Source organism: Pseudochrobactrum asaccharolyticum (genome assembly GCF_003314995.1).
GTDB lineage: Bacteria > Pseudomonadota > Alphaproteobacteria > Rhizobiales > Rhizobiaceae > Pseudochrobactrum > Pseudochrobactrum asaccharolyticum.
The window spans coordinates 600,251-641,676 of the sequence record NZ_QNRH01000003.1; the positions used below are offsets into that span (position 1 = coordinate 600,251).

Sequence of the window (41,426 nt, forward strand, 5' to 3'; positions counted from 1 at the left end):
TTCCAATAATTCCGCAACGCGTTGCATAATCTCGGCGCGCGGTTTTTTCATATTTTCAAGCCCGAAAGCGATATTCTTCTCAATCGTCAGATTAGGAAACAGAGCATAGGACTGAAAGACTATGCCGTAATCCCGTTGTGCAGGCGGCAGGCAGGAAATATCTTTTTCTGCCTGATGCACTGTGCCTCTTGTTTGCAAGTCCAGCCCCGCAATGGCACGCAGCAATGTGGTCTTGCCGCAACCTGAAGGCCCCAGAAAACAAATGAACTCGCCTTCTCTTATATCCAGATTAATATCCTTCAGAGCATAAAACTCGCCGAAGGCTTTCCACAAACCATCTACTTTGAGATATTGTTGCTTATTGATTGCCCTGTCGGCAGCAGTCAATTCCTGCTGACCAATGCGGACAGCATCCGTCGCCATTTCATGTTTCACGAATTCATTCCTCTGGACTGACATGTTCACACTCCCTGAACGAACGCGGAAAATCCGCGTTCGCAGTCGCATTATGCGTGCCTGTTAGAGTAGCTTCGGAAAAACACGGGATCCGCCTGTATCCGAAACCATGCAGAAAACAGAACTGTGATTGTTCCGAAGAACTGAGTTCTGCTCAGCCTTTGGATTCAGATTTTGAATCGTAGCGCTTTGACCATTCTTCCAAAATGGTTTTGCGGTTATTTGCCGCCCATTCCAGATCATTCTTGATCATTTTCTTTTCAAGATCAGCTGGAATATGCTCTACCGGCTTGGCAATGCCAGGCAGGGCAACCACTGCAAAGCTCTGGTTCAAAGCTGTCATCGCATTGGGTGTCAGCGTCCAGTCCATCAGTGTTTGAGCCGCCTCCAGATTTTGTGTTCCTGCCATAATCGCGACAGCTTCAGACTCCCAACCGGAGCCCTCTTCAGGGAAAATAATATCCACCGGCGCACCGGCGCTCTTTACCTGAGATGCCGGAAATTCGAAGGAAACACCAATCGGCACCTCGCCTGCACCGGCCATTTTGCACGGTTTGGAGCCGGAATGCGTGTAATTGGCGATGTTTTCATGCAGGGCATCCATGTAATCCCAACCGCCTTTTTCGCCAAACATCTGCAACCATGAAGAAACATCAAGGAAGCCGGTGCCGGATGATGCCGGATTAGGCATAACGACATGGCCTTTATATTCAGGCTTGGTCAGGTCTTTCCAGCTTTTCGGCGGTTTCAGGCCAAGTTTTTCGGCCTCAACGGTATTGAAACAGACGGCTGCAACATAGGCATCAAGGCCGATCCAGCTGGTCGGGCGATCCTTATCCACAAAACGCGGATCCAGCTTGTCGACATCCTTCGGAGTATAAGCTTCCAGCATACCTTCATTTTTGAGGATCAAAAGCGATGTCGCTGCAATACCCCAGACGATATCGGCCTTCGGATTGTTTTTCTCGGCCAGCAGCTTCGCAGTCATAACCCCTGTGGAGTCACGCACCCAGTTCACTTTAATATCCGGATGATCTTTATTGAAGGCCTCTGCAAAACGTTGCAGATCAACAGCTTCAAAAGCAGTATAAACAGTCAGTTCTGTTTGTGCATAAGCACTTGATGCCAAAGCAATACCGGCAGCAAGGGACAGAATAAAAGCGCGATGCTTTTTCATTTCATATTTCCCCATTGTTATATCAGCCTTTTATTATGTATTTGATGGCTGATTGCTTATTTTTATACCTGCTTTTGCAGGCTGTTCCCTCTTATGGCTCTTCATAGTGCGAACCATCATTGAATAAGTAAAATCTATTTATTTTATACATCACCCTTCAAAACTTATAGGTTGAAGGGGTTTTCTGCCGGACATGAAATTATATGCCCGCCAAAATTGCCTTTTCGACAATAGTCAGCGCTTGTTCAAGTTCTTGCTGCGTAATGATGAGCGGCGGTGACAAGGTCAGCACATTACCCTGACTGATCTTGAAACTGACGCCGCCCTCCAGACAGCGGTAATAAACTGCTTCAGCCAGCGCATTATCCGGTTCTCGGCTTTGCCGGTCACGAACCAGCTCCACGCCGAACAGCAAGCCGCGTCCTCGCACATCGCCCACATGCGGTGAGCGCAATTGCAACTCCCTAAGGCGGTTGATGACATATTGACCAAGTTCGGCGGCACGCTGAACCAGCCCTTCTTCCTCAATAATCTGAATTGTGGTGAGTGCGGCGCGGGTCGTCACCGGATTTTTCTCATGCGTGTAATGCCCGATCGCAAAATCACCGCATACATCCAGATCACGGCGCACAATTGCCGCCGCAATCGGCAGCATACCGCCACCCAGCGACTTACCAAGCACAATCATATCCGGTGTCACACCATCATGATCGGACGCAAAAAACTTACCCGTCTTGCCAAGTCCGGTTGGGATTTCATCAAAGATCAACAAGCTTCCGTGGCGGTCACAAGCCTCGCGTACTTTTTGCCAGAAACCGGGTGGCGGCGGATAGGGTGTGGCACGCATCGGCTCAGCCACCACAGCAGCAATATCACCCTCACGCTCCAGCACAAAAGAAACAATATCCGCGCAAGCAATGCCGCAGCTTTCAGGCCCTTTATGTTTGTAATGGCAGCGGTAACAGGCAAAAGGGGGAACATGTTCGGCACCGGACAATAATGGCACTGCAATACCTGAACGGAATGTTGCTTCCCCGCCCACAGATGATGCACCAAACCCTGCGCCGTGAAAGGCATCCCAGAAAGACAGGGTTTTAAATCGCCCTGTGGCTGCACGCGCCACTTTCAGCGCCACCTCAATGGCATCAGACCCGCCGGTTGTGAACAGTGTTTTTCCCAGATTGCCTGGTGCTATTTCAGCTAGCTTCTCGGCCAGTTCAATTGCCGGTTCACAGGTAAAACGGCGTGGTGCAAAACTCAAATCATCCATTTGTTGCTTAACGGCAGCAATCAGTTTGGGATGGGCATAACCGATATGATGGGCGCTGTTGCCGTGAAAATCCATAAAACGACGCCCGTTGGCATCTTCAATCCAGATACCCTGCGCCTTAACAATCGCTGTGAGGCAAGGGCTGGAAAGGCTCTGATGCAGAAAAACATCTGCATCACGGCGCAGCACTTCCTCCATATAAGGACTGTTTTGCTGCGCCTGCCATCGCTGCCTTGCCTCAGAGCGATTAGATTCACCTTCTGTGTGTACTGCCAGCTTCATACTCGCCGCCTCCCCAAACGGTTTTCAGATAATGTGGCGGCTGCGATACGCATGCCTGTTTATGATTTATTGCATTTTGCGTATCGCGAACCTTATCTCAGACTGTTTTCCGCTGCTCACTCCCATGGCAGCGAGAAGGTTTTGACATTGGTGAAGCTTTTCATCGCCTCAATCACACCTTCTTTATATCCGTTGCCGGAATCTTTAATCCCGCCGAAAGGCGACATTTCAATACGGTAACCCGGTACTTCCCAGATGTTAACCGTGCCGACATTGAGCCCTCGGATGTATTTCTGCATACGCCGGTAATCATTGGTGCAGACACCCGAGGATAAACCAAAATCTGTCGAGTTAGACAGCGCAATCAGCGCATCATCATCATCCGGCGCGCGAATAATCGGAATAACCGGCCCGAAAGTTTCCTGCATCACCAGTTCCGAGCTGTGTGGTACTTCGTCCACCACAATCGGTGGCAGTAAAGCGCCCTGACGACCCGGATCATAGAGAATTTTTGCTCCCTGCTCGGCTGCCATATAGACCAGTTTTTCAAACCGTGCGGCAGCTTGTTCATGGACGACGGTACCGAGTTCTGTTTTCGGATCCATCGGATCACCAAAGCGTATTTTCTTTGCCCGCTCCAGCACCATCGGTACAAAACGGTCGGCCACGCTTTCCTGACACAGGATACGTTTCACGGCCGTGCAGCGCTGGCCGGAGTTTTTCGTCGCCCCCGCCACAGCAAGATCGGCCGCTTTAGCCAGATCATCATCACTCAGATCATTGAGAATAATCAGCGGATCATTGCCGCCAAGTTCCAGCACTGTGCGTTTATAGCCCGCAGTATTGGCAATCATCTTGCCGACAGGAACACCGCCGGTAAAGGTAATCAGATCAATATCCGGATTGGTAATCATCTCCGAGCCGATATCTTTCGGCAGCCCTGTCACCACCGACAGCATTTCCGGCGGCAATCCGGCTTCATACATAATATCGCACAGCAATAATGCGGTCATCGGCGTCAGTTCGGTCGGCTTTACCACCACGCAATTATTGGTGGCAATTGCCGGCGCCACTTTATGCGAAACCATGTTCAGCGGGTGATTAAACGGTGTGATTGCTGAAATCGAACGCAATGGCTCACGAAACGTGAAAATCTTGCGGGCCTTACCGTGCGGTGTCAGATCACAGGAGAATATCTCACCGTCATCATGCAGGCACATCTGCCCTGCCAGCGTAAACACGTCATAGGCGCGACCGACCTCATAATAGGAATCCATCTTGGAGATGCCCAGTTCCGAAGTAATCAGATCAGCCATTTCTTCTTTGCGTGCCACCAGCAATTCAGCTGTGCGCAGCAGAATTTTCTGCCGCTCATAGCGTGTCAGCTTCGGCTTATAGGCTGCGGCAATCCTGAAAGCCTCACGGGCATGTTCGGCGCGCCCTGCCGGAACCGTGCCGATGACCGCATTTGTGTAAGGGTAATGCACATCAAAAACGGCATCCGCATCGACCTTTTTACCGGCGATCCGCATAGGCTCATGTCTGGTTTTAATGATTGTTTCCGGCTTCACCACAAAGGCTCCCCTTCAATTCACCCTACCGGAAACCGTCCTAAGCTTTAAAAGCAGAGACCGGTTTACCGGCACGGGGGAATGTTTTCCCTCAACTTACGACTGAGCTACCGCAGCTGTAACTGCATAGAAAAACGCATCAAAATTGCGTAAAACCGGTGCTTCCGGCAAATCCGGCATCTGACGGTTCACGATGAAAGGCACGGCCTGTTCTGTCAGTCCGCCATGCGAACGCAAAGGCTCATTCAATGCTGCAAGATCATGGCGATGCTCGCTGGTACCGATGGCTTTATTCTCCGATGAGACCAGAACAATATCGCCGATACGGTCTTGAGGCAGCTCAAAACGCTCAGCAGCATCAGCATTGTTCAGCACCACATCAATGCCTTCAATGGCCGCCAGCCGTTTCATAATATCACCGATATCCGCACCATCCGGCAGATAGGCTGTTGCAAAAGAACCAAGCGCGCCGTGATGCACCACATAAGGATCTGTAATCGGCAGAATAACCCGCGCGGCATCTTTGCCCAGCCATTCGTCGAGAACATCCTGCACATAGACAACATCCGGAGAACCGTCGGCTTTATGTTTCGGCTTCATGCCGTGATCCGCAGTCACCACAATGGCCGCGCCTAAAGCATCCAGCTCGGCCAGATATTTGTCGAACATTTCATAAAACGCATTGGCCTGTGGCACACCCGGTGCATATTTATGCTGCACATAGTCTGTTGTGGTCAGATACATCACATCAGGCCGGAAAGTTTTGAGCAGCTTCACACCGGCAGCGAACACAAATTCTGAAAGCTCTGCGGAATAAACCTCCGGCACCGGCATACCCAACCATTGCGATGCATTATCAATGCCGTTCTCTGCTTTTGTTGTCGTATCAGAACGCTCTGCCGAAAAACAAATCGCGCGATTATCGCCGAATTGCAGGCCTGCCCCCAACAAAGCCCGCAGCTTGTCTTTGGCGGTCACAACCGCGACTTTCGCACCGGCATCATAGAAGCCTTTGAAAATGGTCGGCGCACGCAGAAAGCGCACATCATTCATCATCACTTCCGTACCGGTTTCACGATCATAGAGATAATTACCGCAAATGCCGTGCACTGCAGGCGGGCGCCCCGTAGCGATGGAAAGATTATTCGGATTGGTAAAGCTCGGAATAACACTATGGGCTGTGCGCACCGTTCCGGTCTCTTTAATACGCTTAAGTGTCGGCATCAGCCCTGCAGCAATCGCCTCATCCAGATAAGCCGGTTCGCACCCGTCAAGACAGATCGCGATAGCGGGGACGTTCGGCCAGTTATAATCACGGCCGTTCACGGTTACGGTTACCTTGGTCATCTTGTTCACTTCATTATCCTCCGCAGGCGGCATTGCGCTCACCTGCTGTTTTCAATTTAAAACTCAGGCTGCTAGCTTGGCACGTTCATCCAGTGCGGCGGCTGGCGGGGCGGCAGTATCCACGCCCATTTCTGTCAGGCTGTCTGCGGCAGCGGCAACGACCTGCCGCATGATATTGGCATCCATGCGCCCGATACAGCCGACACGGAAACTGTCGACAACCGTCAACTTGCCCGGATAAATGATAAAGCCTTTTGCTTTCATCAGATCGTAGAAGCGGGCAAATTCGAATTTCGGATGCGCAGGATTGAAGAAGGTTACAATGATCGGCGACAGCCAGCGGTCACGCAGCAATGTTTCAAAACCCAACTGGCGCATCCCCTCCACCATCACATCACGGTTATTGGTGTAGCGTGCCAAGCGTCCTTCAGCGCCGCCTTCGGCTTCGTGCATCCGCAAGGCAACCAGAAAGGCAGCAACCACATGGGTCGGTGGTGTATAGCGCCACTGACCGGTCTTGTTCATCGTTGCCCATTGCTCGTGAATATCAAGGCTTAAAGAATGACAATTGCCTTTAGATGCTTCCAGCACGCTTTTGCGGGCAATCACAAAGCCAAAACCGGGCACACCTTCGATGCATTTATTGGCCGAGGAGACCATGGCCTCATAGCGGATTTTGTTCACGCTCAGATCAACGGCGCCGAAAGCACTCATACTGTCGACCAGCAGCTTGCGCCCCTTGGCATAAACAACTTCTGAGATTTCCGCGACCGGATTGAGGATGCCGGAGCTGGTTTCGCAATGCACCACAATCACATGGGTGATTGCCGGATCGGCATCCAGCGCCTGCGCAACCTCATCCGCACGCGGCGGCAGATAATCTCCCTTGTCAATTTTACTATGAGCACGCCCCAGATAATTCAGTGTCTGCACAATGCGCTGCCCGTAAGCACCGTTCATCAGCACCAGAATTTTGCTGTCTTTCGGCAGAAATGTCCCGAGCATGGCTTCAACGGCAAAGGAGCCGCTGCCCTGTATCGGCACACAATCAAATTCATGCTTGTCATCACCGGCAACACGCAGCAAGCGCTCACGCATTTCGGCTGTCATTGCCCGAAAATCACCATCCCATGAACCCCAGTCCCGCAGCATCGCCTGCTTCACCGCATAATCGGTGGTCAGCGGCCCCGGTGTCAGCAAATAGGGTTCTCCCAATACCGGCGCCAGAAACTGATTGGCTTTCCAGTGCGGAAGCATATCTGCTTGTGCCTGCTGTCGTTTCTCACCGGTTGCTTGCATGTCCTGTCCCTCCGGATACCTTGCAAAATGCGGATTTGCTTTATCCTCAGGGAAAGACAAATATTTGTAAAATCGTTATTTCAAATCAATCTATAAGTTTTACAGATGCATATTGTGTTAAAAAATTGCTGTGCTAAGCTTGACTCTCAAATCAGAAAAACACTCGGGACTAGAGCGTGTCGCGTTTAATCGTACCCACAGCACTCGCTCTAGATCCTTTTAATTGTCGCATGTTCGCAAACGCTAAATGAACCCATTTAGCTGCGACATGCTGTAGGAGAAATCCATGCGCTATGTTCAGTTACGGGCGTTTCACTATGTGGCAATTTCCGGCGGATTTTCCCGCGCCGCTGAAGCTTTATGCCTGACACAGCCCGCTATTTCCGATCAGGTGCGCAAGCTGGAAGAAGAATATGATGTACTGCTGTTTAACCGGCATAAAAAACAAGTCAGCCTGACCGATGCCGGTGTGAAACTGCTTGAAATCACGCACCGGCTCTTCGAAGTGGAACAGCAGGCACTGGATTTCCTGTCTGAATCACGGGTGCTGCGTGCGGGAAAGTTGCGCATTATGGCCGATGCGGCACACCATATTCTTGGTATTCTCGGAGCCTTTCGGGAGAAATATCCCTCGGTGCAAATCAGCGTGCAAACCGGCAATAGTGAGGAAGTTATCTCCAGCCTCTATCGCTATGAAGCAGACATCGGCGTACTAGGCGAAGTCCCTAAAGCACGGGACTTTCTCATCCATAAGCTTAACTCATCACCGATCATCGCCTTTGTCGCCAGAGATCATCCGCTCAGTCGTTTTTCCAACATTGATCTCACAGAATTGCTGCAATGGCCGCTGGTCTTTCGTGAAAAAGGCTCAAAAACGCGCCAGAAATTAGAAGATCTCGCGCTTGAAAAAAATGTCGTGCTAAAACCTGCTATTGAAGCAGAAGGCCGCGAAGCTGTTCGTGAAATCGTTGCCGGCGGTGCAGGGATCGGCTTTGTCTCAATGGCCGAATTCAGCAATGACAGCCGCTTGCATCCGCTCTCGATCAACACGCGTGAAGAACTGATGGATGAAACACTGATCTGCCTGCAAGAGCGCAGTAACGGGACGCTTATCAATGCATTCTTTAAAATTGCGACAGAAGAGGCCTGAGTAAAGTCTCATTGCTGAAATACAGCATTTCCAATGAAATATAGAAACAGCTGTAAGCTTAAACCAGCACATTCTCGCTGGATAATTTTTACTCAATTAGCTAGGTAAGATTGCAGCGTATTGTTTTTCTATCGCAAGGTATATGCACATGCACGGTGAATACAAAGTACACGGCGGCAAACTGGTTGTTGTTGATCTGGAAGTTAAGGACAACAAACTGCATGATGTTCAGGTTGCAGGAGATTTTTTTCTTGAACCTGATGAAGCCCTTGATGATATTCGTAATGCTCTCAATGGCTTATCTGCAACCGCATCTGCGGAAGAAATCGCCGGCGCGGTCCGGACAGGACTTCGCCCTGATGCCTTTATGATCGGCTTCAGCCCGGAAGCGGTTGCTATTGCGGTTCGCCGCGCACTCGGCGTTGCCAAGACCTGGCGTGATTTTGAATGGCAAATCATTGATATCCCGCCTTTATCACCAGCAATGCATCTGGCGTTGGACGAGGTTTTAGCACGAGAAGTCGCTGCCGGACGCCGCGCTCCGACGCTCCGCTTCTGGGAATGGGAACGTCCGTCAATTATTATTGGTGCATTTCAATCTCTGCGCAATGAAGTCGACATGGAAGCAACCAAGGCAATGGGCGTAGAAACTGTACGTCGTGTTACTGGCGGCGGTGCTATGTTTGTGGAGCCGGGAAATACAATTACCTATTCTCTGTATGCCCCGGGCGATCTCGTACGCGATATGAGCTTTGCCGATTCCTATGCATTCCTCGACGAGTGGGTATTAAAATCGCTGAATTCTCTTGGTGTTGATGCATTTTACAAGCCGCTGAATGACATTACGAGTTCCAAGGGTAAAATCGGCGGAGCGGCACAAAAACGATATTCCGGCGGCACCGTCCTTCATCATGTCACTATGGCTTATGACATGGATGCCGATAAAATGATGAAGGTTTTACGCATCGGCCGGGAAAAACTCTCCGACAAAGGAACAGCTAGTGCAGCTAAGCGCGTTGATCCTGTGCGCAGCCAAACGGGCCTACCACGCCGCGAGGTGATTGACCGCATGACAGAGATGTTTGTTTCACTCAATGGCGGTGTTAAAGGCGCTATCACGCCCGAAGAGTTTGCTGCTGCAGAACAACTCGTCACCGAGAAATTCGCCACAGAAAAATGGCTGCATCATATTCCGTAAATAAAATTCTGTATCACGCATCTGCTTCAGATCTCGCGTAAGAAAAGCAGTTTTTTAATAGAACCATAATTGCAGCTGATGGACGCTCGTTCATCAACTGCAATTCTTATAGACTTTAACATCAAAATTCACCCGAAGATTGCCGATAAACGCAATTATGATCGGCACTTTCTGGGTTTCTATTGCCATCCAACTGACAAGCGTCCGACCCTAAAACGCCCCCCCCCCCATAAGCATATAGAAACAATCACGCTATCCGTGCTTTGTATATCAATTTTCTATGTAAAATTGTTTCGCTGCTATGCGCGGTACTTTGCAGTACAGATAAGATACTTCAGTAATTTTAAAAAAATACGATAAAATTCAATCTTAATATTTTTAGATATGTATATTTTTTAAAGTCAGTTATATTCATTATTACTTATAAATTATATTTTAATGTCGCGTATAAAACATAAGGCATCTTATAAATAGCACATTGGAATTTAACATGAACCATATCAATAAGAGCATATTAAACCACGAAACGGGTCTAACAAATGCGAACTTAATGAGAGGGGAAAATGATTATAAATCTCACAATGCAAATCTTAAAAATCAAAATTTAAATAATAAAAATTACTCCATCCGCTCTTTTCGCGACACACTGCTCGCAAGCAGCTTTCTGTTTTTTATACTTGGTACGGTGAGTTCTGCACAACAAATTTATGATGGCAATGCGAGCCTTTTAGTAACAGGCGGTAGTATCGCTGGTAATTTTGAAAATTTGATAGGCACCGGCTCTTCGCTGGGATTTATTGCGCGGGATGATAATGGTGAGCCGATTTTAAACGGTGCTAATGCCATTGTGGATTTCAGCAACGGCACCATACCGGATTTTGTTGTGGTAGGCTATTCTGCTTTATTTGGCACAACAGATAAAACAACAACAGCGAATGCAAATACATTAACACTGACAAATGGCTCAGTTAACGGGGATATTTATGTCGGCTTGAGCCATTATACAGATGTTGTTGCGTCTATCGACTGTCAGAGCATGGGCAGATGCGATGTAAAGAGTGAATTAAGCGGCTTGGATTTAGAAGCCAGCGGCAATGCAATCCTATATAATTTAAACAACTCAACAACCAAACAAGGTCGTTTAAATGCCGGTGTCGCCACAACTCGCCAGGTTTTCGGTACAATCAATGGCGGCAGCAATAGCAATCATTTTGCACAGGCTAAACTGCAATTGAATGACAGCAAGCTAAAAAGTGAAAAAAACACCATTCAGATGAATGGCGATAAAAATACAATTAATGGTGGCCTGAATACCGGTGAAGCAAGTATTAATCAGTTTATTGACGGCCTTCAATCCGGAGCAGCTTCAGACGCAGATGCCCGCATTTTCCCTAACGTGTTAAACAACACTTTGGATGCTAACGCGAATACAATTATTATCAGCGGCAGAGAAAACTCTTTCGGCGGCAGCATCGATGCCGGATCTGCATTTATTTTGCAAAATTTTGGTAAGCTTCAAGGCAATGACGGTGAAACCGGCATTCTCTGGTCTAACGCTAAAACAAACAATAATACTCTAAATTCTGATAAAAATACAATAAACATTACAGGCGATAGCAGTAATATCAGCGGCAATGTTAACTCCGGAAAATCATACATCGATATCAAATACCTTTCCACCAATACGGGCGGATTACCCTCTGGAGAGATGGAAGGAAGAGCTAATGAGGCTGCAAAAATAGACCATTCAAGCTATAGTAACAATTTAAATAGTAATGGAAATATTGTAAATATTACCGGAAAAAACAACCGGATTGACGGTGATATCAATTCCGGACTGGCAAGTATAAAACACGATTATGGCGATGCAATAAATGGCACCACAGCTTTTCCCTTGAATCTGACTGCCAACATTAGAAATCAAAATCAATTAAACAGCAACGAAAATATTATTATGATTGCCGCGAATGGTACCGAGGTCACAGGCAGTTTAAATGCAGGTGCGGCAATTCTTGAGCATAAATTTGGCAATCTTTCAGGCGTCGGAACTGTTCACGGAAGATCTGATATTTCATCCAATCAATTAACCAGCAATAAAAATACTATTGTTATTCAAGGCAATGACAATAGTATTTTGGGCGGCCTGAATGCGGGATCTGCACTCGTTAAACAGCATTATAGCGGCATCCAAGATAATGCATCCGGATCGATATACATTAATAGCAACAAGTTTTTTAGTAATGAAAATACGATTTCTGTTCGTGGAACAAACAATAAAATTAAAGGCGACTTAATTTCCGGCCATGCCGGCATTAAATTAGGCGTTGATGATGCTGCGAACATTAATAAATTAGATCTTCAAGCTAGTTTTATTACAGCTGAAGTAAATAATAATAAAATCACCATTGATGGTCGCAACGAAATTGAAGGTAGCATTTATGGTGGTTATGCCAGTTTCGTTGTCGGAAAATCGAATACGGCGGATGCAGTAGATATTAAAGCAGATACCGGAAATCATCTATATTCTAAAGATAATATAGTGACCATTAATGGAAGCAACACAATCAATAATGCCAACAGCTCCATTTACGGTGGTTATCTCGAATATAGTACAATTGGCGGAACAGAATATAAGCCACAAAAATATGACGTATTTACGGGTAATACCTTAAATTTTGGAAATACAAAACCAGTTACTATTGGTACGATTGGTAATTTCCAAACCTATAATTTCACGCTCAATCCAGATTTGGCCAATTCCTCAACTGCCATGATTACTGCCGATCAGATTATATTCGGCACAAATGCAAATAATACAAACAGCTCGGGGACTGTAAAATCCGATGTTTATGTCACGGGCATTCACTCAGGCAACGTAGTATCAACAGGCACTGAGTTTGTTTTGATGCAGGGTAATATTACCGGCGAAGGCCAAGGGCATGAATCAAAAGATGTCAAACAGGTTCAACAAGGCATATCTCTTTTTTATGATGTCGAAACCAAAGTCGATAAAGAAAATGGGCTTGTTACAGCCGTCATTCTTGCAGGACACGATCCGGAAAAACCAGAACCTAAGGTAAACCCTCAACTCAAATCATTACCTGAGGGTAATCTTTCGGGATTGATGCTTTTAACCAGACAGGCTGATAATATTGCGGATAACACGTTCAATGTTATTACTGAACAGAACCAGCATAAAGGTTTAGTGCCTTTTGTTCAGGCTTCTGGTCATACAAGCCGCTATAAAACCGGTTCCCATATTGATGCCAACGGTGCACTTGTCACGGCAGGCTTGAGCTATCAGGCAGAACACTTAACAGCTGCCGCTTTTGTTGAATATGGTACAGCGGATTATGACACCTATAATTCTTTTACGGATGCAGCAAATGTTCATGGAAAAGGTGACAACCGTTACTATGGTGCAGGTCTCTATGGATATTATGATTTCTTAAACGGCTTTTACATGGATGCATCATTCCGTGGCGGGCGTCTGCGTACGAAATACGAAACCTCGGATATTCGTAACGCCGCAACAGGAGAAGCAGCACGCTATACCTTAAACGGAAACTATATGAGTGCACATATCGGCACCGGTTATTCACTGAAACTGAACGATGCCAATCAACTCAATACTTCACTGAAATATTTATGGACACAAACTGATAGCCACGATGTGACCATAGCCGGTGATAATTTCTATTTCGACAAGCTTAAGTCCAACCGCATCCGGCTGAATGCAGAAAATCAGTATAACTACAATCAAAACTGGTCGTTCTTAGCAGGATTAGGCGTAGAATATGAGTTCGATGGCAAAGCCACGGGTAAAACTTATGGCCGTTTTGATATTGATGCCCCAAGTGTCCGTGGCTTCACTACTATCGGGACATTGGGTGTTCGTTTCCAGCCTACAGCCAATGACCGCCTGAACGTTGATTTCAAAGGCAACGCCTTCCTCGGCAAGCGTGAAGGCGGAAATCTGTCTGTTAAACTGAAATATGCTTTTTAAACCAACCATTCAGCCACTATCACAATTGATGATGGTGGCTGAATTTTACAATCCGAAACGCAACAATATGTCCTGGAATAATATTTTTTATTGCACATCTTGCGGAGTCATTTTCTCACGCATATAATGTGAAACAATAAATGGCATTCGAGCCCCGTCAATTCTCATTTTACTATGGGAATGAGCGGGGTTTTTTCATTTTTCTGGGGGAGAAAATGAAGCGCACCATCGAAATCGGCTTATTGCAATCAAAAAGCGGTAATTATGCTGCGATTTCATGCGCCAGCCGTGCCGGTGTTTTGCAGGGCGTTGACGAAGTCAATGCGGATGCCGGCCTTGATGTTCATTTTCAGATCGTTGAGCGTGATCCCGAAGGCAAAGCAGATCGCTATGCACCGCTTTGTCGCGATATTTTGCAAAACTCTCAGGCTCGACACATCTTCGGCTGTGTCACTTCCGCCTCACGCAAAGAGGTCATTCCGGAACTTGAACGCTTTGATGGCGTCCTGTGGTATCCGGTTCCCTATGAAGGGTTCGAAGCCTCTGAACGTGTCGCCTATATGCATGCATGTCCCAACCAGCATCTGTTGCCGTTGCTGGAATGGGCACTGCCGAACTTGGGAAAACGCGCTTATTTCGTCGGCTCCAATTATATCTGGGGCTGGGAACTGGCACGCATTGCGCGTGAACATATCACTTATGCCGGTGGCTCTGTTCTCGGTGACCGTTATCTTGCAATAGGTAATACTGCGCTTGATCATATTATCCATGATATCGAGGCATTGAAGCCGGATTTCATTCTGAATTCCTTGGTTGGCGACAGCTCCTATGCTTTTCTGGAGATGCTGACCGCCTTGAAAACAGAATCACAGAGCGGCAATGCGCTGACGGTTTTGTCCTGCAACTTTACGGAATGCGAGATTGCAGCTGCCAAAGGTGCAGCCAGTGGCTTGATAGCTGCCGGTCCCTGGTTTGAACCAGCCAAGGCTCAGGGCGGTTCCTTCTTGGAAATGTCGCGGCAATCGGTCCATGAACTGGCAAATTTGTTGCATGGCCGTGCAGGTGCAGAAAAACTGTCTTTGTCCGAGTTGCTTTTAACCTCCATGCGCAACGGTTATCAGCCTAAACTCGACCCGACCAATTTACACGCCGCACAACCCGTCGTCATTGCGCGTCTTGAAGGTAATCATTTTACTGAAATCAGACGCCTTCCGGCTCTGCGCGCAGACCCGTATCTGACCCATTATACACCGCGACCACTGGGTAACAGCTTTCTGAAGGTGGTGTCCTGATGCGGATCAGAACAGAAAATCTCGGCGGCGCAACAGCATGGATTCTCCACCGCCCTCACCCGTCTGTGCAGGGGCTTGTTCGTCAACTGAGCGTTATCGGTTTGCAAGTACGTGAAGCATGGCCGGAATTACCGGCTGAGGCCTTGAATGCCGATTTCATCTTTTATGATGCGGACACGGGACATGATGAGCAATTTCCATGGAATGCCGGACATTCAGCTATGCCGATGATTGCCCTGATCGGCTCGGAAGTTCCGGGGCGTTTAAAATGGGCAATGGATATGGGCGCGCATGCGCAACTGCTCAAGCCGGTCAGCGATAAAGGTGTTTATGCAGCTTTGCTGGTGGCACGTAGTAATTTTGATCAGGCCAAGGCCTCGTCAGCCCTCATCGCCGATTTGGAACATCGCTTATCCGCCCGACAAACGATTGTGCAGGCCGTGATGATTTCCATGATGAAGGGAAAAACCGAAGCTGAAGCCTATGACCTGCTGCGGCAGGTCGCCATGGCGTGGCAGGTCACTATTGAAACTGCGGCTGAACGTATTGTCGCCAATCATTCACCAGAGAGGGGCGCCCAAAATGGCAGACGCATCGATCTCGCCTGAACCATTTGCAGCACCAAAGCGTGGCCCTTCCATCATGCGGCGTTTATTGCAGCGTAAGCTTGCTGTCGTCGGACTGCTGATCATTCTGATCTGCGTCGGCGGTGCGGTTTTTGCCCAGTGGCTTGCACCGTTTGATCCGAATGAACAGTTTTTTGAAGGTCTGACAATTGAAGGCGCGCCGATGCCGCCGGGAGAGCAATTCTGGTTCGGCACTGATTTGCTTGGGCGTGATCTGTTTTCGCGTCTGCTTTATGGTGCACAGACATCACTGGTTATCGGCGTTGTCGCCAATGGCGCAGCTCTGCTGATCGGCACGCTGATTGGTGTCACTGCCGGTTATTTCCGTGGTATCACCGGTGCCGTTCTGATGCGCTTTACCGATCTGATGATGGCATTTCCTGCATTGCTGCTGGCAATCTGTCTGGCGGCGATTTTTTCACCATCCTTATGGATTGTGGCAATGGTGATTGCCTTTGTGAACTGGGTGCAGACCGCACGCGTTATCTTCACCCAGACCTCCTCACTGGCAGAACGTGATTATATTGCAGCTGAGAAAACACTGGGCGCTGGGCATGGCCGCATTCTGTTTCTGCATATTCTTCCGCATCTGATCCCGACCCTGATTGTCTGGGGCACGCTGGGTATTTCTACCACCGTATTGCTGGAAGCGACTTTGTCCTACTTGGGCGTTGGCGTGCAGCCGCCGACACCATCCTGGGGCAATATTATCTTCGAAAATCAGACCTATTTTCAGTCTGCACCATGGCTGGTGTTTATTCCGGGCGCAGCAATTTTGTTGCTAGCACTTGGCTTCAACCTCGTTGGTGATGCTCTTCGCGATATTCTTGATCCGACACAACAGGGGCGTGACTGATGTTTGCCTATATTTTACGCCGCCTGATCCAGTCCGCTTTGATCCTGCTTGGTGTTTCTTTCATCACCTTTGTGCTGCTTTACGTGTTGCCTGCCGACCCCGTACGGCAGATTGCCGGACGCTCTGCCACGGCTGAAACCGTGGCGAGCATCCGGCAGCAGCTGGGGCTGGACCAGCCGTTTATCGTGCAATATGGCGATTATCTCTGGAACCTCATCAACGGCAATCTTGGCCGCTCCTACTTGCAGAAGACGGAAGTAACCGACCTTATTCTGTCCCGCCTGCCCGCAACATTGCAACTGCTGGTCGCGGCAATTATCTGCGAATTGCTGATTGGTCTGCCGCTCGGCATTATTGCGGCGCTCAACCGCGGCAAGTTGCTTGATAATGCATTGATGCTGACCAGTTTCATGACCGTTTCAGCACCGCAATTTGTGGTGGCGCTGTTGCTTCTGTTTGTCTTTGCGGTCACGCTTGGCTGGTTCCCGATCGGCGGCTACGGCACCTTCTCGCACATTGTTCTGCCTGCCTTAACGCTCGGCATTCTCGGGTCCGGCTGGTATTCGCGCATTGTACGCTCATCAATGATTGATGTGTTGCGCGCGGATTTTATCCGCACTGCGCGCGCCAAAGGACTTGGCCGCAGCCGTGTGATTTTCGGCCATGCTTTGCCCAATGCTATTCTGCCGATCATCGCAATGATCGGTATTGATATCGGTATGTTTATGTCCGGTATTGTGGTGGTGGAAAGCGTCTTCGGCTGGCCCGGCATCGGGCAGCTTGCATGGCAGGCCATTCAGCGCGTGGATATCCCGATTATCATGGGCGTCACACTGGTCTCTGCCTGCGGCATTGTGCTGGGCAATCTCATCGCCGATCTGATCTCCCCGCTTATCGATCCGCGCATCAAGCTACGTTGAATACTTTACACAGGAGTGAGGCAATGAAGAAACTATTCCTTTCTACCGCTTTGGCGACTGCTCTGACGGGCTTAGTGGCACTGCAAGCAGCGGTTCCAGCCAATGCACAGGAGCCGAAGCACGGCGGCAATATGATCGTGACTTATAAGGACGATGTGGCAACACTTGATCCGGCGATCGGTTATGACTGGCAGAACTGGTCGATGATCAAATCGGTCTTTGACGGGTTGATGGATTATAAGCCGGGCACCACGGAACTGCGTCCGGGACTGGCCGAAAAATACGACATTTCCGAAGACGGTAAAACCTATACATTCACATTGCGCAAAGGTGTTAAATTCCACAACGGCCGTGAATTGACCGCGGATGATGTGGTCTATTCCCTGAACCGTGTTGTCAATCCTGCAACCCAGTCTCCGGGTCAGGGTTTCTTCTCGATGATCGAAGGCTATGAAGATGCTGCCGCCGGTAAAGCCGCAACGCTCTCCGGCGTCAGTGCAGCAGATGCCAATACTGTTGTGATTAAGCTCGCTCGTCCAGATGCGACCTTCCTGCATATTATGGCGTTGAATTTCTCTTTCATCGTGCCGAAAGAAGCCGTTGAAGCCGCAGGCGCAGATTTTGGTAAAAAACCTGTCGGTACCGGCGCCTTCAAACTGACTGAATGGACACTCGGCCAGCGCCTCGTTTTTGAAAAGAACGCTGATTACTGGATTGCCGGTGTGCCTTATCTCGACAGCTTCACCGTAGAAGTTGGTCAGGAGCCGGTTGTTGCCCTGCTGCGCGCGCAGAAAGGTGAGATTGATATTCCGGGGGACGGTATTCCGCCGGCAAAATTTGTTGAGGTGATGAAAGATCCGGAGCAGGCTAAAAATGTCGTTGAAGGCGGCCAGCTTCATACCGGCTATATCACCATGAATGTGACCAAGGCACCTTTTGACAAGGTAGAAGTGCGCCGCGCTGTCAATATGGCGATCAATAAAGACCGTATCATTCAGGTCATCAATGGTCGTGCCGTGCCTGCCACCCAGCCATTGCCGCCATCCATGCCGGGCTACACGAAAGATTACAAGGGCTATGCCTATGATCAGGAAGGTGCCAAGAAACTGCTGGCAGATGCAGGTTATGCAGATGGTTTCGAAACCGAACTTTATGTCATGAATACCGACCCGAACCCGCGTATTGCGCAGGCTATTCAGCAGGATCTGAAGGCAATCGGCATTAAAGCCGGTATCAAATCTCTTGCACAGGCCAATGTGATCGAGGCTGGCGGTGCAGGCAATGCACCTATGGTCTGGTCCGGCGGCATGGCATGGATTGCTGATTTCCCTGATCCGGCCAATTTTTATGGCCCGATCCTTGGTTGCGGCGGTGCTGTGGAAGGCGGCTGGAACTGGTCGAAATACTGCAATGAAGACCTTGATAAAAAGGCCGCAGATGCAGACTCCATCGTTGATCCGGCGAAAGCCGGTGAACGTCTGGCAAAATGGTCAGAGGTTTACACCAAAGTCATGGAAGATGCGCCTTGGGCACCGGTTTTTAACGAACAGCGCTTCACACTGAAGTCAGCACGTATGGGCGGCGAAGACAGCCTGTATGTCGATCCGGTCTCTATTCCGGTGAATTACGATTACGTTTATATCAAGGAGTAAGCACGCATGTGCAAGCACTGCAATCACACGATCCATGCGCATCAGCATCACTTTGGCTGGGATAACAGCTTTGCACCTGCATTGACTGCCGCACCGGGTGAAACGATCCTGTTCCAGTGCCTTGATAGTTCAGGGGGCCAGCTTGGCCCCCGTTCTACCGTCGAGGATGTCAAAGCGCTGGATTTTGCTAAGATCAACCCTGTTTCCGGCCCGATCTTTGTGGACGGCGCCAAATCGGGTGATGTGCTGAAAGTTACCATTGAAAGCTTTACACCGCAGCTTCGCGAAGGTGCTGGCTTTGGCTGGACAGCGAATATTCCGGGCTTCGGGCTGCTGACGGATCAGTTCCCTGATCCTGCATTGCAGGTCTGGAAATTTGATGCATCCAGCATGGAACCGGCTTTATTCGGCAAACATGGGCGTGTGCCGCTCAAGCCTTTTGCAGGTACAATCGGCAATGCCCTCGCGGAAAAAGGCCATCATTCGGTTGTTCCGCCCCGTCGCGTCGGCGGCAATCTCGACATCCGCGATCTCGCGGCAGGCACCACTCTTTATCTGCCGGTTGAAGTGGACGGAGCACTTTTCTCCGTCGGTGATACGCATGCTGCACAGGGTGACGGTGAAGTTTGCGGCACCGCAATTGAAAGCCCGTTTGATGTGGTTCTGACACTTGATCTCATCAAAGATCAGCCGCTGAAAACTCCGCGTTTCACCACACCGGGACCGGTGACACGTCACCTTGATGCCAAAGGCTATGAAGTCACCACAGGTATCGGTCCTGATCTCTGGGCTGCGGCACGTGATGCGGTGGCAAACATGGTCGATCTTCTGGCCACCACACAGAAGATGGATCCGGTTGACGCCTATATGCTGGTTTCAACCTGCGGTGATCTACGTATCTCGGAAATCGTGGATATGCCGAATGTTGTTGTAAGCTTCTACTTCCCGAGGGTTGTATTCGAATGAGTGCTGCATTGCTTTCTCCCGTTGTTGAGGTTCCGGCGGATGTCGTTCTGTCCGTCCGGAATTTACAGGTTTCCGCCCGTTCTGAGGACGGGTTGATACCACTTGTGCAGGGGCTCAGCTTCGACTTGCGTCGTGGTGAGACACTGGCAATTGCGGGAGAAAGCGGTTCAGGCAAATCGATTACCTCGCTTGCCTGTATGGGGCTGTTGCCGCAGCCTCAGGTGCGGGTGACCGGTGGTTCCATTCACTTTGGTGATGTGGAGCTGACCGGCCTTCCCGAGAAAAAAATGCAGGACATCCGCGGTGCCCGTATCGCCATGATTTTTCAGGAACCGATGACTGCGCTCAATCCGGTAATGACAATCGGGCGGCAGCTGGTTGAGGCAATTCGTGCGCATGAGCCGCTTTCTGTTTCCCAAGCACGCGCCCGCGCATTGGAGGCCGTACGGGCTGTACGGCTGTCGCAGCCGGAAAAACGCCTTGAACAATATCCGCATGAATTGTCAGGTGGTATGCGTCAGCGCGTGATGATTGCTATGGCCATTGCCCTGCGCCCTGCCCTACTGATTGCGGATGAACCGACAACCGCACTTGATGTGACTGTGCAGCGCGAAGTGCTGGATTTGTTACGAGATTTGCAAAAAGAACTGGGCACTGCTGTTATTCTGATTACCCATGATATGGGCGTTGTAGCCGAAATGGCCGATCGTGTTATTGTCATGCGCAAGGGACAGATGGTGGAAACAGCCACAACGGTTGATCTGTTTGACGCACCACAGAAACAATATACCAAAGACCTGCTGGCGGCCGTGCCGCGCATCGGCACTGGTGCCAAGCGCCCCCTGCATGACAATCGCGAAGTGCTGGTGCGCTACGATGATGTATCGGTAAAATTTGCCATACGGCAAGGCCTGCTGGGGCGTGTTGCAGCCAATGTCCATGCCGTCGAGCATGTATCGCTGGATATTTATCGGGGAGAAACTCTGTCTCTGGTCGGTGAGTCCGGTTGCGGGAAATCCACTATGGCGAAAGCTCTGGTGGGACTGGTGCAGCATAGCGGCCGTATTGAGGTTGCCGGACAGGCTCTGAGCGATCTGGATCATAAAGGCCGTAAGGCAATCCGTCGTGAATTACAGATCGTGTTTCAGGATCCGATGGCGGCACTTGATGCGCGTATGACTATTGGCGAGCTTATTCGTGAGCCATTGGTTATTCACGGTATTGGCACGCTGGCAGAACAAAAAGCACGGGTCTGCGAGTTGCTGGAACGGGTGGAACTGTCTTCCGCAGTTTATGACCGCTATCCGCATCAGTTCTCCGGTGGCCAGCGCCAGCGTATTTGTATTGCGCGTGCTCTGGCACTCAAACCAAAGCTCATCGTCTGCGATGAAAGCGTTGCCGCACTTGATGTTTCAATTCAGGCCAAAGTGCTGGAATTGCTACGGGACTTGCAAAAAGAAACCGGCGTCACCTATCTGTTTATCAGTCACGATATGGCCGTGGTCGAAAATATTTCCGACCGGGTGGCGGTGATGTATCTGGGACAGATTGTGGAAATGGGAACACGCGCGCAGCTGTTCAGCAATCCGCAACATGCCTATACCAAACGCTTGCTCGCTGCAGTGCCGGTGCCTGATCCGCGCCGCGAACGTGGTGAGGTCTCACGTCTAACCGGAGATATTCCAAGCCCCGTCTGGAAGGCAGGACAACAGCCGGAACGGGTTCAGCTGGTGGATATCGGCGGCGGGCATCTCGTTGCCCGCTAAAATCTTGTTGTGCAGTCTATGCTATGATGATGGCCGGAACTTTGTCCGGTAGGCTTCAACCTGCCCGACAATAAAGTCTTTGATTGAGCGGGTGCGTGAAGGATAACGCGGATTTTCGTGTGTTACGATCCAGTATGACCGTACGAAACTAATATCTCCGGTCAGCAATCGCACCAGTTCAGGATGATTATCGGCAATAAAACACGGCAGCAAGGCTACGCCCAATCCCTGACAGGTTGCATCTACCTGTGTCAGAATATTCGAAACCTGCAAATCTGCATCACGGTGGGGCAGATAATCGCGCAAATAATCATGTGCCGGTGTCGGCAGATAATCGGGAATATAGCCAATGACAAAATGGCGGTCGATATCTGATGGCGCAGCGATATTATCATGCGATTGCAGATAGCTGCGGCTGCAATATAAACCATATTCATAATCGCATAATTTACGTGAAACCAGAGGTCCGAGCGTCGGACGCTCCATCATAATCGCAATATCCGCCTCACGTTTGGTCAGGCTCAGAATAGAAGGATTTGCGATCAGTTCAATACGAACTGCGGCCAGTTCTGCTGGCAGATGGTTTAGCCTGCGCACGAAAAAACTTGAGGAAAACCCCTCCGGCATGGTCAGGCGAATAGGTCCGGCAAGGGCATTTACTTCTGCTGAAACATCCGTGCGGATACGAATAACCGCGCTTTCCATTTGCTGAACTTCCGCTGCAAGCTTTTGACCCGCTTCGGTAATTTTATAACCAGTCGGAGAGCGCTCAAACAACAACACCCGCAGATTGGCCTCCAGAGAGGTTATACGGCGGCTCAGTGTTGAATGATCCAGTCCCAACCGGCGTGCAGCGACAGTCAATCGTCCCATACGGGCAACGGCCAGAAAAGCCCGCAGATCGTCCCAATCGAGTTCAGAGGTATGGGAATTTTCGCACATCCGCTTTGTTTATCTGCGAATTTACAACAATGCAAATGAGTTTGTAATTTTACGTCTGTGTCTGGCTGGTCTGTGGAGGGAGCAGCCGGACAACATAGTAAGCAAGTCTCTGGGAGCTATCACATGTCAATGTTTGACAAACTCCGCGCGCTCGATGCCGCAGGAAAATCCGTGCGCGTCGGTATTATCGGTGCAGGCAAATTCGGCTCAATGTATCTGTCGCAAGTCAACCGTACACCGGGTGTGCATCTGGTTGGTGTGTCCGATCTTAATATTCCGAATGCCTATGCATCACTGCGCCGTGTCGGCTGGGCAGACGAGCAATTCTCCGCCAAATCTTTTGAAGAAGCCTATAAAGCCGGTTCGACTTTTGTGACCGATAATGCCGCAGACATGATTGCGAGCCCTTTCATTGACGTGATTATTGATGCAACCGGACATCCGGCTGCCGGTGTGTGCCATGTTTTGCTGGCTTGCGAAAATCGCAAACATATCGTGATGGTCAATGTTGAAGCCGATGTGCTTGCAGGTCCGTTACTGGCGAAAAAAGCAGAAGAAGCCGGTATTATCTACTCTATGGCAGCCGGTGATCAGCCATCGCTGATCGCCGAGCTTTGTGATTGGGCACGTTGCACCGGTTTTGATGTGGTCTGCGCCGGTAAAGGCACCAAATACCTACCGGTTTATCACAAATCGACACCTGAAACTGTTTGGGGACATTACGGTTTTTCACCGGAACAAGTAGCCGGCGGTGATTTCAACCCGAAAATGTTTAACTCGTTCCTCGATGGCACCAAGTCAGCTCTGGAAATGGCAGCCGTTGCCAATGGTTGTGAATTATTGCCGCCTGACGACGGTTTGCTGTTTCCGGCCTGTGGCGCGGATGATTTGCAGACGGTTCTACGCCCTGAGGAATATGGCGGTACTCTTAAACGTCGTGGCACGGTGGAAGTTGTGTCTTCCGTTGAGCGTGACGGTCGTCCGGTGTTCCGCGATCTGCGCTGGGGCGTTTATGTGGTGATTGAAGGGGAAACCCAGTATGTCCGTGATTGTTTCAAACAATACGGTCTTCTGACGGATTCTACCGGTCGCTTCGCCGCAACCTATAAACCTTATCACCTGATCGGATTGGAACTGGGTGTTTCCGTCGCTTCCATTGCTACTCGTCAGGAACCGACCGGCCGCACCAAAGGCTGGAGTGCTGATGTTGTCGCTGTTGCAAAACGTGGGCTGCAAGCCGGTGAAATGCTGGATGGTGAAGGCGGTTACACCGTTTACGGCAAGGTCATACCGGCCGCAACATCGTCCAGACTAGATGCCGTTCCGATTGGTCTTGCCCACGGCATGAAGCTGAAAAACAACATCGCCGATGGTCAGGTCGTCTGCTGGTCAGATGTTGAGTATGACGCGAATGACGTCACCATCCGCTTGCGCAAAGAAATGGAAAAACAGTTTCTTGCCACGGTCTGACCGCGCGAAACAGATAGAATGCCCTGCCCTGTACCGAAGGAAGTGACAGGACAGGTTGCTCAATAAAAGAACCAGAGGATATCAAAATGTCTGCTGAGATTTTAGGCGTAAAGCTCAATAATGGTACCCGTATAACCCATGGCAGCGGTGCGAATGTAAAGGTTCCGCTTGAAGGTTTTCCGGTCACCATGCATGAGCTTTACACCGGTCATGATGATGGTGAAAAACTGTCATTCGAGGGGCAGTTCGGTTTTATTGAATTCCATACTGACTGCCGTTTGCCACGTCATATCCATATGATCCGCGATACAGAATCCAGCGATTTGAAAATGCTGCCGGAGCGTATTCTCGTTTTGAACGGCGTGGGTATTACCGAATTATGCGGTGAATATTTTGTCGTGGCACCCGGTAGCCTTGTCGATATTCCGGTCGGTGTTCCGCATACATGGAATGCTTGTCCTGCCGGTGTGAAATTACCGGACGGTACTGTTTCTGACGGTCGATTTACGATGGTTTATAACTATTCGGAGCAAACAAGTTTCTTTCCGACCGAACAAACCGAGCTGCTTAGCAAAGCAGATGAGTATGTTGCTCATGAAGGGGACTTGCAATCAATCCGTTTTCCGGTCTTGTCAAAAGAAGACGTCGTCAGCACGGCAAAACTCGTCTGGAACAAAGACCTGCGGGAAGATCTTGAACTAGCCTGACCAAATTCTGACCGCCGGTTCTGAACCGGCGGTTTGCCATCATGTATGAACATATTTCAGGGGAGGAAGAAATGAGTTCAGCACATACAGAAAGCCGCGGGCTGATGAGCTCGCTTGGCCATATTTTAAATAAAATTCCAGGCGCATTGATGATTGTGCCGCTGTTTTTAGGCGCAACAATCAATACTTTCTGGCCGGAAGTGCTGAATGTCGGCAGCTTTACCACTGCGCTTTTCCGTGATGGTACAGGTGCATTGCTCGGCCTGTTCTTCTTCTGCATGGGCGCACAAATCGATTTTCGCCAGACATCTGCTACGTTGCAAAAAGGCGCGGCCATTTTGCTCGGCAAAGCTTTTATTGGTGGCTCCATCGGGCTTCTTGTGGCCTTTTATGCACCAAGCGGTACATTGTGGGGACTGACACCGCTGGCCATTATTGCCGGTATGACCAACTCGAACTCAGCGCTTTATGTGGCTCTGACCAAGCAGTTCGGTAATGCTTCAGACCGTGGTGCGGTTTCAGTGATTTCGCTCAATGACGGCCCGTTCATTACTCTGCTGATCCTTGGCACCGCCGGTCTGGCCGCTTTTCCTATGGAAATGCTGATCGGTTGTCTGCTGCCACTGCTCATCGGCTTTGTCGTCGGGAATTTCTCTTCAGAAGCCCGTAAATTTTTGGCATCGGGTGAAAGCCTGCTCATTCCGTTCCTTGGCTTTGTGGTCGGGCGTGGCATTGATTTCTCAATGCTGCTGCAAGCCGGCATGCAGGGTGTCTTGCTTGGTATCGCCACCGTTATCTGCTCAGGCCTGTTCGCCATGCTGTTTCTGCAGATTATGTATGTTATTACCCGCCGCCCTCATGCCACCCGCAATCTGATTTCCGGTGCCGCGGAATCCACCGTGGCCGGCAATGCCGTTGCCACACCCGCTGCAGTTGCTCTGCTTGATCCGAGCTATAAGGCAATTGAAGCCATCTCGACATCGCAGGTTGCCGCAGCAACGATCACCACCGCCTTACTCGTGCCGTTTCTGGTCGTGGCTATTTCCCGCTGGCAACATGCCCGCGGCATCTCGCCGGAAGCGGAAGAACATTGGATCAATACCGGCAGCGTAGAAGGTGCCCCCGTTCCAAAACGGGCTCAACCGGCCCGTGCCTGACGCTGCAATCCGGTGCGGAGCACATTTCTCCGCACCGGACACTTCAACATTTCGGAGGATTATTTTATGACCACCAATCGTTTTATCGGCACAGACCGTCTCTACCGCAATTACATCGATGGCACATTTGTCGACAGCACAAAGGACAAAATCGATGTGATCAATCCGGCAACAGGCGCTGTCATTGCCCGTGTACCGGAATCCGACAGTGCGGAAGTTGACTGTGCAGTCGCCGCAGCCCGTACTGCACAGGCGGATTGGGAGCGCCGTCCGGCCATTGAGCGTGCCGGATATCTGCGTAAAATCTCTGCGAAAATCCGCGAACATCGTCTTGCCCTTGCCGATATTCTGGTCAAGGAACAAGGCAAAGTGCAGGGACTGGCGCAGGTGGAAGTTGATTTCACCGCAGATTATATCGACTATATGGCCGAATGGGCACGCCGCATTGAAGGCGAGGTTCTCACATCAGATCGTCCGAATGAGACCATGCTGCTGCTGCGTAAACCGGTTGGTGTTGTGGCCGGTATTCTGCCGTGGAATTTTCCGTTCTTTCTGATTGCCCGCAAACTGGCTCCGGCATTGGTGACGGGCAATACGATTGTCATCAAACCAAGTGAAGAAACACCTGTTAATGCTTATATTTTTGCAGAACTGGTTGCGGAAACCGATCTGCCAAAGGGCGTTTTCAACCTGATCGGCGGGCGTGGCCGTGTGACAGGCGAGGCATTGGCTGCCCATCCGGGTGTTGATCTCATAACCTTCACCGGATCGGTTGGCACCGGCTCGCATATCATGCAGCTGGCTGGCAAAAACCTGACCCGCGTTAATCTTGAGCTTGGCGGTAAGGCACCGGCCATCGTGCTGAAAGACGCCGATCTTGATCTCGCTGCACAGGCGATTTTTGACTCACGCGTTATCAATACCGGTCAGGTGTGCAACTGTGCCGAACGTGTCTATGTCGAACAGGATGTGCATGATGCACTTGTTGCGAAGCTGAAAGCTCTCTTTGAAAGCACCCGTTATGGTGATCCGTCTGTTGAGAGCGATCTGCATATGGGCCCTCTGGTTAATCAGGCCGGTCTCGACAAAGTGGCAGAAGCCGTTGAATTGGCAAAAACACAAGGTGCAAAAGTTGTAACAGGCGGCAAAATTGCGGATCGCGGTCAGGGTTATCACTACGAGCCAACCCTGCTCACCGGTGCTACTGCACAGATGGATATTATGCGCCGTGAGACTTTCGGGCCTGTGCTGCCGGTTCAGGCTGTCAGTAGCCTCGATGAAGCCATTGCGCTGGCCAATGACTCCGATTACGGCTTGACATCATCGGTTTATACCCGTGATTTGAATGCGGCACTGAAAGCTGCACGTGAACTGAAATTCGGCGAAACTTATATTAACCGCGAGAATTTCGAAGCGATGCAGGGCTTCCATGCCGGTCGTCGCAAATCCGGTATCGGCGGTGCTGACGGCAAGCATGGTCTCTATGAATTCATGGAAACACAGGTCGTCTATATTAAAGGCGAATAATCTCTGAAAACCCTTCCGGACGCCTCTCTTTTCATGTGGCGTCCGGTCTGTACTTAAGTAAGGGCGGCGCTATGCGATTAACCGATTGCCATAATTTTCACGACTTCAGACGTCTGGCACAGAAACGACTGCCGCAACCTATTTTCAATTATATTGATGGTGGCGCAGATGATGAGGTCACATTACGCCGCAATAGCACAGCTTTTGAAACCTGTGATCTGGTGCCCAATATTCTGCGCGGCGTTGATGATGTTGATCTGTCTGTTGAGACCATGGGCGTGAAACTGGACTTACCGGTTTATCTCTCACCGACGGCATTACAGCGCTTATTCCATCATCAGGGCGAGCGCGCTACGGCCGCCGCCGCAGAAAAATTCGGCACTATGTTCGGCTGTTCTTCACTCGGTACTGTGTCGATGGAAGAACTGGCAAAGAAACATAAAACGCCGCAGGTCTATCAGTTCTACTTTCATAAAGACCGCGGCCTCAACCGCGCGATGATGCAGAAAGCACGGGAAAGCGGTATCAAAGTGATGATGCTCACCGTGGACAGTATTACCGGTGGTAATCGTGAGCGTGATCTGCGAACCGGTTTTTCCATTCCGTTTCGTTTATCCCTCAAAGGTATGCTGCAATTTGCGGCCAAGCCTGCATGGGGGATCAATTATCTGACCCATGAGAAATTCAGCCTGCCGCAGCTTGATGCCCATATTGATATGAAGGGCGATACGGTCACAATCGGGCGTTATTTTACCGAGATGCTTGATCCGTCGATGAATTGGGATGATGTGGCGCAGATGCAGGAAGAGTGGGGCGGCACATTCTGTCTTAAGGGTGTGATGAGCGCTGCAGATGCCCGAAAAGCAGCCGAAATCGGCTGTAAAGGTATTGTTCTGTCCAATCATGGCGGACGGCAGCTGGACGGTTCCCGCAGTGGCTTCGATCAGCTTGATGAAGTTATTCAGCATGTCGGCAATGATATTGATGTGATGATTGACGGTGGTATCCAGCGCGGCAGCCATGTTCTCAAGGCACTGTCTCTTGGGGCTAAGGCCGTCGGTCTCGGGCGGTTTTATCTCTATGCTCTGGCCGCTGCCGGACAGCCCGGTATTGAGCGGGCATTGTCCCAACTCAAAGCAGAACTACTGCGGGATATGCGCCTGATGGGGGCACGGAAAGTTTCTGATCTGACCCGCGATAATCTTCGTTTCCGCTAACTAATAAATATCAAAAGCCGGAGTTTTTATGCGTTTTTCCGCCAATCTCGGATTTTTGTGGAATGATTTGCCTTTGCCGGAGGCAATCCGTCAGGCCAAAGCCGCAGGTTTTGATGCTGTAGAGTGTCATTGGCCTTATAATACACCTGCCGAAGACGTTGCCAGAGCTCTGGCCGACACAGGTCTGACCATGCTGGGCTTAAATACCAGACGTGGTGATGCAGGTGAAAATGGTTTGCTTGCTCTGCCTGATCGTGTGCAGGATGCCCGTGCGGCTATAGATGAAGCCATTGCCTATGCAGTTAAAATCAAAACACCATCGGTGCATGTCATGGCAGGGAATACGAGCGGAGATGAGGCTCATAAGACCTATCTGGAAAATCTCCGCTATGCCTGCCTCAAAGCCCGCCCCCACCAGATCACCATTCTGATTGAGCCACTTAATCCTTATGATGCTCCGGGATACTTTCTCAAGTGTGCAAAGCAGGCAGAAGCGATTATCCGTGAGCTCAATTTGCCGGAACTACGCCTGATGTTTGATGTCTATCATCAGCAAATTACGGGCGGTGATATTTGCTGCAACTTCAAAAAATTGCTGCCGCTCATTGGCCATGTGCAAATTGCTTCAGTGCCGGAGCGCAGTCGTCCGGACACAGGTGAAATCAACTATCGTTTTATTCTTTCTTATATGCGGGATCTCGGCTGGCAGCGACCGGTCGGAGCAGAATACCGTCCGACCGGTACGACAGAAGACAGTCTTGGCTGGCTTAAGCCTTATCAAAATGAGCTGTAATTTACGCTTTAAAGTTCAACCGTAATTTACTGTTTTGCTGTCTCTTGTTCCGGCAATACTACATGGATTGCGTCGGTATTATCATTTTCAATTGCGCCCTGAATCATCTCATCCGTGACGCGCAATTCCGCGCCGATTGGTGAATAAGGCGTTGCCGGAGCAAAAGGCGCGGCCGGTGTGGACTCCGGTCGTGCACCACGTCTCCAGATGAAAAAGCCAACCATCAGAATATTGAGGACACTCAATGCCCAGAACAGCCCGACGGGGCCCATCACAGCCATAACCGGAGAAATAATCAGCGGACTGATGGCAGAGCCCAGAGAGTTGATCAGCAATAAACCCTGAATCATCCGCACAAGCGCATCAGCCGAGGTGCTGTCCGCTGCAAAACTGACCGCAACCGGATAGATCGCAAAAATAGCGCCGCCCAGAAGAAAGAACACCACAATCAAGAATGGTGATGACTGCGGCAGTGTAATAACAAAAGCAGACAGCAGAACACAGGCAATCCCAATCGTAATCAAGACAATTCGGCGATCCTGGCGGTCAGACCAGCGGCCAACCGGATATTGCAAAACCATTGCACCCAGAATAACACTGGCCATCATTGTACCGACTTCGCTGATATCGCGTCCGGTACGCTGAAGATACAGCGGCAACAATGCGTAAATAGCAGCAATAGCAATACCGGAGCCAAAACAGCCAATCACACCACTCGGTGTCATGCGTAACAAATCCAAGGGCTTCAGCGCTTCAACCCGCTCTACCACAGGTGTAACTTTAGGCAGGATCACAATCGGCAGAACAGACAGGGATGCCAGAATAGCCGCAGCCATATAAGGCGCACCCTCACCCCATGCATCCACAGTACCAAGCGCTATCTGCCCGAGCATACCGGAGCCATAGAGCGCGATCATGTAGAGCGCCAGAATGCGTCCGCGCATCTTTGGATCTGATGCCAGCAACAGCCAGCTTTCGATAACCAGAAAGACCCCGATCGCTGCCCAGCCATAGAGCAGGCGTAATGCAAACCAGAACCAGACATCGAAATACATGCCTTGCAGCAACACGCTTACCGTAATCAACGAAGCAAAGCTGCTATAAGCCCGGATATGTCCGATACGGGCGATTAACCGGTCGTGGAAAACAGCGCCAAGTGTGAGACCAATAAAATAGGCCGAAGAAACCAGACCTATAACGGTTTCTGAAGCACCTGCCGTATCCAGCCGCAAAGTTGTCAGCGACGACAGAAAACCATTGCCGATACTGACGATAAACAATCCGAGCAGCGGAGCGAGTATCATTGCAATAACTTGCGCAGACATGGGAACCTCAAAGCAAGCACACACCCGAAACCGATACAAGGCACCCGCATTTTTAACGGTCAGTGCGGCCTGTCGCTCCCGGGAGAAATCAAGTTACAATTTTTCAAATAAACGCGGTGCTTTGCTAATAAACCGGATATATGCGGGGAATTAATCAGCGCACAATAAAAATGGCTCAGTAAAGTCGGACCGAGTAATGGTGAACCAGAAGTATGATTCTGGCGTGGCTTATAAACCTTACATTTTGAATTTCAAGCACTGCTTTTATGCCCGCTCATTATGAAAGATTTGCGACATCAAGCCTGTAATAAAAACTCAAAATGAAACAAGGTTTTGTACTGAATTGTATGGTCTTTCCGTTGCAAGCCACTGTCTCAGATATGTCGCAATAAAAAATACCCTTCTCAACAGGGTATGCGTTGAGAAGGGTGAAATTTTTAAAAGCAAAAAGGGCTTGTTGTCAGTCTTGTTCAACAAACTGCAAATGCGTTTCCGGCGTGGCCAGTGCCAGAAACTCCAGCAAATCCTCTTTGGATAAAGCAGCACAGCCTGCTGTCGGCGTATATTCAGGACGGGCAATATGCAGAAAAATAGCGCTGCCTGCGCCTGACACGACGGGGTCGTCGTTGTGCCCGAGCACAACAACAACATCATAGACATCAGCATCCATCCACATCTTCTCATGGCTGGCAGCAAATGGCAGTTTAACGAGCTTGTTATATTCAGGATCAGAAGGTGCATCGCACCATCCCATATCCTCGGCAATGATCGTGGATTTCAGGTAGCTGACCGGCTTTTCTGTACGGTCTGCGCGATAGAATAACTGACGCAGCGGCCAGCGACCGGCAGGACTTTTACCGCTGCCTTCACAACTGTCTGAACGGATACCATTCGGACCGACTGCACAACGCCATTTTTTGTCACCAAATTCGGCCTGATAAACATTATCGCCTATGTGTTTGACCACCAGATCCACAGTCTTTTCCTCTTAACAAAAACAGGGTTATGTTTGCGCTATACTTGTAGCGGCAGAGGGAAGTAATACGCAAGCATACACTCCCCCTGTCTGATCAGGAACGCGTGGCACCGATCATATTATAATTACGGATCATATGGTTGTATTCTTTCAAAAGTTTGGAGACCATAAAATCCATTTCATTCTTGTCAGGATTTTTCGCCAAAGCTCTGCGCATTTCTTTCATTTCCACGAGGAAATTATTGAAGTCACCGGAAAGTGAGAACCATACGGGCGAATTACCAGCGGAGGTTTTTACATCCGAATGCGCCCTGGCAAAAGCATCTGCATTGTCGAACGCTGTCTGATAATCGCGCTCGACCCCTTCAATCGAAGCTGTGTTGAGGTCTCCTTTATCAGACAACGCGATAATCTTATCCATAGCAATGCGGCTGGCCAATGAAACATTGAGCATATGCCAGGAGAAATTGTCCTTACCATAGGCCTTCTCCAAGGCCACAAGGCGGCGTTCTCTCAACTGGAAATTACGCAGTGCAACCGTGTCATTCAGCTGGTCTGCTGCAGCCAGGAAAGTTTCAAACAAAGGTACCAGCTGGCTATCCAGCACTTTACCTTTAGTCATATTATCATCAACATTCTCGTTACGGCTGTAATACATATCCGCATCGTTCATCAAAGGAATTAATGCTTCCAGCGTATCAGCAAAGCTTTTTGCAGGCCCGTCCAGCTCTGCATCCGCAGGGGCCATACTGATTGCTGCACCTAAATCCTTGATGCAATCACGTGATATCGAATTATTCTGCTCATAGACTTTCAGTTTAAAGCGCCATGGTCCGCGGGTTGAGCCTGCCTTTTCAAGCAAATGCGGATAATCTTCGCTATAACCGGCAATTCCCTGACGGAGCGGTGCCGCAACATTATTCAAGCAACCGATCACCGGCTGTAGCTTTTCTTCTAATTTGGTATCTTCAGGTAACAAAGCGATCTCGCCCTCACCTGTAACCGAGGCTTTAGATTGCCCCACCTGCATTTCCTGCGGTAGCCACGGATTAAAAACGCCGCCTGCATAGGCACCGCCAATCGCGACCAAACCACCTAAGATCACTATACGGGTTAAATTATTCATATCTCAGCCCCCAATAATCCCTCTGCCCCAGTGAATACTCTCAACAGGTCAGTTTTCAATAAACAACATCAAATCTGATGGCTTGCTTAATAGTATTTTTGGTGAATTTCTGCACCACTGTTTGGCAAAACAAATAATTGTATCTACGTTTACGACTTCTTGTCCGGAAAAATTCATCACCGTAAAGAGCCGCTTTCGCAAAAACAGATAGTCCGGCTCACAAGCCGATGAGCCGAAAACAAAAACGCTGTTGAGACACAGCTCCCTAATCTATAAGCTTTTAATCAATTCATCATAAGCCGATACACTCTGTCGTGTAAAAAGTCCCATATGAAAGCCTGACGCATGAATTCGACCCCTCGCCAGTTTGATATGTTTGAGAGCCAGCCGGAGCCTGTAGTTCAAGCCCCAGCTCCTGTTATTGCAGTTCAAAAGTCCAAGCAAAAACCGGAAACTGAAGAAGCACTGGCGCAGCAGTTAGAAAAGACCGGAAATTTTCGGATATTGCGCAGACTAATCCCGCGCCCGGTTATCAGCAGAGCGGAAAGTAAATTCGACAAGCTGGCCGTGTTGATTGATACGGAAACAACCGGCCTTGATCATAAAAGTGATCAGGTTATTGAGGTCGGCGTTGTTGCCTTTACCTATAATGATGATGGTGCTGTGGGAGATGTTGTCGGGGTCTTTAACGGCTTGCAACAGCCTACCATTCCGATCCCTGCAGAGATCACGCGCATTACGGGAATTACCGATGAGATGGTTCGCGGACAGGTGCTGGACTTAAAAACACTGGAAAACATGATCGAACCGGCTGATCTTGTTATTGCGCATAATGCCCGCTTTGACAGACCTTTCTGCGAAAAACTATCGCCTGTTTTTGTGCCCAAGGCATGGGCCTGTTCAGTCGCAGAAATACAATGGGCGGGTCTTGGTTTCGAAGGCAGTAAATTGGGCTATCTGGTTGGACAGGCTGGTCTGTTTCATAACGGACACCGTGCAACAGACGATTGCCATGCTTTGCTGGAAGTTCTCATCCGCCCTGCGGGTGCTGCAAAAACAATCCCTTTTACAGAACTCCTGCTATCCAGTCGTAAATCGCGGATACGCATTTATGCGGAAAACAGCCCGTTTGATATGAAAGATCACCTGAAAAAGCGAGGCTATCGCTGGTCTGACGGCAGCGACGGGCGCCCTAAAGCATGGTGGACAGAGATTGATGAAGCGCAATATGCTGATGAGCTGCATTATCTGCGCACAGAGATTTACCCCTGGAAGGATGCTGAGCCGCTAGCAATCAAACTGACAGCGGCAGACCGGTTTAAAACCTGAAAATCTTCTGTCTTGGGCGTTATTCACCCTCTGCACATTGCCCCGCATAAATTAAACTAGAGCGTGTTGCGTTTAATCGTACCCACTGCGCTCGCTCTAGTTTTTTAGTTTATCGCATTATCCCGACGTCAAGTTGATGCAACTTGACTGTGAAATGCTCTATTGCGGGGGAAGTATTCAACTGTCTTACACTTCTTGCAGTACGGGCGTGGCTGCACTTTCAGTTTTGCGACCGGCAAAAACCATAAGCAATCCGGCAGCAGCCAGAATGCCGCCTGCAAAAGACACAAAGGCATAGCCCAGCCCCATACTGATAACGCCAGCACCGATTGCTGCACCCACGGCATTACCGAGGTTGAATGCACCCACATTGATTGAAGATGCCAGACCCGGTGCCTCAGAAGCTGCCAGCATGACACGCATCTGAACCGGCGGCACAATAGCGAATGCCGCAGCCCCCCAGAAAAGCAGACCAAGTGCGGCTCCGGTATGCGTGCTGAAAGCAAACGGCAGCACAAACATGATCACGGCCAAAGCGGCCAGAAAAATCTTTGTAGCACCATCCAGAGACCAGTCCGCAAGACGACCACCCAGCCAGTTACCAATAGTAAAACCGACACCAATCAACGCCAGTCCAAAAGTCACAAAGCGGCCGGATGCGCCGGTCAGAGTTTCCAATGCAGGGGCGACATAAGTATAAAGGGTAAACATCGCTCCTGCACCCATTACAGTTGTTGCCATAGCAAGCAACACGGCCGGACGGGTCAGTACCCGCAATTCCTGCCGTACATTTGGCATTGTGCCCCGCTCACCTTTCGGAAGAGCAAAATACAAAGCCATAATAGCAACAATCCCGATCAGAGCGGTACCGGCGAAAGCCATGCGCCAGCCGATCTGCTGACCTACCCATGTCGCAGTCGGTACGCCGCCGATATTGGCAATAGTCAGCCCCATAAACATAGCGGCTACGGCACTGGCTTGTTTTTCTTTAGGCACAACACTGGCTGCAACGACGGCACCAAGCCCGAAAAATGCGCCGTGGTTCAGACTGGTTACTAGTCGCGCGAACAGTAAAGTGTAATAACCCGGAGCCAATGCTGACATCAGGTTACCAATGGTGAAGATCGCCATCAGCAAAATCAGGGCTGTGCGTTTACCGAAGCGGCTAAAAGCAAGCGTCATAACCGGTGCGCCTGCCATGACGCCGATTGCATAAGCACTGACCAAGAGTCCCGCCGCAGGAATTGAGACATCAACGCCTTCAGCAATGACCGGAAGCAACCCCATCGGTGAAAATTCTGTGGTTCCGATGCCGAAGGCACCGATTGCAAGCGCGAACAGTGCCCAGCGGGCAGAAGGCGCTGCTGCGGCTGTCGAAACACCCGTCGGAATATGTGTATTCATATTGATAATTCCTTAGACATCCCAGATCGGAGCCAGCCCTTCGGGGCTGACCAGACGACCATTTGGACGTACCAGTCCGGCAATGGCTGTCATATCACTTGCATCAAGCGCAAAATCGAAGATTGCAATATTTTCAGCAACACGAGCGGGATTTGCTGTTTTTGAAAGTGCAATATAGCCTTGCTGCACCAGCCAACGCAGGCCGACCTGAGCAGCGCTTTTGTCGTACTTAACACCAATCTGCTGCAGGAGTTGATCCTGAGGAACGGCGCCGTCTGCCATGCTATAATAAGCAGATGCTACAATATCACTGTCATTTATTGCAGCTAAAAGCTTGTTTTGAGAAATATAAGGATGCAGTTCAACCTGATTGGTAATGATTGGCGCGGCAGAGCGTGTCATAGCTTCCTGCATTTGTGCGATATTGTAATTGGAAACACCGATAAATTTAGTCTTACCGGCTTCCTTCACGGCATTGAGCATATCAACCTGTGCAGCGACAGGCACCTGATCAGCAGGCCAGTGCAAGAGCAACAAATCTACCTGATCAGTTTTCAGCTTATCGAGGCTTTCATCGACTGATGCTGCGAAGCGGCTGATATCATAATTATCAACCCAGACTTTTGTGGTCAGAAACAGGTCATCTCTGGCGACGCCAGCCGTTTGCAGGGCTTTGCCCAATGCTGCTTCATTCTGGTAAATCTGCGCTGTATCAAAATGACGGAAACCGGCTTCCAGTGCTGCCGGTATAACCCTTTCCACTTCAGCATCGGACATACGAAAAACGCCGAACCCAAGCGCTGGAATAGTGGCACCATGTGTTTTAACAAATTGCATATTATAATTCCTCATGATGTGATCCGGCAGATCGGTCCGCACAGTTCACAAATGTTTTGTGTTGAGCTTTAAATAAAGTGTCTGTCGGGACTTGATAATCAGCTCGAATTCCACATCATCTGTGAAACGAAATCACAAATAGGACTTCAATGGACAATCGTACCGGAGAAATGCAGGTCTTCCTGCGCGTGGTGGAAACGGGTAGTTTTTCAGAAGCCGCGCGTCTGCTGCGGATGACCCCGTCAACCATCAGTAAATTGATCTCCCGTATGGAAACGCGACTGGGCGTGCGACTGATTGAGCGTTCGACCCGCCGTTTATCTCTGACCAATGAAGGGCGGTTCTACTATGAGCGTGGCCTGATCTTGCTGCAGGATTTAGACCAGATTGAGCAGGAACTTGCACAAGGCGCAGCAACAGCAAGCGGAGTTGTGCGGGTCAATGTTTCTGTGGGTTTGGGAGCGCTGGGGCTGGAACCACTGCTGCCTGCTTTTTGGGAGGCCTATCCGAATATTATCGTTGATCTTTCTCTGTCCGATGAAATTGTCGACCTCTATCTGGAGCGCACCGATATTGCATTTCGGGTGGCAACATTGCCGGATTCCGGCATGACTGCACGGCGTATCGGGGTAGCACGGCGCAAAATTGTCGCCTCGCCTGCCTATTTGGAGCGCTGCGGCACGCCTAAAACTATTGAAGATCTCGCCCGGCATAATTGCATTGGTTTCAACTTCCGGCGCGCTGCACCGGTCTGGCCGCTTAAGGAGAGTGGTCGGATAACAGATCGTGTTGTGAAAGGCTCGTTATTGGCCAATAATGGTGAGACGGTGCGCCGGATGACGCTTGCCGGTACCGGACTCGCACGCATGGGCGACTATCACGTGCGGGCAGATATTGCCGCCGGTCGTCTTGTCGAAGTTCTGGCTGATATTATCGAGCCGGATGAAGAGGAAATCCACGCTGTTTTTCTGGGCGGGCAACGCATGCCGCAGCGTGTCCGGCTATTCCTAGATTTTATTGTTCCCAGATTGCAGAACTTTCTCAATGCCCCTTTGTAGTCTGAGCGGATAATCAATGCGCTATTTTTCATATCCGCTCAGTCAGTTATTCTACGTTGAAGCCAGAAACTCCGCGCCGCGACCGATAATGGATTGATCTTCTGACCCAATCGCAGCCAGATCGCGTCCTTCATAAGGCAATGTCAAAAGAATACGACGAATTGCCGCCAGACGTGCACGTCTCTTGTCATTCGAGCGAATAATCGTCCATGGCGCATAGCCGGTGTCTGTGCGTTCCAGCATCACATTGAGCGCAGCCGAATATTCGTCCCAACGGGAAATGCCCGCCACATCCATCGGCGAGAATTTCCAGTGCTTCAGCGGACTGTGCCGGCGCTCATGGAAGCGTTTCAATTGCATTTCCTGCCCGATATCGAGCCAGAATTTAAACAGATGAATGCCATCCGTTACAATCATGCGCTCAAAATCCGGCGTTTCAACCAAAAAGGTTTCCAGCTGTGCAGGTGTACAAAAGCCCATGACGGTCTCAACACCTGCACGGTTATACCAGGAGCGGTCAAAGGTTATAAATTCGCCCGCTGTCGGGAAGTGTGCAACATAACGCTGAAAATACCATTGACCGCGTTCGGTTTCGGTCGGTTTGGTCAGTGCAACATTTCGAGCTGTGCGCGGATTCATATATTCACGCATGGTAAAAATCGTACCGCCTTTTCCGGCAGCATCACGACCTTCAAAAATAGTGACCACGCGCTCGCCGCTGTTCTGCAGCCAGCTTTGTAATTTAACCAGTTCAATCTGTAAGCGAGTCAGCGTTTCCTGATACTCATCCGATTTCATCTTGGATGTATAAGGATAGCCGCCGGATTGCAGAGCACCTTCTTCAATCCAGTCTGGCAGTTTCGGATCGTCGATATCAAACTTTTTCTTGTTCGCACGTTTTGAACTATCACCCACTGCAAGATCCTTTCGTTGATCTGCATATGATACTTATCGTTTATCATACGGGTAAAGAGAAAAGATACATTTTATAGTGCATTGGATAATGCAATGAGCACTGAGTTTTTGAGAGAAAAAGACCGTCTTACGGCTAAGGTCGATCAACGAATCCAAGTTATATTTTATGGGCGTCAACCGCACGTGGATCGATACCAGTCTTTTGTGATTATCGAAATTACCCAGGCATTTGAAGAAGCAGGATTTATGAGGTCAGACAATCACTGCCTCAGGCGGTTTGCACATATAATATCTAAGGCCAAATTCGGGCCCGATTTGATGTTTGGCGCAGGTATTTCATGAAAAGCCGAAATCAACACCGATGTGGCTGCGGGTATTAACACTGCCATCTCAAGCGCGCCCCGTACAGGCTTTGCAGTCTTAGACTCGCATAATTAGATGCGATGAAGCGGGCACTTACAGCCCGCTAGCTTCGCTATTCATCTGCGCTTCTTCTTTTTTTCTCTGCGCCTCTTCCTTGTCTTTATCATAATGCCACTTGATGGCGAAGAACATGCAAACGCCTAATACCCCAAGCTTAAAAATACCGAAGACTATAGGAACCCAATCCATTTTTTGAATATTCCATGCTGTTATCTGTTTCGGAGAGCACTAGCAGAATAGTTCTGATTAAACAGCCCATTTTTTGTCTGATCGCGTTTTAGTGAGAAGGACATCCCTCGCACAGCAGATTTTTCTACCCTGAGCTTAACAAGCCTTAAATATGCAATTTATTGTTCCGCATCTGATGAATATTCATCACATTACCAAAACCTTCAAAACCAAAATCAAAGGAGACGAAGTTTGATGACCGCTATACGAAGAAAAAATCGTCGAATTAGATGCGGAATGGAACAGACGCGAACGTGAGATGTCAAACCAACAGGAAAATAACGTCAAACCTGAAAGAGTGTAGCACAAATGGCAAATAAATCTTACAGTGAAATCAAGGAATTAAAGTGGTGCCCGGAGACGGATTTGAACCGCCGACACGCGGATTTTCAATCTTCCTAATTCAATTGTTTTATATAGACAATTTATAATTTCTGTTGCGCTATGTTGCACTTCCAAGCAATGCATTTTGCGCTATCGCTAACTCATCTGAAGCATTGTCAGATGGAAACAGGTGTCCATATACGTCAGCAGTGACATTAATTGTAGCATGTCCCATACGTGATTGAACTACTTTTAGTGGCATCCCAAGGCCGCCATCTTCTTTGCGGTTTATGAGCCAAGAAGCAAAAAAATGCCGTGTGCTGTGCAGGCCTGAGTATTTTGCTTCGACTACAGGCTGCCCATCATCGTCTGTTTGGCCGGTGTTTATAGTCACGCCAGCTTTAATTTGTGTTGGCGCCCAACCACGTCGACGAATGTTCGCTAAGCCTTCAACGGTTCCAGCTCCTGTTGGAAAGCATAAATTCAGTGCGCCTTGCGGACATTCCTTTTTCCATGCTTTCAATGCATCAACCACGATTGGCGGCACGGGAATTGTACGCTCGCCTGCCTCCGACTTTGGAGCACCTATTTCATTAAACCGGTCCGCTCGTTGGCTGACATGTATTTCTCCTTTTTTGAGATCTACATCATTCCATCTTAAGCCTCTTAGCTCGGACGCTCGCAGCCCTGCAAAAATCGCGACTAAAAACAAAGGGCGCCAACGACCTTCAAGTGCGCTGACAATTGAGCGTATCTCGGCTGTAGTCGGAATATCCACTCCAACCTTCAATTTTCCTTTTTTACGCTTATCAATACGGCGATCTACACCAGAGCTGCGAGTTTTTGATTTTTCACGCACAACATTGCGTGCAACTAAGCCTCGATCCTGTGCATCTGCCAGCAATGAACCGAGGCTCACCAATATTTTTCGAACCATTGCTGGAGAGCGACCTTCATCGCGCAAATTATCTTCGAATGCTCTAACCGTAGCGATGTTTAGTTTTGAAAGCTTAGTAGCTCCGATAAATGGAGAAATATGCAGATTCACATGTTGCGCATATTGATTTGCAGTTGAGCGCTCAAGCCCCCGTGCATCAACGGCGGATAGCCATAACTCTCCGGCCTTCTGCACTGTAACACTTTCAGATTCAGCAACATGCGTACCATGACGAACCTCACCCCGGACAGTCAGCAAAAACTCATCGGCGTCTTTTTTGCGCGTGAATTGCTTAAATCTACGCTTACCTTCGCCATCGCGGTATTCCGCGAGCCAAGCGTTCTTCCCTGACGGTAATGTTCGTTTTCGTAGAGCCATAAATACACGTTATTGGACACACGTGCGGCATGCAACACAGGGTGTTAATTTATCCAATTCTGACAGAATTGGACTGATCTTATTCCCGTAATTAACAGCGTCTGGTTGTGGCCTCTTGATTACCCACCATCCAACGCAAGAGCAAAAACAGGCGCTTTAAATAGCGCCTGCTGTTTCTAATAGAAATATCTGTTACCACTTCACGCGGAAGCCGATTGTGCCCTTGTATGCGTAGCTGTCTCCGAAGTTTTTCAGGCTGGAATTGACTGATCCTTCGCCATAGAGCGAGTATTTATCATCGCTCCAGTTATAGGAGCCACCAAGCCCGATACCTGCCCAGAGGCGGTCGCTTTTGTTGTAGAAACTGACATTGCTGACATCAACTTTAGTACCATCCAGAAACTCATGATAGAGATTGGCAATACCGTAAACATAAGAACGGTTCATCATGCCTTGGCCATTCTGCCATGAGTTTTGATAGTCCAGACTGACACCAAGACGTCCGCGCAGATTGGCAGC

At 49.6% G+C, this 41,426-nt stretch carries 34 protein-coding genes (1 of these 34 cut by a window edge); 18 read left to right on the plus strand and 16 right to left on the minus strand.

Going from position 1 to position 41,426, the window contains the following annotated elements:
• From DFR47_RS11045 to DFR47_RS11070, 6 genes are all read right to left on the minus strand, one after another.
• Nucleotides 1–423: the start of a putative 2-aminoethylphosphonate ABC transporter ATP-binding protein gene (locus DFR47_RS11045; RefSeq protein WP_113944531.1), read on the minus strand. Its footprint begins 741 nt before the window's first position; only the first 423 of its 1,164 coding nucleotides appear in the window; its start codon is at nt 421–423; the stop codon falls past the left edge of the window.
• Between the two features lie 187 nt (nt 424–610).
• Nucleotides 611–1,633: a putative 2-aminoethylphosphonate ABC transporter substrate-binding protein gene (locus tag DFR47_RS11050; RefSeq protein ID WP_113944532.1), complete on the minus strand. Its 1,023-nt coding sequence runs from the start codon at nt 1,631–1,633 to the stop codon at nt 611–613.
• A 199-nt stretch (nt 1,634–1,832) separates the two neighbouring features.
• Nucleotides 1,833–3,185: a (R)-1-hydroxy-2-aminoethylphosphonate ammonia-lyase gene (pbfA, locus tag DFR47_RS11055; RefSeq protein ID WP_113944448.1), complete on the minus strand. Its 1,353-nt coding sequence runs from the start codon at nt 3,183–3,185 to the stop codon at nt 1,833–1,835.
• Nucleotides 3,186–3,301: 116 nt separating this feature from the next.
• Nucleotides 3,302–4,759 (minus strand): phosphonoacetaldehyde dehydrogenase, encoded by a 1,458-nt coding sequence (phnY, locus tag DFR47_RS11060; protein WP_210207295.1) that lies wholly within the window; start codon nt 4,757–4,759, stop codon nt 3,302–3,304.
• Nucleotides 4,760–4,852: 93 nt separating this feature from the next.
• A complete protein-coding gene (gene phnA, locus DFR47_RS11065; protein WP_113944534.1) occupies nt 4,853–6,112 on the minus strand; it encodes a phosphonoacetate hydrolase in 1,260 nt (419 codons plus the stop codon).
• A gap of 54 nt (nt 6,113–6,166) precedes the next feature.
• On the minus strand, nt 6,167–7,360 hold the full coding sequence (locus tag DFR47_RS11070; protein WP_113944535.1) for a 2-aminoethylphosphonate--pyruvate transaminase: 1,194 nt from the start codon (nt 7,358–7,360) through the stop codon (nt 6,167–6,169).
• A 328-nt stretch (nt 7,361–7,688) separates the two neighbouring features.
• Here DFR47_RS11070 and DFR47_RS11075 point away from each other — a divergent pair, with 328 nt between their 5' ends.
• The 10 genes from DFR47_RS11075 to DFR47_RS11120 all read left to right on the plus strand — a co-directional run bounded on the left by DFR47_RS11075 (nt 7,689) and on the right by DFR47_RS11120 (nt 21,834).
• On the plus strand, nt 7,689–8,552 hold the full coding sequence (locus tag DFR47_RS11075) for a LysR substrate-binding domain-containing protein (protein ID WP_113944449.1): 864 nt from the start codon (nt 7,689–7,691) through the stop codon (nt 8,550–8,552).
• Nucleotides 8,553–8,700: 148 nt separating this feature from the next.
• Complete coding sequence (gene lplAB, locus DFR47_RS11080; protein ID WP_113944450.1) at nt 8,701–9,750, plus strand: lipoate-protein ligase LplAB; 1,050 nt, start codon at nt 8,701–8,703, stop codon at nt 9,748–9,750.
• Between the two features lie 490 nt (nt 9,751–10,240).
• Nucleotides 10,241–13,756 carry an autotransporter outer membrane beta-barrel domain-containing protein gene (locus tag DFR47_RS11085; RefSeq protein ID WP_113944451.1) on the plus strand — a complete coding sequence of 1,172 codons (3,516 nt, stop codon included), beginning with the start codon at nt 10,241–10,243 and terminating at the stop codon, nt 13,754–13,756.
• A gap of 215 nt (nt 13,757–13,971) precedes the next feature.
• A complete protein-coding gene (locus DFR47_RS11090) occupies nt 13,972–15,048 on the plus strand; it encodes a transporter substrate-binding protein (protein ID WP_113944536.1) in 1,077 nt (358 codons plus the stop codon).
• Entirely contained in the window at nt 15,048–15,656 is a 609-nt protein-coding gene (locus tag DFR47_RS11095; RefSeq protein ID WP_170137483.1) for an ANTAR domain-containing response regulator, read from the plus strand. Before DFR47_RS11090 ends, DFR47_RS11095 begins: the two co-directional genes overlap by 1 nt.
• Nucleotides 15,631–16,530 (plus strand): ABC transporter permease, encoded by a 900-nt coding sequence (locus DFR47_RS11100; RefSeq protein WP_113944453.1) that lies wholly within the window; start codon nt 15,631–15,633, stop codon nt 16,528–16,530. Before DFR47_RS11095 ends, DFR47_RS11100 begins: the two co-directional genes overlap by 26 nt.
• Complete coding sequence (locus tag DFR47_RS11105) at nt 16,530–17,450, plus strand: ABC transporter permease (protein WP_113944454.1); 921 nt, start codon at nt 16,530–16,532, stop codon at nt 17,448–17,450. The genes DFR47_RS11100 and DFR47_RS11105 overlap by 1 nt, the downstream gene beginning before the upstream one ends.
• Before the next feature lie 23 nt (nt 17,451–17,473).
• Nucleotides 17,474–19,102: an ABC transporter substrate-binding protein gene (locus DFR47_RS11110; RefSeq protein WP_113944455.1), complete on the plus strand. Its 1,629-nt coding sequence runs from the start codon at nt 17,474–17,476 to the stop codon at nt 19,100–19,102.
• Between the two features lie 6 nt (nt 19,103–19,108).
• Entirely contained in the window at nt 19,109–20,068 is a 960-nt protein-coding gene (locus DFR47_RS11115) for an acetamidase/formamidase family protein (protein WP_113944456.1), read from the plus strand.
• A complete protein-coding gene (locus tag DFR47_RS11120) occupies nt 20,065–21,834 on the plus strand; it encodes an ABC transporter ATP-binding protein (protein WP_113944457.1) in 1,770 nt (589 codons plus the stop codon). The genes DFR47_RS11115 and DFR47_RS11120 overlap by 4 nt, the downstream gene beginning before the upstream one ends.
• Before the next feature lie 21 nt (nt 21,835–21,855).
• Here the strand turns inward: DFR47_RS11120 and DFR47_RS11125 are convergent, their stop codons facing one another.
• Entirely contained in the window at nt 21,856–22,776 is a 921-nt protein-coding gene (locus DFR47_RS11125; RefSeq protein ID WP_113944458.1) for a LysR family transcriptional regulator, read from the minus strand.
• A 123-nt stretch (nt 22,777–22,899) separates the two neighbouring features.
• Here DFR47_RS11125 and DFR47_RS11130 point away from each other — a divergent pair, with 123 nt between their 5' ends.
• The 6 genes from DFR47_RS11130 (at nt 22,900) to DFR47_RS11155 (ending at nt 29,647) form a co-directional block, all read left to right on the plus strand.
• The gene (locus DFR47_RS11130) at nt 22,900–24,246 is read left to right on the plus strand and encodes an NAD(P)H-dependent oxidoreductase (RefSeq protein WP_113944459.1); all 1,347 of its coding nucleotides are present in this window, start codon (nt 22,900–22,902) and stop codon (nt 24,244–24,246) included.
• Nucleotides 24,247–24,332: 86 nt separating this feature from the next.
• Nucleotides 24,333–24,953: a hypothetical protein gene (locus tag DFR47_RS11135; protein WP_113944460.1), complete on the plus strand. Its 621-nt coding sequence runs from the start codon at nt 24,333–24,335 to the stop codon at nt 24,951–24,953.
• Nucleotides 24,954–25,024: 71 nt separating this feature from the next.
• On the plus strand, nt 25,025–26,110 hold the full coding sequence (locus DFR47_RS11140; protein ID WP_210207296.1) for a 2-keto-3-deoxygluconate permease: 1,086 nt from the start codon (nt 25,025–25,027) through the stop codon (nt 26,108–26,110).
• Between the two features lie 66 nt (nt 26,111–26,176).
• Nucleotides 26,177–27,637, plus strand: coding sequence for an aldehyde dehydrogenase (gene aldA / locus DFR47_RS11145; RefSeq protein ID WP_113944461.1), 1,461 nt, complete (start codon nt 26,177–26,179; stop codon nt 27,635–27,637).
• A gap of 71 nt (nt 27,638–27,708) precedes the next feature.
• A complete protein-coding gene (locus DFR47_RS11150; protein WP_113944462.1) occupies nt 27,709–28,854 on the plus strand; it encodes an alpha-hydroxy acid oxidase in 1,146 nt (381 codons plus the stop codon).
• Between the two features lie 28 nt (nt 28,855–28,882).
• Nucleotides 28,883–29,647: a hydroxypyruvate isomerase family protein gene (locus DFR47_RS11155; protein ID WP_113944463.1), complete on the plus strand. Its 765-nt coding sequence runs from the start codon at nt 28,883–28,885 to the stop codon at nt 29,645–29,647.
• Between the two features lie 26 nt (nt 29,648–29,673).
• On the opposite strand, the gene DFR47_RS11160 is transcribed toward DFR47_RS11155, so the two are convergent.
• The 3 genes from DFR47_RS11160 to DFR47_RS11170 form a co-directional block, all read right to left on the minus strand.
• Entirely contained in the window at nt 29,674–30,972 is a 1,299-nt protein-coding gene (locus DFR47_RS11160; RefSeq protein ID WP_113944464.1) for an MFS transporter, read from the minus strand.
• Between the two features lie 460 nt (nt 30,973–31,432).
• On the minus strand, nt 31,433–31,948 hold the full coding sequence (locus DFR47_RS11165; protein WP_113944465.1) for a L,D-transpeptidase family protein: 516 nt from the start codon (nt 31,946–31,948) through the stop codon (nt 31,433–31,435).
• A gap of 94 nt (nt 31,949–32,042) precedes the next feature.
• On the minus strand, nt 32,043–33,074 hold the full coding sequence (locus DFR47_RS11170) for a DUF3829 domain-containing protein (RefSeq protein ID WP_113944466.1): 1,032 nt from the start codon (nt 33,072–33,074) through the stop codon (nt 32,043–32,045).
• Between the two features lie 345 nt (nt 33,075–33,419).
• Here DFR47_RS11170 and DFR47_RS11175 point away from each other — a divergent pair, with 345 nt between their 5' ends.
• Nucleotides 33,420–34,403, plus strand: coding sequence for a 3'-5' exonuclease (locus DFR47_RS11175; RefSeq protein WP_113944467.1), 984 nt, complete (start codon nt 33,420–33,422; stop codon nt 34,401–34,403).
• Between the two features lie 186 nt (nt 34,404–34,589).
• Here DFR47_RS11175 and DFR47_RS11180 read toward each other — a convergent pair whose 3' ends face one another.
• Together DFR47_RS11180 and DFR47_RS11185 are read right to left on the minus strand one after the other, a co-directional pair.
• A complete protein-coding gene (locus DFR47_RS11180) occupies nt 34,590–35,807 on the minus strand; it encodes an MFS transporter (protein WP_113944468.1) in 1,218 nt (405 codons plus the stop codon).
• Between the two features lie 12 nt (nt 35,808–35,819).
• Entirely contained in the window at nt 35,820–36,644 is an 825-nt protein-coding gene (locus DFR47_RS11185) for an aldo/keto reductase (RefSeq protein ID WP_113944469.1), read from the minus strand.
• Between the two features lie 149 nt (nt 36,645–36,793).
• Here DFR47_RS11185 and DFR47_RS11190 point away from each other — a divergent pair, with 149 nt between their 5' ends.
• A complete protein-coding gene (locus tag DFR47_RS11190) occupies nt 36,794–37,702 on the plus strand; it encodes a LysR family transcriptional regulator (RefSeq protein WP_113944470.1) in 909 nt (302 codons plus the stop codon).
• 51 nt (nt 37,703–37,753) lie between these two features.
• Here the strand turns inward: DFR47_RS11190 and ppk2 are convergent, their stop codons facing one another.
• From ppk2 to DFR47_RS11215, 4 genes are all read right to left on the minus strand, one after another.
• Entirely contained in the window at nt 37,754–38,617 is an 864-nt protein-coding gene (gene ppk2, locus DFR47_RS11195; RefSeq protein WP_113944471.1) for a polyphosphate kinase 2, read from the minus strand.
• Between the two features lie 456 nt (nt 38,618–39,073).
• On the minus strand, nt 39,074–39,229 hold the full coding sequence (locus DFR47_RS21775) for a hypothetical protein (RefSeq protein ID WP_170137484.1): 156 nt from the start codon (nt 39,227–39,229) through the stop codon (nt 39,074–39,076).
• A 481-nt stretch (nt 39,230–39,710) separates the two neighbouring features.
• Nucleotides 39,711–40,907 (minus strand): tyrosine-type recombinase/integrase, encoded by a 1,197-nt coding sequence (locus DFR47_RS11210; protein WP_113944473.1) that lies wholly within the window; start codon nt 40,905–40,907, stop codon nt 39,711–39,713.
• 192 nt (nt 40,908–41,099) lie between these two features.
• Nucleotides 41,100–41,426 (minus strand): autotransporter outer membrane beta-barrel domain-containing protein (locus DFR47_RS11215; protein ID WP_113944474.1); only part of this gene is annotated, 327 nt, incomplete at its 5' end.

Coding starts and splice junctions, on each gene's coding strand:
- DFR47_RS11050 (WP_113944532.1), bottom strand. CDS start 1,633: ATGAAAAAGCATCGCGCTTTTATTCTGTCCCTTGCTGCCGGTATTGCT.
- pbfA (WP_113944448.1), bottom strand. CDS start 3,185: ATGAAGCTGGCAGTACACACAGAAGGTGAATCTAATCGCTCTGAGGCA.
- DFR47_RS11070 (WP_113944535.1), bottom strand. CDS start 7,360: ATGCTTCCGCACTGGAAAGCCAATCAGTTTCTGGCGCCGGTATTGGGA.
- DFR47_RS11075 (WP_113944449.1), top strand. CDS start 7,689: ATGCGCTATGTTCAGTTACGGGCGTTTCACTATGTGGCAATTTCCGGC.
- lplAB (WP_113944450.1), top strand. CDS start 8,701: ATGCACGGTGAATACAAAGTACACGGCGGCAAACTGGTTGTTGTTGAT.
- DFR47_RS11085 (WP_113944451.1), top strand. CDS start 10,241: ATGAACCATATCAATAAGAGCATATTAAACCACGAAACGGGTCTAACA.
- DFR47_RS11090 (WP_113944536.1), top strand. CDS start 13,972: ATGAAGCGCACCATCGAAATCGGCTTATTGCAATCAAAAAGCGGTAAT.
- DFR47_RS11095 (WP_170137483.1), top strand. CDS start 15,048: ATGCGGATCAGAACAGAAAATCTCGGCGGCGCAACAGCATGGATTCTC.
- DFR47_RS11100 (WP_113944453.1), top strand. CDS start 15,631: ATGGCAGACGCATCGATCTCGCCTGAACCATTTGCAGCACCAAAGCGT.
- DFR47_RS11105 (WP_113944454.1), top strand. CDS start 16,530: ATGTTTGCCTATATTTTACGCCGCCTGATCCAGTCCGCTTTGATCCTG.
- DFR47_RS11110 (WP_113944455.1), top strand. CDS start 17,474: ATGAAGAAACTATTCCTTTCTACCGCTTTGGCGACTGCTCTGACGGGC.
- DFR47_RS11115 (WP_113944456.1), top strand. CDS start 19,109: ATGTGCAAGCACTGCAATCACACGATCCATGCGCATCAGCATCACTTT.
- DFR47_RS11120 (WP_113944457.1), top strand. CDS start 20,065: ATGAGTGCTGCATTGCTTTCTCCCGTTGTTGAGGTTCCGGCGGATGTC.
- DFR47_RS11125 (WP_113944458.1), bottom strand. CDS start 22,776: ATGTGCGAAAATTCCCATACCTCTGAACTCGATTGGGACGATCTGCGG.
- DFR47_RS11130 (WP_113944459.1), top strand. CDS start 22,900: ATGTCAATGTTTGACAAACTCCGCGCGCTCGATGCCGCAGGAAAATCC.
- DFR47_RS11135 (WP_113944460.1), top strand. CDS start 24,333: ATGTCTGCTGAGATTTTAGGCGTAAAGCTCAATAATGGTACCCGTATA.
- DFR47_RS11140 (WP_210207296.1), top strand. CDS start 25,025: ATGAGTTCAGCACATACAGAAAGCCGCGGGCTGATGAGCTCGCTTGGC.
- aldA (WP_113944461.1), top strand. CDS start 26,177: ATGACCACCAATCGTTTTATCGGCACAGACCGTCTCTACCGCAATTAC.
- DFR47_RS11150 (WP_113944462.1), top strand. CDS start 27,709: ATGCGATTAACCGATTGCCATAATTTTCACGACTTCAGACGTCTGGCA.
- DFR47_RS11155 (WP_113944463.1), top strand. CDS start 28,883: ATGCGTTTTTCCGCCAATCTCGGATTTTTGTGGAATGATTTGCCTTTG.
- DFR47_RS11160 (WP_113944464.1), bottom strand. CDS start 30,972: ATGTCTGCGCAAGTTATTGCAATGATACTCGCTCCGCTGCTCGGATTG.
- DFR47_RS11170 (WP_113944466.1), bottom strand. CDS start 33,074: ATGAATAATTTAACCCGTATAGTGATCTTAGGTGGTTTGGTCGCGATT.
- DFR47_RS11175 (WP_113944467.1), top strand. CDS start 33,420: ATGAATTCGACCCCTCGCCAGTTTGATATGTTTGAGAGCCAGCCGGAG.
- DFR47_RS11180 (WP_113944468.1), bottom strand. CDS start 35,807: ATGAATACACATATTCCGACGGGTGTTTCGACAGCCGCAGCAGCGCCT.
- DFR47_RS11185 (WP_113944469.1), bottom strand. CDS start 36,644: ATGCAATTTGTTAAAACACATGGTGCCACTATTCCAGCGCTTGGGTTC.
- DFR47_RS11190 (WP_113944470.1), top strand. CDS start 36,794: ATGGACAATCGTACCGGAGAAATGCAGGTCTTCCTGCGCGTGGTGGAA.
- DFR47_RS21775 (WP_170137484.1), bottom strand. CDS start 39,229: ATGGATTGGGTTCCTATAGTCTTCGGTATTTTTAAGCTTGGGGTATTA.
- DFR47_RS11210 (WP_113944473.1), bottom strand. CDS start 40,907: ATGGCTCTACGAAAACGAACATTACCGTCAGGGAAGAACGCTTGGCTC.